This window comes from Pseudomonas sp. R4-84 (genome assembly GCF_054130985.1).
Genome location: NZ_CP096390.1, coordinates 1,190,193 through 1,245,390 on the forward strand (window position 1 = coordinate 1,190,193; position 55,198 = coordinate 1,245,390).

62 protein-coding genes and 1 pseudogene (2 of these 63 only partly in view) are annotated in these 55,198 nt (G+C 59.7%); 48 read left to right on the forward strand and 15 right to left on the reverse strand.

Annotated elements, in window-relative coordinates; all coding sequences use genetic code 11:
- The 9 genes from rnhB to ispD all read left to right on the forward strand — a co-directional run.
- Nucleotides 1–539, forward strand: the 3' portion of a protein-coding gene (gene rnhB / locus M1D68_RS05550; protein WP_457970685.1) for a ribonuclease HII. The gene continues 106 nt to the left of window position 1, outside the view; only the last 539 of its 645 coding nucleotides appear in the window; its start codon lies off the left edge, out of view; the stop codon is at nt 537–539.
- Nucleotides 540–778: 239 nt separating this feature from the next.
- Entirely contained in the window at nt 779–4,300 is a 3,522-nt protein-coding gene (dnaE, locus tag M1D68_RS05555) for a DNA polymerase III subunit alpha (RefSeq protein WP_434562539.1), read from the forward strand.
- Nucleotides 4,301–4,450: 150 nt separating this feature from the next.
- Nucleotides 4,451–5,398 carry an acetyl-CoA carboxylase carboxyltransferase subunit alpha gene (locus M1D68_RS05560; protein WP_420764246.1) on the forward strand — a complete coding sequence of 316 codons (948 nt, stop codon included), beginning with the start codon at nt 4,451–4,453 and terminating at the stop codon, nt 5,396–5,398.
- 132 nt (nt 5,399–5,530) lie between these two features.
- Nucleotides 5,531–6,832 (forward strand): tRNA lysidine(34) synthetase TilS, encoded by a 1,302-nt coding sequence (gene tilS, locus M1D68_RS05565; protein ID WP_457969580.1) that lies wholly within the window; start codon nt 5,531–5,533, stop codon nt 6,830–6,832.
- A gap of 299 nt (nt 6,833–7,131) precedes the next feature.
- Nucleotides 7,132–8,763, forward strand: a complete 1,632-nt coding sequence (locus M1D68_RS05570; RefSeq protein WP_420764248.1) for a CTP synthase — start codon at nt 7,132–7,134, stop codon at nt 8,761–8,763.
- Nucleotides 8,764–8,767: 4 nt separating this feature from the next.
- Nucleotides 8,768–9,613, forward strand: a complete 846-nt coding sequence (kdsA, locus tag M1D68_RS05575; RefSeq protein ID WP_122565457.1) for a 3-deoxy-8-phosphooctulonate synthase — start codon at nt 8,768–8,770, stop codon at nt 9,611–9,613.
- A gap of 154 nt (nt 9,614–9,767) precedes the next feature.
- Nucleotides 9,768–11,057 carry a phosphopyruvate hydratase gene (gene eno / locus M1D68_RS05580; protein ID WP_258631378.1) on the forward strand — a complete coding sequence of 430 codons (1,290 nt, stop codon included), beginning with the start codon at nt 9,768–9,770 and terminating at the stop codon, nt 11,055–11,057.
- A gap of 171 nt (nt 11,058–11,228) precedes the next feature.
- Complete coding sequence (gene ftsB, locus M1D68_RS05585; RefSeq protein ID WP_420764249.1) at nt 11,229–11,507, forward strand: cell division protein FtsB; 279 nt, start codon at nt 11,229–11,231, stop codon at nt 11,505–11,507.
- Complete coding sequence (ispD, locus tag M1D68_RS05590) at nt 11,504–12,211, forward strand: 2-C-methyl-D-erythritol 4-phosphate cytidylyltransferase (RefSeq protein ID WP_420764250.1); 708 nt, start codon at nt 11,504–11,506, stop codon at nt 12,209–12,211. Before ftsB ends, ispD begins: the two co-directional genes overlap by 4 nt.
- 153 nt (nt 12,212–12,364) lie before the next feature.
- Here the strand turns inward: ispD and M1D68_RS05595 are convergent, their stop codons facing one another.
- Nucleotides 12,365–13,261 carry a LysR substrate-binding domain-containing protein gene (locus M1D68_RS05595; RefSeq protein WP_420764251.1) on the reverse strand — a complete coding sequence of 299 codons (897 nt, stop codon included), beginning with the start codon at nt 13,259–13,261 and terminating at the stop codon, nt 12,365–12,367.
- Nucleotides 13,262–13,368: 107 nt separating this feature from the next.
- On the opposite strand from M1D68_RS05595, the gene M1D68_RS05600 reads away from it, so the two are divergent.
- The 8 genes from M1D68_RS05600 (at nt 13,369) to rpoS (ending at nt 20,508) form a co-directional block, all read left to right on the forward strand.
- Nucleotides 13,369–14,481 (forward strand): S-(hydroxymethyl)glutathione dehydrogenase/class III alcohol dehydrogenase, encoded by a 1,113-nt coding sequence (locus M1D68_RS05600; RefSeq protein ID WP_457969583.1) that lies wholly within the window; start codon nt 13,369–13,371, stop codon nt 14,479–14,481.
- Between the two features lie 8 nt (nt 14,482–14,489).
- On the forward strand, nt 14,490–15,335 hold the full coding sequence (gene fghA, locus M1D68_RS05605; RefSeq protein ID WP_457969584.1) for an S-formylglutathione hydrolase: 846 nt from the start codon (nt 14,490–14,492) through the stop codon (nt 15,333–15,335).
- Between the two features lie 44 nt (nt 15,336–15,379).
- A complete protein-coding gene (gene ispF, locus M1D68_RS05610) occupies nt 15,380–15,853 on the forward strand; it encodes a 2-C-methyl-D-erythritol 2,4-cyclodiphosphate synthase (RefSeq protein ID WP_434562553.1) in 474 nt (157 codons plus the stop codon).
- Nucleotides 15,850–16,908 (forward strand): tRNA pseudouridine(13) synthase TruD, encoded by a 1,059-nt coding sequence (truD, locus tag M1D68_RS05615; RefSeq protein WP_434650105.1) that lies wholly within the window; start codon nt 15,850–15,852, stop codon nt 16,906–16,908. The genes ispF and truD overlap by 4 nt, the downstream gene beginning before the upstream one ends.
- On the forward strand, nt 16,896–17,645 hold the full coding sequence (gene surE / locus M1D68_RS05620) for a 5'/3'-nucleotidase SurE (RefSeq protein ID WP_420764256.1): 750 nt from the start codon (nt 16,896–16,898) through the stop codon (nt 17,643–17,645). Before truD ends, surE begins: the two co-directional genes overlap by 13 nt.
- 41 nt (nt 17,646–17,686) lie before the next feature.
- A complete protein-coding gene (locus tag M1D68_RS05625; RefSeq protein ID WP_161796107.1) occupies nt 17,687–18,322 on the forward strand; it encodes a protein-L-isoaspartate(D-aspartate) O-methyltransferase in 636 nt (211 codons plus the stop codon).
- Nucleotides 18,323–18,548: 226 nt separating this feature from the next.
- A complete protein-coding gene (locus M1D68_RS05630) occupies nt 18,549–19,394 on the forward strand; it encodes a peptidoglycan DD-metalloendopeptidase family protein (RefSeq protein ID WP_420764257.1) in 846 nt (281 codons plus the stop codon).
- A gap of 106 nt (nt 19,395–19,500) precedes the next feature.
- The gene (rpoS, locus tag M1D68_RS05635; RefSeq protein WP_420764258.1) at nt 19,501–20,508 is read left to right on the forward strand and encodes an RNA polymerase sigma factor RpoS; all 1,008 of its coding nucleotides are present in this window, start codon (nt 19,501–19,503) and stop codon (nt 20,506–20,508) included.
- Nucleotides 20,509–20,998: 490 nt separating this feature from the next.
- Here the strand turns inward: rpoS and fdxA are convergent, their stop codons facing one another.
- From fdxA to M1D68_RS05660, 5 genes and pseudogenes are all read right to left on the reverse strand, one after another.
- Nucleotides 20,999–21,322: a ferredoxin FdxA gene (gene fdxA, locus M1D68_RS05640; RefSeq protein WP_065886008.1), complete on the reverse strand. Its 324-nt coding sequence runs from the start codon at nt 21,320–21,322 to the stop codon at nt 20,999–21,001.
- A gap of 144 nt (nt 21,323–21,466) precedes the next feature.
- Nucleotides 21,467–24,034 carry a DNA mismatch repair protein MutS gene (gene mutS, locus M1D68_RS05645; RefSeq protein WP_457969586.1) on the reverse strand — a complete coding sequence of 856 codons (2,568 nt, stop codon included), beginning with the start codon at nt 24,032–24,034 and terminating at the stop codon, nt 21,467–21,469.
- Between the two features lie 258 nt (nt 24,035–24,292).
- The gene (locus M1D68_RS05650) at nt 24,293–24,460 is read right to left on the reverse strand and encodes a hypothetical protein (RefSeq protein ID WP_186611217.1); all 168 of its coding nucleotides are present in this window, start codon (nt 24,458–24,460) and stop codon (nt 24,293–24,295) included.
- A pseudogene (locus tag M1D68_RS05655) lies at nt 24,457–25,213 on the reverse strand (zeta toxin family protein). Before M1D68_RS05655 ends, M1D68_RS05650 begins: the two are co-directional and overlap by 4 nt.
- Before the next feature lie 252 nt (nt 25,214–25,465).
- Nucleotides 25,466–25,819 carry a DUF6124 family protein gene (locus M1D68_RS05660; protein WP_457969588.1) on the reverse strand — a complete coding sequence of 118 codons (354 nt, stop codon included), beginning with the start codon at nt 25,817–25,819 and terminating at the stop codon, nt 25,466–25,468.
- Between the two features lie 540 nt (nt 25,820–26,359).
- Here M1D68_RS05660 and M1D68_RS05665 point away from each other — a divergent pair.
- The 20 genes from M1D68_RS05665 to M1D68_RS05760 all read left to right on the forward strand — a co-directional run bounded on the left by M1D68_RS05665 (nt 26,360) and on the right by M1D68_RS05760 (nt 39,829).
- A complete protein-coding gene (locus M1D68_RS05665) occupies nt 26,360–27,094 on the forward strand; it encodes a LexA family transcriptional regulator (RefSeq protein ID WP_210645117.1) in 735 nt (244 codons plus the stop codon).
- A gap of 461 nt (nt 27,095–27,555) precedes the next feature.
- The gene (locus tag M1D68_RS05670; protein WP_457970687.1) at nt 27,556–27,738 is read left to right on the forward strand and encodes a Com family DNA-binding transcriptional regulator; all 183 of its coding nucleotides are present in this window, start codon (nt 27,556–27,558) and stop codon (nt 27,736–27,738) included.
- Between the two features lie 41 nt (nt 27,739–27,779).
- A complete protein-coding gene (locus M1D68_RS05675; protein ID WP_457969590.1) occupies nt 27,780–28,361 on the forward strand; it encodes a DUF642 domain-containing protein in 582 nt (193 codons plus the stop codon).
- A 49-nt stretch (nt 28,362–28,410) separates the two neighbouring features.
- Nucleotides 28,411–28,761, forward strand: a complete 351-nt coding sequence (locus tag M1D68_RS05680) for a phage holin family protein (protein ID WP_457969592.1) — start codon at nt 28,411–28,413, stop codon at nt 28,759–28,761.
- 36 nt (nt 28,762–28,797) lie between these two features.
- The gene (locus M1D68_RS05685; RefSeq protein ID WP_457969594.1) at nt 28,798–29,310 is read left to right on the forward strand and encodes a hypothetical protein; all 513 of its coding nucleotides are present in this window, start codon (nt 28,798–28,800) and stop codon (nt 29,308–29,310) included.
- 3 nt (nt 29,311–29,313) lie between these two features.
- Entirely contained in the window at nt 29,314–29,925 is a 612-nt protein-coding gene (locus M1D68_RS05690) for a phage baseplate assembly protein V (RefSeq protein ID WP_434609857.1), read from the forward strand.
- A gap of 11 nt (nt 29,926–29,936) precedes the next feature.
- Nucleotides 29,937–30,269, forward strand: a complete 333-nt coding sequence (locus tag M1D68_RS05695; protein ID WP_420764265.1) for a phage baseplate protein — start codon at nt 29,937–29,939, stop codon at nt 30,267–30,269.
- Nucleotides 30,266–31,261 carry a baseplate J/gp47 family protein gene (locus tag M1D68_RS05700; RefSeq protein ID WP_457969596.1) on the forward strand — a complete coding sequence of 332 codons (996 nt, stop codon included), beginning with the start codon at nt 30,266–30,268 and terminating at the stop codon, nt 31,259–31,261. The genes M1D68_RS05695 and M1D68_RS05700 overlap by 4 nt, the downstream gene beginning before the upstream one ends.
- Complete coding sequence (locus M1D68_RS05705; RefSeq protein WP_457969598.1) at nt 31,258–31,902, forward strand: phage tail protein I; 645 nt, start codon at nt 31,258–31,260, stop codon at nt 31,900–31,902. Before M1D68_RS05700 ends, M1D68_RS05705 begins: the two co-directional genes overlap by 4 nt.
- Nucleotides 31,899–32,429: a hypothetical protein gene (locus M1D68_RS05710; protein WP_457969599.1), complete on the forward strand. Its 531-nt coding sequence runs from the start codon at nt 31,899–31,901 to the stop codon at nt 32,427–32,429. Before M1D68_RS05705 ends, M1D68_RS05710 begins: the two co-directional genes overlap by 4 nt.
- A gap of 24 nt (nt 32,430–32,453) precedes the next feature.
- A complete protein-coding gene (locus M1D68_RS05715; protein WP_434609865.1) occupies nt 32,454–33,074 on the forward strand; it encodes a hypothetical protein in 621 nt (206 codons plus the stop codon).
- 9 nt (nt 33,075–33,083) lie between these two features.
- A complete protein-coding gene (locus M1D68_RS05720) occupies nt 33,084–33,341 on the forward strand; it encodes a tail fiber assembly protein (protein ID WP_434609867.1) in 258 nt (85 codons plus the stop codon).
- A gap of 86 nt (nt 33,342–33,427) precedes the next feature.
- Entirely contained in the window at nt 33,428–33,655 is a 228-nt protein-coding gene (locus tag M1D68_RS05725) for a hypothetical protein (RefSeq protein ID WP_434609869.1), read from the forward strand.
- Between the two features lie 2 nt (nt 33,656–33,657).
- Nucleotides 33,658–34,824, forward strand: a complete 1,167-nt coding sequence (locus tag M1D68_RS05730) for a phage tail protein (protein WP_457969601.1) — start codon at nt 33,658–33,660, stop codon at nt 34,822–34,824.
- Nucleotides 34,824–35,330 carry a phage major tail tube protein gene (locus M1D68_RS05735; RefSeq protein WP_434675293.1) on the forward strand — a complete coding sequence of 169 codons (507 nt, stop codon included), beginning with the start codon at nt 34,824–34,826 and terminating at the stop codon, nt 35,328–35,330. Before M1D68_RS05730 ends, M1D68_RS05735 begins: the two co-directional genes overlap by 1 nt.
- Nucleotides 35,331–35,480: 150 nt before the next feature.
- A complete protein-coding gene (locus tag M1D68_RS05740; protein ID WP_434562578.1) occupies nt 35,481–36,047 on the forward strand; it encodes a phage tail assembly protein in 567 nt (188 codons plus the stop codon).
- Between the two features lie 257 nt (nt 36,048–36,304).
- Nucleotides 36,305–38,215: a phage tail tape measure protein gene (locus M1D68_RS05745; RefSeq protein ID WP_457969604.1), complete on the forward strand. Its 1,911-nt coding sequence runs from the start codon at nt 36,305–36,307 to the stop codon at nt 38,213–38,215.
- Nucleotides 38,215–38,598: a phage tail protein gene (locus M1D68_RS05750; protein WP_420764275.1), complete on the forward strand. Its 384-nt coding sequence runs from the start codon at nt 38,215–38,217 to the stop codon at nt 38,596–38,598. The genes M1D68_RS05745 and M1D68_RS05750 overlap by 1 nt, the downstream gene beginning before the upstream one ends.
- Entirely contained in the window at nt 38,591–38,803 is a 213-nt protein-coding gene (locus M1D68_RS05755) for a tail protein X (RefSeq protein WP_420764276.1), read from the forward strand. Before M1D68_RS05750 ends, M1D68_RS05755 begins: the two co-directional genes overlap by 8 nt.
- 9 nt (nt 38,804–38,812) lie before the next feature.
- Entirely contained in the window at nt 38,813–39,829 is a 1,017-nt protein-coding gene (locus tag M1D68_RS05760) for a phage late control D family protein (protein ID WP_434562582.1), read from the forward strand.
- Between the two features lie 23 nt (nt 39,830–39,852).
- Here the strand turns inward: M1D68_RS05760 and M1D68_RS05765 are convergent, their stop codons facing one another.
- Complete coding sequence (locus tag M1D68_RS05765) at nt 39,853–40,665, reverse strand: lipopolysaccharide biosynthesis protein (RefSeq protein WP_420764278.1); 813 nt, start codon at nt 40,663–40,665, stop codon at nt 39,853–39,855.
- A 59-nt stretch (nt 40,666–40,724) separates the two neighbouring features.
- Between M1D68_RS05765 and M1D68_RS05770 the strand changes: the two genes are divergently transcribed.
- The 5 genes from M1D68_RS05770 to recX all read left to right on the forward strand — a co-directional run bounded on the left by M1D68_RS05770 (nt 40,725) and on the right by recX (nt 43,965).
- Nucleotides 40,725–41,270, forward strand: coding sequence for a glycoside hydrolase family 19 protein (locus tag M1D68_RS05770; RefSeq protein WP_420764279.1), 546 nt, complete (start codon nt 40,725–40,727; stop codon nt 41,268–41,270).
- Nucleotides 41,267–41,782: a lysis system i-spanin subunit Rz gene (locus M1D68_RS05775; protein WP_434609880.1), complete on the forward strand. Its 516-nt coding sequence runs from the start codon at nt 41,267–41,269 to the stop codon at nt 41,780–41,782. Before M1D68_RS05770 ends, M1D68_RS05775 begins: the two co-directional genes overlap by 4 nt.
- 70 nt (nt 41,783–41,852) lie before the next feature.
- Nucleotides 41,853–42,353: a CinA family protein gene (locus M1D68_RS05780; protein ID WP_457969607.1), complete on the forward strand. Its 501-nt coding sequence runs from the start codon at nt 41,853–41,855 to the stop codon at nt 42,351–42,353.
- A gap of 83 nt (nt 42,354–42,436) precedes the next feature.
- The gene (gene recA, locus M1D68_RS05785; protein ID WP_420764282.1) at nt 42,437–43,489 is read left to right on the forward strand and encodes a recombinase RecA; all 1,053 of its coding nucleotides are present in this window, start codon (nt 42,437–42,439) and stop codon (nt 43,487–43,489) included.
- An 8-nt stretch (nt 43,490–43,497) separates the two neighbouring features.
- Nucleotides 43,498–43,965 (forward strand): recombination regulator RecX, encoded by a 468-nt coding sequence (gene recX / locus M1D68_RS05790; protein ID WP_457969609.1) that lies wholly within the window; start codon nt 43,498–43,500, stop codon nt 43,963–43,965.
- Nucleotides 43,966–44,007: 42 nt separating this feature from the next.
- Here the strand turns inward: recX and M1D68_RS05795 are convergent, their stop codons facing one another.
- On the reverse strand, nt 44,008–45,126 hold the full coding sequence (locus M1D68_RS05795) for an LOG family protein (RefSeq protein ID WP_457969611.1): 1,119 nt from the start codon (nt 45,124–45,126) through the stop codon (nt 44,008–44,010).
- A 500-nt stretch (nt 45,127–45,626) separates the two neighbouring features.
- Between M1D68_RS05795 and M1D68_RS05800 the strand changes: the two genes are divergently transcribed.
- Complete coding sequence (locus M1D68_RS05800; RefSeq protein ID WP_420764285.1) at nt 45,627–45,821, forward strand: hypothetical protein; 195 nt, start codon at nt 45,627–45,629, stop codon at nt 45,819–45,821.
- On the opposite strand, the gene M1D68_RS05805 is transcribed toward M1D68_RS05800, so the two are convergent.
- A complete protein-coding gene (locus M1D68_RS05805) occupies nt 45,822–46,244 on the reverse strand; it encodes a quorum-sensing-regulated virulence factor family protein (protein WP_420764286.1) in 423 nt (140 codons plus the stop codon).
- 183 nt (nt 46,245–46,427) lie between these two features.
- Between M1D68_RS05805 and M1D68_RS05810 the strand changes: the two genes are divergently transcribed.
- The 3 genes from M1D68_RS05810 (at nt 46,428) to M1D68_RS05820 (ending at nt 48,475) form a co-directional block, all read left to right on the forward strand.
- Nucleotides 46,428–47,171, forward strand: coding sequence for a tRNA-uridine aminocarboxypropyltransferase (locus M1D68_RS05810; protein WP_457969613.1), 744 nt, complete (start codon nt 46,428–46,430; stop codon nt 47,169–47,171).
- A gap of 216 nt (nt 47,172–47,387) precedes the next feature.
- Nucleotides 47,388–48,041, forward strand: a complete 654-nt coding sequence (gene erdR, locus M1D68_RS05815) for a response regulator transcription factor ErdR (RefSeq protein ID WP_457969615.1) — start codon at nt 47,388–47,390, stop codon at nt 48,039–48,041.
- 71 nt (nt 48,042–48,112) lie between these two features.
- Nucleotides 48,113–48,475 (forward strand): diacylglycerol kinase, encoded by a 363-nt coding sequence (locus tag M1D68_RS05820; protein ID WP_420764289.1) that lies wholly within the window; start codon nt 48,113–48,115, stop codon nt 48,473–48,475.
- Nucleotide 48,476: 1 nt separating this feature from the next.
- On the opposite strand, the gene M1D68_RS05825 is transcribed toward M1D68_RS05820, so the two are convergent.
- Nucleotides 48,477–49,403, reverse strand: a complete 927-nt coding sequence (locus tag M1D68_RS05825; RefSeq protein WP_039594356.1) for a LysR family transcriptional regulator — start codon at nt 49,401–49,403, stop codon at nt 48,477–48,479.
- A gap of 122 nt (nt 49,404–49,525) precedes the next feature.
- On the opposite strand from M1D68_RS05825, the gene fpr reads away from it, so the two are divergent.
- Entirely contained in the window at nt 49,526–50,305 is a 780-nt protein-coding gene (fpr, locus tag M1D68_RS05830) for a ferredoxin-NADP reductase (RefSeq protein ID WP_003198368.1), read from the forward strand.
- 208 nt (nt 50,306–50,513) lie between these two features.
- Here the strand turns inward: fpr and tsaA are convergent, their stop codons facing one another.
- The 5 genes from tsaA to rimO all read right to left on the reverse strand — a co-directional run bounded on the left by tsaA (nt 50,514) and on the right by rimO (nt 54,742).
- A complete protein-coding gene (gene tsaA / locus M1D68_RS05835; protein ID WP_420764290.1) occupies nt 50,514–51,212 on the reverse strand; it encodes a tRNA (N6-threonylcarbamoyladenosine(37)-N6)-methyltransferase TrmO in 699 nt (232 codons plus the stop codon).
- Nucleotides 51,213–51,367: 155 nt separating this feature from the next.
- Entirely contained in the window at nt 51,368–51,829 is a 462-nt protein-coding gene (locus tag M1D68_RS05840) for a YehS family protein (protein ID WP_420764291.1), read from the reverse strand.
- Between the two features lie 55 nt (nt 51,830–51,884).
- Nucleotides 51,885–52,595: an rRNA pseudouridine synthase gene (locus M1D68_RS05845; RefSeq protein ID WP_457969619.1), complete on the reverse strand. Its 711-nt coding sequence runs from the start codon at nt 52,593–52,595 to the stop codon at nt 51,885–51,887.
- A gap of 81 nt (nt 52,596–52,676) precedes the next feature.
- Nucleotides 52,677–53,150: a GNAT family N-acetyltransferase gene (locus M1D68_RS05850; protein WP_420764451.1), complete on the reverse strand. Its 474-nt coding sequence runs from the start codon at nt 53,148–53,150 to the stop codon at nt 52,677–52,679.
- A 251-nt stretch (nt 53,151–53,401) separates the two neighbouring features.
- Complete coding sequence (gene rimO / locus M1D68_RS05855; protein WP_420764293.1) at nt 53,402–54,742, reverse strand: 30S ribosomal protein S12 methylthiotransferase RimO; 1,341 nt, start codon at nt 54,740–54,742, stop codon at nt 53,402–53,404.
- Nucleotides 54,743–55,076: 334 nt separating this feature from the next.
- On the opposite strand from rimO, the gene M1D68_RS05860 reads away from it, so the two are divergent.
- Nucleotides 55,077–55,198, forward strand: partial view of a potassium transporter Kup gene (locus tag M1D68_RS05860; RefSeq protein WP_420764452.1) — the 5' portion only. The gene runs 1,720 nt beyond the window's last position; only the first 122 of its 1,842 coding nucleotides appear in the window; the start codon lies at nt 55,077–55,079; the stop codon falls past the right edge of the window.

A 55,198-nucleotide genomic window follows, 5' to 3' on the forward strand; every position in this document is an offset into this window, starting at 1 on the left:
CGGTGATTCTCGATCCGACACGGCCGATTCTGGGTCTCGATGACTCGAAGAAACTCACCGAGGCCCGTCGCGAAAGGCTTTATGACGAAATCTGTGAGAAAGCCTTGAGTTGGTGCATCGCCCGGGCCGAAGTCGAAGAAATCGATGAACTCAATATCCTGCACGCCACCATGCTCGCCATGCAGCGTGCGGTGCACGGGCTGCATGTCACGCCGAAGCTGGCGATGATCGACGGCAATCGCTGTCCGAAACTGTCGATGCGCGCCGAGGCGGTCATCCAGGGCGACGGCAAGGTTCCGGCCATCGCAGCCGCCTCGATCCTGGCCAAGGTCAGCCGCGACCGGGAAATGGCCGCGTTCGAATTGATCTACCCCGGCTACGGGATTGGCAGCCACAAGGGTTATCCGACCCCGGTGCATCTGGAAGCACTGGCACGCCTTGGGCCGACGCCGATCCACAGGCGTTCGTTCGCGCCGGTTCGGCTGGCTTATGAGGCGCGTGGTGGGCTGATCGTGAGTAATCAGGCTCCCATTACATAAAGGCGAATGTGGATTTGTGGCGAGGGGATTTATCCCCGCTGGAGCGCGAAGCGGTCCTTTAGCTGACAACCCGTTGCCTGATGGGCTTTTGGGGCCGCTTCGCAGCCCAGCGGGGATAAATCCCCTCGCCACAAAAGTAGTGTGCGCATTTGCCTGACGGGATACACATGGCTGATGTTTTACCCAAGGCCCGGTACAATCCGGGCCTTGTTGTTTTCATGACTTAACGCAGGATCACTATGCCGGCTTCATTCGTTCATCTACGCCTGCACACTGAATATTCCCTGGTCGACGGTCTGGTGCGGATCAAGCCCCTGGTCAAGACCCTGGTGGGCATGAACATGCCTGCCGTGGCGGTTACCGACCAGAACAACATGTGCTCGCTGGTCAAGTTCTACAAGAACGCCATGGGCGCCGGGATCAAGCCGATCTGCGGCGCCGACCTGTGGCTGGCGAGCAAGGACCCGGATGCGCCGCTGAGCCGTATCAGCCTGCTGGTGATGAATGCCGTGGGCTACCGCAACCTCACCGAGCTGATTTCCCGCGGCTTTATCGACGGCCAGCGCAACGGCTCGATCATCATCGAGCGCGAATGGGTGGCCGAGGCCAGCGAAGGGTTGATCATGCTGTCGGCGGCCAAGGAGGGCGAGATCGGCCTGGCCCTGCTCAGCGGCAATACCGAAGAAGCCGAGCAGCTCGCTCGCGACTGGATGGCGGTGTTCCCGGATCGCTTCTACATCGAGGTGCAGCGCACCAGCCGTCCCAATGACGAAGAGCACCTGCACGCCGCCGTGGCCCTGGCCGACAAGCTCGGTGCGCCGCTGGTGGCGACCAATGACGTGCGGTTTATCAAGCAAGAAGATTTCGAGGCCCACGAGACCCGCGTCTGCATCGGCGAGGGCCGCGCCCTCGACGACCCGCGTCGGCCGAAGAACTACAGCGACCAGCAGTACCTCAAAAGCGCCGAGGAAATGGCCGAGTTGTTCAGCGACCTGCCCGAAGCGCTGGAAAACACCGTCGAGATCGCCAAGCGCTGCAACATCGAAGTGAAGCTGGGCAAGCACTTTTTGCCCAACTTCCCGATTCCCGATGGCATGACCATCGATGAATATTTCCGCAAGGTCTCGTTCGACGGCCTCGAAGAACGGCTGAGCGTCCTGTTGCCCAAGGACACCACCGAAGATTACGAAGCCAAGCGCCAGGTCTATGTCGATCGGTTGAATTTCGAACTGGATATCATCATCCAGATGGGGTTCCCCGGTTACTTCCTGATTGTGATGGACTTCATCCAGTGGGCCAAGAGCAACGGCGTGCCGGTAGGCCCTGGCCGGGGGTCGGGCGCCGGGTCGCTGGTGGCCTACGTGCAGAAGATCACCGACCTCGACCCGCTGGAATATGACCTGCTCTTCGAACGTTTCCTCAACCCGGAACGGGTTTCCATGCCCGACTTCGACGTCGACTTCTGCATGGACGGTCGCGACCGGGTGATCGACTACGTGGCCGAGAAGTACGGCCGCAACGCGGTGAGCCAGATCATCACTTTCGGTTCCATGGCCGCCAAGGCTGTGGTGCGCGACGTGGCGCGGGTGCAGGGCAAGTCCTACGGCCTGGCGGATCGCCTGTCGAAGATGATCCCCTTCGAAGTCGGCATGACCCTGGAAAAGGCCTACGAGCAGGAAGAAATCCTGCGGGACTTCATCAAGGTCGACGAAGAGGCCGCGGAAATCTGGGAGATGGCCCGCAAGCTCGAAGGCGTGGTGCGTAACGTCGGCAAGCACGCCGGTGGCGTGGTGATCGCGCCGACCAAGCTGACCGACTTCTCGCCGATCTATTGCGATGAAGAGGGCGACGGCCTGGTCACCCAGTTCGACAAGGACGACGTCGAGGCGGCGGGCCTGGTGAAGTTCGACTTCCTCGGCCTGCGGACGCTGACCATCATCGACTGGGCGCTCAAGACCATCAACCGCGACCGGGCCAAGGTCGGCGAAGAGCCGCTGGACATTGCCTTCATTCCGCTTGACGACAAGCCGACCTACAGCCTGTTGCAGAAAGCTGAAACCACGGCGGTGTTCCAGCTTGAATCCCGAGGCATGAAGGAGCTGATCAAGAAACTCAAGCCCGACTGCCTGGAAGACTTGATCGCACTGGTGGCCCTGTTCCGTCCGGGCCCGCTGCAATCGGGCATGGTGGACGACTTCATCAACCGTAAGCACGGGCGCGCCGAGCTGGCCTATCCGCACCCCGACTACCAGTACGAGGGCCTCAAGCCAGTACTGGCACCGACCTACGGCATCATCCTGTATCAGGAACAGGTGATGCAGATTGCCCAGGTGATGGCCGGCTACACCCTCGGCGGCGCGGATATGCTGCGTCGAGCGATGGGTAAGAAAAAGCCCGAGGAGATGGCCAAGCAACGCGGCGGTTTCATCGAAGGTTGCGCAAACAACGGCATCGATGCGGACCTGGCGGGCAACATCTTCGACCTGGTGGAAAAATTCGCCGGCTATGGCTTCAACAAATCCCACTCCGCCGCCTATGGCCTGGTGTCGTACCAGACGGCATGGTTGAAAGCACACTACCCGGCGCCGTTCATGGCGGCGGTGCTCTCGGCGGATATGCACAACACCGACAAGGTCGTGACCTTGATCGAAGAAGTGCGGACCATGAAGCTGCGCCTCGACGCGCCGGACGTGAACGCTTCGGAGTTCAAGTTCACGGTGAACGACGAAGGCCGCATCATCTACGGCCTCGGCGCGATCAAGGGCGTGGGCGAAGGCCCGGTGGAGGCGATCACCGAAGCGCGCCAGGACGGGCCCTTCAAGGACCTGTTCGATTTCTGCGCCCGGGTCGACCTCAAACGTATCAACAAGCGTACCCTCGACGGGCTGATCCGTAGTGGCGCCCTGGACCGTTTGGGCCCGTACTTCCATGACGAGCCCAAGGCCTACCAGGCCAACATCGACCGCAACCGCGCGGTGTTGCTGGCGGCGATGGAAGAAGCGATCAAGGCCGCCGAACAGACGGCCCGCACCCACGACAGCGGCCACGCCGACCTGTTTGGCGGGTTGTTCGTCGAGGAAGACGCCGATGTGTATGCCAATCATCGCAAGGCCAAGGAGCTGACCCTCAAGGAGCGCCTCAAGGGCGAGAAAGACACCTTGGGTCTGTACCTCACCGGTCACCCGATCGATGAATACGAAGGCGAGATCCGCCGCTTCGCCCGTCAGCGCATCATCGACCTGAAGCCGGCACGCGACACGCAAACGGTCGCCGGCATGATCATCGCCCTGCGGGTAATGAAAAACAAAAAGGGCGACAAGATGGGCTTCATCACCCTCGACGACCGCTCTGGGCGTATCGAAGCGTCATTGTTTGCCGACGCGTTCCATTCGGCGCAGTCGTTGCTGCAGACGGATGCGATGGTCGTGGTGGAAGGGGAGGTCAGCAATGATGACTTTTCCGGCGGCCTGCGGTTGCGGGTCAAGCGGGTGATGAGCATGGAGGATGCCCGTACCAACCTGGCCGAGAGCCTGCGCCTGAAGTTGCAGACCCAGGATCTGAAGGGCGATCAGCTACGCTGGTTGGGTGAATTGTTCAAGCGTCATCGCGGTGCTTGCCCGATTACCATGGAGTACGTGCGCCCCGACGCCAAGGCCGTGCTGCAGTTTGGCGAGGGGTGGCGGATCGACCCGGCGGATGCGTTGATTCAAGCCTTGCGTGACCAGTTCGGCAAAGACAACGTCTTCCTCCAATACCGTTGACGGCCAGGGGCCACTCCCGCACCCGGAGCGCCCCTGACCTCGACTCGAATTTTTAATCTCGACCTGAACGCGCCTCTCCCTTAAGGTAGGGCGCGAATAGACAACCGGCCGGCCCAAGCTCTCTTGGACGTCGACCCAAGACGGACGCCTATGAACCCGAATTTTCTAGATTTCGAACAGCCGATCGCCGACCTGCAAGCCAAGATCGAAGAGTTGCGCTTGGTCGGTAACGACAATTCGCTGAATATCGGCGATGAAATCTCTCGGCTGCAGGACAAGAGCCGCACGCTGACCGAAGACATCTTCGGCAAGCTGACCAGTTGGCAGATCGCGCGTCTGGCGCGTCATCCGCGTCGTCCCTACACCCTGGACTACATTGAACACATCTTCACCGAGTTCGATGAGCTTCACGGCGACCGTCATTTCTCCGACGACGCCGCGATTGTCGGTGGTGTCGCCCGCCTGGACGACCAGCCAGTGATGGTGATCGGTCACCAGAAGGGCCGCGAAGTGCGCGAGAAGGTGCGTCGCAACTTCGGCATGCCGCGTCCGGAAGGCTACCGCAAGGCTTGCCGCCTGATGGAAATGGCCGAGCGCTTCAAGATGCCGATCCTGACCTTCATCGACACCCCAGGCGCCTATCCGGGCATCGACGCTGAAGAGCGCAACCAGAGCGAAGCGATCGCCTGGAACCTGCGCGTGATGGCGCGCCTGAAGACCCCGATCATCGCCACCGTGATTGGTGAAGGCGGTTCTGGCGGTGCGTTGGCCATCGGTGTCTGCGACCAATTGAACATGCTGCAATATTCCACCTACGCGGTGATTTCGCCGGAAGGTTGCGCTTCGATCCTCTGGAAAACTGCCGAGAAGGCACCGGATGCCGCCGAAGCCATGGGCATCACCGCCGAGCGCCTCAAGGGCCTGGGCATCGTTGATAAAGTGATCAACGAGCCAGTGGGCGGCGCCCATCGCGATCCGGCCGCAGCAGCGGCGCTGATTCGCGCTGAACTGAGCTCGCAGTTGTCGATGCTCAAAACCTTCGACAACGACGCGCTGCTGGCCCGTCGCTATGAGCGCTTGATGAGCTACGGTCTCTGATCTGATTGCAATACCTTGTGGGAGCGAGCCTGCTCGCGATAGCGATTTAACATTCAACTCCTGAGTTGACTGAGACACCGCCATCGCAAGCAAGCTCGCTCCCACAGTTGTTTATGCCCTAGGCTGACTCCTATGAACTCAAACACGGATCTGCCCAACCGGCTTCTCGCTCAGTTATCTGACTGGCGCAACGCGTCCACCTGGCGCATCGCCTTCTCCGGAGGCCTCGACTCCACCGTCCTGCTGCACCTGCTCGTTTCCCTGGCAAAAAGCCAGGTCCTGCCGCCCCTCAGCGCCATCCATGTCCACCATGGCCTCCAGGCCGTGGCCGAGGCGTGGCCGGAACATTGTCGCCGGGTCTGCGAGGCCCTTGGGGTACCGCTGCAAGTGATCAGCGTTGAGGTCCGGCCCGGCGCCAGTGTCGAGCGCGCTGCCCGGGATGCGCGTTACACGGCTTTCATCGCGGCGACGCAGAACAACGAAGTGCTGCTCACGGCGCAACACCGGGACGACCAGGCCGAAACCCTGTTGTTTCGTTTGCTGCGCGGGGCCGGGGCGCGGGGCTTGTCGGCAATGCCGAGGCGGCGGCCCTTGGGGCAGGGGCATTTGCTGCGACCATTGCTCGATGTCTCCCGGGCGGAACTGGAAGCCTATGCCAGGCGGCATGGCTTGAGCTGGGTCGAAGATCCCTCCAATGACGATCATCGTTACGCCCGCAATTTCCTGCGGCAGCGGGTCTTTCCAGTCTTGGCCGAGCAGTGGCCCCAGGCGTCGCTGACCCTGGCCCGCAGCGCCGCGCACCTGAGCGAGGCGCAAGGCTTGCTGGACGAGCTGGCGCAGATCGACCTGGCGCGCGCCCTCACGCCGAATGCCTTCGATTGGCTCGGGCTGCGGTCCCTTGAAATGACATCTTTTCGGGCCCTGTCCCCCGCCCGGCAACGCAATGCGTTGAGTCATTGGCTGGCGCCCGTCACGCGGCTTCCCGACAGTGACCATTGGGTTGGCTGGGACTCGTTGCGTGATGCCAGGGACGATGGTCATCCTGTCTGGCGACTGGCCGATGGGGAAATACACCGGACCGGCGGACGCATCTGGTGGTTATCCGACCACTGGCTGCAGCCAGTCTCAGGCCCCGTTGAATGGCCTTGCGTGGATCAGCCTTTGGCCTTGCCGGGCAATGGCCGGGTGATCTTGCGCGGCGAAGCCCCCCCGGGACCGCTTTGCGTTCGCTATCGCCGGGGCGGCGAAGTCATGGAATTGCCGGGTCGTGGACACCGGGACCTCAAGCGTTTGCTCAACGAAAACAGCGTGCCGGCGTTCGTCCGTGGCCGTTTGCCGCTCCTGTACCGGGGCGAGCAATTGCTGGGGTTGGCCAATCTGAAGGGGTTCGATCGGGACGCCAGTGACCGTTGGCAACTCATTTGGCAGCCATGAAAGGCAAGATCTGGGTTTGAGCTGAAAGGGGCTTTCCGGTAGACTACGCTCCCTTCTTGATACAACTTCTGTGGATTCGCCTGAATTGCAGGAGTTGCCGATTACCAAGCAGTCTTTGCTGGGCGATTCCAAAAAATGTGTAGCGAGCAACGTACCGGTGATTTCACCTCCGGTCTGTCCCGACGCGGCGGTTTTTTTGAAAGGTGCACTGTGATTAATGCAGGTGATCGGGGGCTTCGGCCTTCCTTCGCTTTCCCCGGCGGCTCGGACCGCTTTAACGCAGACTTCTAGGGTTTTTCATGACGCGCTACATATTCGTCACGGGCGGTGTTGTTTCTTCATTGGGGAAAGGCATTGCCTCGGCTTCATTGGCGGCCATCCTGGAGGCGCGGGGACTTAAGGTCACCATGCTCAAGCTGGACCCGTACATCAACGTCGACCCGGGCACCATGAGCCCGTTCCAGCACGGTGAAGTGTTCGTTACCCATGACGGCGCCGAGACCGACCTGGACCTGGGCCACTACGAGCGGTTCATCCGCACGACCATGACCCAGAACAACAACTTCACCACCGGCCGTGTCTACGAGCACGTGCTGCGCAAGGAACGCCGTGGTGACTACCTGGGCGCGACCATCCAGGTCATCCCGCACATCACCGACGAAATCAAGCGCCGCATCATCAAGGGCGCCGGCGACGCGGACGTGGCGATGGTAGAGATCGGCGGTACCGTGGGCGACATCGAGTCCCAGCCGTTCCTCGAAGCCATCCGCCAGTTACGTTTCGAAATCGGTGCCAAGCGCGCGATGCTGATGCACCTGACGCTGGTGCCGTACATCGCCACGGCCGGCGAAACCAAGACCAAGCCAACCCAGCACTCGGTCAAGGAACTGCGTTCCATCGGCCTGCAGCCGGACGTGCTGGTATGCCGCTCCGATCACCCGATCGATATGTCCTCGCGTCGCAAGATCGCCCAGTTCACCAACGTGGAAGAACGCGCGGTCATCGGCCTGGAAGACGCCGACACCATCTACAAGATCCCGGGCATCCTGCACTCCCAGGGCCTCGATGATTTCGTCGTCGAGCGCTTCGGCCTGCAATGCGCCAGCGCGGACCTGTCTGAGTGGGAGGCCGTGGTCGATGCCAAGCTCAACCCGGAACACGAAGTCACCATCGCCATGGTCGGCAAGTACATGGAGCTGCTGGACGCCTACAAGTCGCTGATCGAGGCGATGAGTCATGCCGGGATCAGCAACCGCACCAAGGTCAACCTGCGCTACATCGACTCCGAAGACATCGAGAATCAGGGCACCGGCCTGCTCGAAGGCGCCGATGCGATCCTCGTGCCGGGCGGCTTTGGCCTGCGCGGCGTGGAAGGCAAGATCACCGCGGTGCAATACGCTCGTGAAAACAAGGTGCCGTACCTGGGCATCTGCCTCGGGATGCAAGTGGCGGTCATCGAGTTTGCCCGTAACGTGATGGGCTGGAAAGACGCCAACTCCACCGAATTCGATCGCGCCAGTGGCCACCCGGTCGTGGGCCTGATCACCGAGTGGGAAGACGCCACCGGTGCCGTCGAAGTGCGTACCGAAAGCTCCGACCTGGGCGGCACCATGCGCCTCGGCGCACAGGAATGCCTGCTCGAAGCCGGCTCCAAGGTGCACGACTGCTACGCCAAGGATGTCATTGTCGAGCGCCATCGCCACCGCTACGAAGTGAATAACAACCTGCTGCCTCAACTGATCGAAGCCGGCCTGAAGATCTCCGGTCGTTCCGGTGACGGCGCGCTGGTCGAAGTGGTCGAAGCTGCCGACCATCCATGGTTCGTGGCCTGCCAGTTTCACCCGGAGTTCACTTCGACACCGCGCGACGGTCACCCGCTGTTCAGCGGTTTCGTGAAAGCCGCTTTGGCTCAACACCAGAAAAAGGCATAAGACGATGGCCCAGAAGATCATCCGCGTCGGCGACATCGAGATTGCCAACGACAAGCCCATGGTGCTGTTTGGTGGCATGAACGTGCTGGAAAGCCGCGACATGGCGATGCAGGTCTGCGAAGAATACGTGAAGGTGACCCAGAAGCTAGGTATCCCTTACGTCTTCAAGGCCAGCTTCGACAAGGCCAACCGTTCGTCGGTCACCTCCTACCGAGGCCCCGGCCTGGAAGAAGGCATGCGGATCTTCCAGGACATCAAGCAAGCGTTCGGCGTGCCGATCATCACCGACGTCCACGAGCCGGCCCAGGCCGCGGTCGTCGCCGAAGTGTGCGACATCATCCAGTTGCCGGCCTTTCTGTCGCGCCAGACCGACCTGGTGGTCGCGATGGCCAAGACCGGCGCGGTGATCAATATCAAGAAAGCCCAGTTTCTCGCGCCCCAGGAAATGAAACACATCCTGAGCAAATGCGAAGAGGCCGGGAATGACCAATTGATCCTCTGCGAGCGCGGTTCGAGCTTCGGCTACAACAACCTTGTCGTGGACATGCTCGGCTTCGGCATCATGAAGCAGTTCGAGTACCCGGTGTTCTTCGACGTGACCCACGCGCTGCAAATGCCCGGCGGTCGCTCCGATTCCGCCGGCGGTCGTCGCGCCCAGGTGACCGACCTGGCCAAGGCCGGCATGAGCCAGTCTCTGGCTGGCCTGTTCCTTGAAGCCCACCCTGATCCCGACAATGCCAAGTGCGACGGCCCTTGTGCCTTGCGCTTGAACAAGCTGGAACCTTTCCTGTCTCAGCTCAAGTCGCTGGATGAGCTGGTCAAGGGTTTTCCGACGATAGAAACCGCGTAACGCGGTTTTCTCCGGTAAAGTACCGCTCGATCAACGCTCTGGCCTGCGAGCCGGGCGTTGTCGTCGGCGAGCCTGCCCGCTGCTCTATACCCGCCGACCGTAAAAGTTTTCTTCTCGCTGCGTCGTTTTCGTCAACTTTGGAGTGTTTACAACAATGGCAAAAATCGTCGACATCAAAGGTCGTGAAGTTCTCGACTCCCGTGGCAACCCCACTGTCGAAGCGGACGTGCTTCTCGACAACGGCATCATCGGCAGCGCCTGCGCGCCGTCCGGTGCTTCCACTGGCTCGCGCGAAGCGCTGGAGCTGCGTGATGGCGACAAGAGCCGTTACCTGGGCAAGGGCGTGCTGAAAGCCGTCGCCAACATCAACGGTCCGATCCGCGACCTGTTGCTGGGCAAGGACCCTGCCGACCAGAAGGCCCTCGACCAGGCCATGATCAAGCTCGACGGCACCGAAAACAAAGCCACCCTGGGCGCCAACGCGATCCTCGCAGTGTCCCTGGCCGCCGCCAAAGCCGCCGCTCAGGACCAGGACCTGCCTTTGTACGCCCACATTGCCAACCTCAACGGTACCCCAGGTGTCTATTCGATGCCGGTGCCAATGATGAACATTATCAACGGCGGCGAGCATGCCGATAACAACGTCGACATCCAGGAATTCATGGTGCAGCCGGTTGGCGCCAAGTCCTTCTCCGAAGGCCTGCGCATGGGCACCGAGATTTTCCATCACCTCAAGGCCGTGCTGAAAGCCCGTGGCCTGAGCACCGCCGTTGGCGACGAAGGCGGTTTCGCACCGAACCTGGCGTCCAACGAAGACGCCCTGAAAGTGATCTCCGAAGCTGTGGCCAACGCTGGCTACAAGCTGGGCACCGACGTGACCCTGGCCCTGGACTGCGCCGCCAGTGAGTTCTTCGAAGACGGCAAGTACAACCTGTCCGGCGAAGGCCAGGTGTTCACCGCCGAAGGGTTCGCCGACTACCTCAAGGGCCTGACCGAGCGCTATCCGATCATTTCCATCGAAGATGGCCTGGACGAGTCCGACTGGGCTGGCTGGAAAATCCTCACCGACAAGATCGGCGAGAAAACCCAGCTGGTGGGCGACGACTTGTTCGTGACCAACACCAAGATCCTGAAAGAAGGCATCGACAAGAAGATCGCCAACTCTATCCTGATCAAGTTCAACCAGATCGGCACCCTGACCGAAACCCTGGAAGCCATCCAGATGGCCAAGGCTGCCGGCTACACCGCCGTGATCTCCCACCGCTCCGGTGAGACCGAAGACTCGACCATTGCCGACCTGGCCGTGGGCACCGCGGCGGGCCAGATCAAGACCGGTTCGCTGTGCCGCTCCGACCGCGTTTCCAAGTACAACCAACTGCTGCGCATCGAAGAGCAGTTGAACGGCAAGGCCAAGTACAACGGTCGCGCCGAGTTTCGCGGTTAAGCGGTAAATGGTAAAAAGACAGCGGATTGCGTCGCAACAATTACCAACGCGGTGGTTTTGCCTCTAATCTGATGCCTTATCAAGCACAAGCCTGGATCTTCCAGGCTTCGTGCTATCAGACGCTTCAAAGTTTGGCATGGCGGTCTTTTTTCACTGGATACCTGATATTCGATGCGCAGTCCCAATTGGTTGTTTCTCGTCTTGCTCCTGTTGCTGGCCGGCCTGCAGTACCGCCTGTGGGTGGGCAATGGCAGCCTGGCGCAAGTGGCCGAGCTGAATCAGCAGATTGCCGACCAGCACGCCGAAAACGAGGCATTGCTGGAGCGCAATCGGGTGATGGACGCCGAAGTGATGGAACTGAAGAAAGGCATGGAGACCGTCGAAGAGCGGGCTCGCCATGAATTGGGCATGGTCAAGGAGGGCGAAACCCTCTACCAGTTGGCCCAATGAGCATTCGTCCACCGGCCTTCTGGGCCGTGATTCCTGCCGCGGGCGTTGGTGCTCGCATGGCCGCGGACCGACCCAAGCAATACCTTCAACTGGGCGCACGCACAATTCTTGAACACAGCCTCGGCTGTTTCCTCGATCACCCGACCGTCAAGGGCGTGGTGGTTAGCATTGCTCACGACGATCCCTATTGGCCGACCCTGGCCTGCGCCAGCGATCCCCGTATCCAGCGGGTGGACGGCGGCGAGCAGCGTTCGGATTCGGTCCTCAATGCATTGCTGCACTTACACGAACAGGGCGCCGACGATTTCGATTGGGTGTTGGTTCACGACGCTGCGCGTCCCAATCTTGCCCGGGTCGACCTGGATACGTTGCTCCATGAGCTGGCGAACGACCCGGTCGGTGGCCTGCTGGCCGTCCCGGCTCGCGACACCCTCAAGCGCGCCGACAAGCATGGCCGTGTGTTGGAGACCGTCGATCGCAGCGTGATCTGGCAAGCCTATACACCGCAGATGTTCCGTCTTGGCGCCTTGCACCGGGCCCTGGCCGACAGCCTGGTGGCCGATGCCGTGATAACCGATGAAGCGTCCGCCATGGAGTGGGCGGGGCAAGCGCCTCGGCTGATTGAGGGGCGGGCGGATAACATCAAGGTCACCCGGCCGGAAGACCTTGAGTGGTTGCGCCAGCGGTGGGCGAATCGGCGTTAAGCGAGCAATGGAGGCGTCTTCAGGATCGCCATCGCGAGCAGGCTCGCTCCCACAAGGGATGTTGTCTGTACGCAAAGTTTGTATCCGCTGAAGATCCACTGTGGGAGCGAGCCTGCTCGCGATAGCAATCGATCAGGCAATATAAAACCAGCGTTACCCCCGATACTCCGGCCGCTCAGCCAACCCTTCCTTCAAGTAATCCACCAACTTGCGCACCTTCGGCGACAGATGTCGCTGCTGCGGATAAAGCGCCCACACCGCCGTGTTTGGGGGCTGATGGGCTTCCAGCAACGAAATCAACGCACCGCTGTGCAGATGCTCCAGCACGTAATAGTCCGGCAACTGGCACAACCCCACGCCTTGCAACGCAGCGTCCAGCACCGCTTGCCCGCTGTTGCAGCGCCAGTTTCCCTGCACCCGCTGGGAAAATTCCCGGCCGTTCTGCTCCAGTTGCCAGATGTCGGAGCTGCCGATCAGGCAGTTGTGGCGGCTCAGTTCCGACAAGCTATGGGGCCGACCATAACGTTCCAGGTAGGACGGCGAAGCGCAAAGGTACATCCGCCGCGGTGCCAGGCGCGTGGCTACCAGCCGTGAGTCTTGCAAGCGGCCGAGGCGAATCGCCAGGTCCAGGCCTTCATGCACCAGGTCCAGCGCGCGATTGCTCAGCTCGATGTCCACCCGTAACTGTGGATAGATCCCCATGAACCGCGTCACCAATGGCACGATGAACCGTTCACCGTAGGCAACGGCACAGGTCAGGCGCAGCATGCCCTTGGGTTCGCTGGCAAGATCACCGACGGCCCGCAATGCTTCCTCGCGCCCATCCTGCAAGCGCTGGCAATGCTGCAAGAAGGTCTGCCCGGCTTCGGTCAGCGTTACCCGACGGGTACTTCGATAAAGCAAGCGTGTCTGCAGACGCTCCTCAAGCCGTACGATTTGTCGACTGATATGGGAAGACGACACACCGAGGCGTTCGGCTGCGGCGGTGAACTGGCTGCATTCGGCCACAGCCACGAACTCATCGATGCCTTCCCAGCGGTTGTCTGACATGGCTGATTATCCCTATATGGCAATAATGTTTTGCTTTCGGCTGGATTATTCAGTTTCCGGCATAGGATTACACTCCCTGTCTCGTTTTATTTTGCTGGAGTATCCGGATGATCAAGTCACGCGCTGCCGTTGCCTTCGAGGCCAAGAAACCCCTGGAAATCGTTGAAGTCGACGTGGCCATGCCCAAGGCGGGCGAAGTGCTGTTGCGCGTGGTGGCTTCGGGCGTTTGTCACACCGATGCCTACACCCTGTCCGGCGCTGACCCGGAAGGGATCTTCCCCTCGATTCTTGGCCATGAAGGCGGCGCCATTGTCGAAGCCATCGGCGAGGGTGTGACATCGGTGGCGGTGGGTGACCATGTGATCCCGCTGTACACCCCGGAGTGCGGCCAGTGCAAATTCTGTAAGTCGGGCAAGACCAACCTCTGCCAGGCCATCCGCGCCACCCAGGGCAAAGGCCTGATGCCGGACGGTACTTCGCGCTTTTCCTACAAGGGCGAGACGATTTTCCACTACATGGGTACGTCGACGTTCTCTGAATACACCGTGCTGCCGGAAATCTCCGTAGCGAAGATCCAGAAAGATGCGCCCTTGGAAAAGGTCTGCCTGCTGGGTTGCGGCGTTACCACCGGCATCGGCGCCGTGTTGAACACCGCCAAGGTCAAGCCGGGTGACACCGTGGCGATCTTCGGCCTGGGCGGTATCGGGCTTTCGGCCGTGATCGGTGCCGTGAAGGCCAAGGCCGCGCGCATCATCGCCATCGACATCAACCCGGCCAAGTTCGAAATCGCCAAGCAGCTGGGCGCCACCGATTGCGTCAACCCGAAAGATTTCGACCGTCCGATCCAGGAAGTCATCGTCGACATGACAGACGGCGGCGTGGACTTTTCCTTCGAGTGCATCGGCAATGTGCAGTTGATGCGTGCCGCCCTGGAATGCTGCCATAAAGGTTGGGGCGAATCGGTGATCATCGGTGTGGCAGGGGCAGGCCAGGAGATCGCCACCCGTCCGTTCCAACTGGTAACCGGACGCGTCTGGCGCGGTTCGGCGTTTGGCGGCGTGCGCGGTCGCAGCGAACTGCCGAGCTACGTGGACATGGCTGAAAAGGGCGAGATCCCGCTGGATACCTTCATCACTCACACCATGGGCCTGGAGGACATCAACAAGGCATTCGACTTGATGCATGAAGGCAAGAGCATCCGTACCGTTATTCATTTCTGAGGTCGGTCATGAGTCTGGAAAACATTTCCTGCCAGAAGAGCTTCGGCGGCTGGCACAAGCGTTACCGGCACCGTTCCGAAGTGCTGGGTTGCGACATGGTCTTCGCCGTGTATCTGCCGCCGCAAGCGGAGCAGGGCGGTAAGTTGCCGGTGCTGTACTGGTTGTCCGGTTTGACCTGCACGGACGAAAATTTCATGCAAAAGGCCGGCGCCCAGCGCATGGCCGCCGAGTTGGGCTTGATCATCGTCGCGCCGGACACCAGCCCCCGTGGCGCCGAAGTGCCCGGTGATCCGGACGGTGCGTGGGACTTCGGCCTGGGGGCAGGGTTCTATCTGAACGCCACGCAGGATCCTTGGGCGCGACACTATCGGATGCATGACTATGTCGTGCAGGAATTGCCGGCGTTGGTCGAAGCGCATTTCCCGGCTTCGAATAAGCGTGGCATCAGCGGTCATTCCATGGGCGGTCATGGCGCGCTGGTCTGCGCCTTGCGCAACCCCGGGCGTTACCGTTCGGTGTCGGCCTTTTCTCCGATCAACAATCCGATGGATTGCCCGTGGGGACAGAAAGCGTTCGCCCGCTACCTTGGGGAAGACCGTTCGAAATGGCGCGAATGGGATGCCTGCGCGTTGATCGCCGAAGCGGGAGAAAAGCTGCCGCTGTTGGTGGATCAGGGTGATCGCGATGATTTCCTCGCCAACCAGCTCAAGCCCGAAGCCTTGCAACAGGCGGCCAAGGCGGCTGATCACCCGTTGGAACTGCGGCTGCAACCCGGCTATGACCACAGCTACTTCTTCATTGCCAGCTTCATCGATGAACACTTGCAACATCATGCACGCGCCCTGAACGGCTAATGCAGGTAGAATCACGCCCTGACAAAAATCGGGGCGTTTTTTTTATGCGTATTGGCCACGGCTACGATGTTCACCGTTTTGCTGAAGGCGACTTCATTACTCTGGGCGGCGTGCGGATCGCACACGGCTTCGGGCTGCTTGCGCATTCTGATGGTGACGTGTTGCTGCACGCCTTGAGCGATGCCTTGCTCGGCGCTGCCGCCCTGGGCGATATCGGCAAGCATTTCCCTGACACCGACCCGCGATTCAAGGGCGCCGACAGCCGTGTGCTGCTACGTCACGTGGTTTCCTTGATCCATGCCAAGGGCTGGAAAGTGGGCAACGTCGACAACACCATCGTTGCCCAGGCGCCAAAGATGGCGCCGCACATCGAAGCGATGCGCCAGCGGATTGCCGAAGATCTCCAGGTAGACCTGGACCAGGTGAACGTGAAGGCCACCACCACCGAGAAGCTGGGCTTCGTCGGTCGGGAAGAAGGCATAGCCGTCCATTCCGTTGCCTTGTTGTTGCGCTCATGACCGAACTTGAACTACTGGGGCCACGGGCCTATGGCGAGTCGTTGGGCAGCGCGGTACTGAAAGCCACGGCGGAGGATTTCCAGGTCGATGAAGTGCTCGACATTCCGTTGACCGGCGATGGCGAGCACTTGTGGATCTGGGTGGAAAAACGCGGTTTGAACACCGAGGAGGCTGCCCGGCGTATCGCCAAGGCCGCCGGCGTGCCGCTGCGCACGGTCAGCTACGCCGGACTCAAGGATCGCCAGGCACTGACTCGTCAGTGGTTCAGCGTGCAATTGCCAGGCAAGGCCGACCCGGACCTGTCGGCGGCCGAAAACGACACCCTGAAAATCCTCAAGACCGCCCGCCACAGGCGCAAGCTGCAGCGCGGTGCGCACTCGGCCAACGGTTTTACCTTGCGCCTGACCCAGTTCACAGGCGACAAAGCGGCGATCGAGGCACGCCTGCAACAAATTGTTCGCCAGGGCATCCCTAACTATTTCGGCGCCCAGCGCTTCGGCCACGAAGGTGGCAATGTTGTCGATGCTCGTGCATGGGCGGCGCGCAAAGCCTTGCCGGAACAGCGCAACGTGCGTTCACGCCTGCTGTCGACGGCCCGCAGTTTTCTCTTCAACAAAGTGCTGGCGGCCAGAGTGGCCGACGGTACCTGGCAACACGCCCAGGTGGGCGATCTGCTGGCTTTCACCGACAGCCGCAGTTTTTTCCCGGCCGGGGAGGCTGAATGCAGCGATCCGCGCCTGGCGATTCTCGATCTGCACCCGACCGGTCCCCAATGGGGCGAAGGCCCTTCACCCGCCGCTGGCGTGGTCTTTGAATTAGAGCAGGCCGTCGCCCAGAGCGAGGCGGACCTGCGCGACTGGTTGATAAACGCGGGGATGAGTCACGAACGTCGCATCCTGCGGCTGCCCATTGGCGGGCTGTCGTGGCATTATCCCTCGCTGGACATTCTGCAATTGGAATTCGTCCTGCCGGCCGGATGTTTCGCCACTGTCTTGGTGCGCGAACTCGTCGATCTGGTGCCTGCAGGGCAGACGGACAACCCATGCGTATTCTGATTTCTAACGACGACGGGGTGACAGCACCCGGTCTTGCCGCGCTTTATGCTGCGCTGGCGGATTTTGCCGAGTGCGTGGTGATCGCCCCGGACCAGGACAAAAGCGGCGCCAGCAGTTCGCTGACGATCGACCGTCCGTTGCATCCTTGCTACCTGGACAATGGTTTCATCAGCCTCAACGGTACGCCAACCGATTGCGTGCACCTGGGCCTGAATGGCCTGTTGGAGCGCGAGCCGGACATGGTGGTCTCAGGTATCAACCTGGGGGCAAACCTGGGGGACGATGTGCTGTATTCGGGTACGGTTGCCGCGGCCCTGGAAGGTCGTTTCCTGAACCACACCTCTTTTGCCTTTTCGTTTGTTTCACGGCAGGTCGACAACTTGCCTACCGCCGCCTACTTCGCCCGCAAGCTGGTGGAGGCCCACGGCGAACTGGACCTGCCGCCGCGCACGGTGCTGAACGTGAACATCCCGAATTTGCCGCTAGACCATATCCGTGGCATCCAGCTCACTCGGCTGGGCCATCGTGCCCGCGCGGCCAAACCGATGCATGTCGTCGATCCGCGCGGCAAGGCCGGCTACTGGATCGCGGCCGCCGGCGACGCCGAAGATGGCGGGCCTGGCACGGACTTCCATGCGGTCATGCAGGGCTACGTCTCGATCACGCCGTTGCAGCTGGATCGAACCTTCAACGATGCCTTCAGGCATCTCGAAGGCTGGCTGGAGGGGCTGCACTGATGTCACGTGAACAAGACGATATGCTGCGCCGGGGAATTGGCATGACCTCCCAGCGCACTCGGGAACGGTTGATCCAGCGGCTTTACGAAGAAGGGCTGTCGAATGCCCAGGTGCTGGAGGTGATTCGTCGCACGCCGCGTCACCTGTTCGTCGATGAGGCGCTGGCCCATCGCGCCTATGAAGACACGGCGTTGCCGATCGGCCATAACCAGACCATTTCCCAGCCTTATATGGTGGCCCGCATGAGCGAGCTGCTGCTGGAGGCTGGGCCGCTGGACAAGGTGCTGGAGATCGGCACGGGTTCGGGCTATCAGACCGCCGTGTTATCGCAGTTGGTGGAACGTGTGTTTTCCGTGGAGCGGATCAAGGTGCTGCAAGATCGCGCCAAGGAACGTCTCGTGGAATTGAATCTGCGCAACGTGGTATTTCGCTGGGGAGACGGTTGGGAAGGCTGGCCAGCGTTGGCGCCTTATAACGGCATCATTGTCACGGCGGTGGCCACAGACGTCCCCCAGGCCTTGTTGGATCAGCTTGCTCCGGGCGGGCGCCTGGTCATTCCGGTCGGTGCGGGTGAAGTCCAGCAGCTGATGTTGATTGTGCGCGAAGAGCACGGTTTTTCACGACACGTCCTCGGGGCGGTGCGTTTCGTACCGTTGCTCAACGGGCCGTTGGCCTGAGCATTTGTGATCGGATGCTGAATTCCAGGACACGGACTGTGTCTTACGGCAGCACCCGTTCGCCGGGCTTCGGTTTGCCAGATAACGTTAAACAGCGTCGAGCAAACGTGTGCGGGCGGCCATTGCGCTTCCTTTATAGACGCGCAATGTCGGCGAGCCATAGGGCAACATGTCTGCCTGGACAGGCAGTTTCGAATTTCTTCAGCCACCACAAAGGGAGCGGCGGGTGAGTCTCACAGTCATTGCGCAGCGTATGGGTATCACGAGCTTAAAGCGCCTGGTGACTGGCCTTCTCTTGGGTACCTTGCTGGTCGGTTGTTCCAGCACGCCTTCGGGTAACGTCCGAGTGGTCGATCGCAACAATGCGACACCGCAACGGCCAACGGTCACGACCGGCCAGTATGTAGTCCGGCGTGGCGATACGCTGTTTTCCATCGCTTTTCGCTACGGCTGGGACTACAAAGCCCTCGCGGCCCGGAACAACATTCCTGCGCCTTATACGATCCACCCAGGTCAGACAATTCGCTTTGACGGGCGCAGCGGTTCAACGCCTACGGCGGTCGTCACCCAGTCCGGTTCCACACCTTCTTCCTCGAGTAAAACCACGGTTATCCGTCGTCCGGCGGGTGCCGCGCCGGCGGCTGTACCGTCCGTCGCGAACAAGCCGGCCCCTGCTCCGATGCCTCCTGCAGGCCCCGCCCCGACTGGCTGGGGATGGCCTTCTAATGGCGTTCTCATTGGAAAATTCTCTTCAAACGGTAGTTTGAATAAAGGAATTGATATCGCCGGGGATTTGGGACAGCCTGTTTTAGCCGCGTCTGATGGCACGGTTGTGTACGCCGGGAGTGGTTTGAGGGGCTACGGCGAACTCGTGATCATCAAACACAGCGATACCTACGTCAGTGCCTACGGTCACAACCGCAGGCTGTTGGTTCGGGAGGGGCAGCAGGTCAAGGTCGGACAGACAATTGCCGAGATGGGATCAACGGGTACAGACCGGGTGAAGCTGCATTTTGAGATTCGCCGACAAGGTAAACCTGTAGATCCGCTGCAATTCCTGCCACGTCGTTGATTCGGTTGTCAGCCTGTTCCGTCACGTAGAGGGAACAGGCTCCAGCGTTGCCAAGGATAAAGGCGTCGCTCGAGCTTGAGGTCGAACTCACCAAAGGACTATAACAATGGCTCTCAGTAAAGAAGTGCCGGAGTTTGACATCGACGATGAGGTTCTCCTTATGGAGACCGGCATCGCTATGGATTCGATGTCGAATGATGAAGGGGCGACTCCACCTTCCGTTCGTGCCAAATCCAAACACTCCGCTTCACTTAAACAACATAAGTACATCGACTACACCCGGGCGCTGGACGCCACTCAGCTGTACCTCAACGAAATCGGTTTCTCGCCGCTGCTCTCCCCCGAGGAAGAAGTTCATTTTGCGCGCCTGTCGCAACGTGGCGACCCGGCCGGTCGAAAACGCATGATTGAAAGCAACCTGCGCCTGGTGGTGAAAATCGCCCGACGTTATGTCAATCGTGGGCTTTCGCTGCTGGACCTGATCGAAGAGGGAAACCTGGGGCTGATTCGCGCTGTCGAGAAATTCGACCCCGAGCGCGGCTTCCGTTTCTCGACCTACGCGACCTGGTGGATCCGCCAGACCATCGAACGGGCGATCATGAACCAGACCCGGACCATTCGGCTGCCGATCCATGTGGTCAAGGAGTTGAATGTCTATCTGCGGGCTGCCCGTGAACTGACCCAGAAGCTGGACCACGAACCTTCACCTGAAGAAATCGCCAACCTGCTGGAAAAACCTGTGGGTGAGGTCAAGCGCATGCTTGGGCTCAATGAGCGGGTTTCGTCGGTGGACGTTTCCCTGGGGCCGGACTCTGACAAGACGCTGCTCGATACCCTGACCGATGACCGTCCCACCGATCCATGCGAGTTGCTCCAGGATGACGATTTGTCCCAGAGCATCGACCAGTGGCTCTCGGAGCTTACGGACAAGCAACGGGAAGTGGTGATTCGCCGCTTCGGCTTGCGCGGCCATGAAAGCAGCACGCTGGAAGATGTCGGCCTGGAGATTGGTTTGACTCGGGAGCGGGTGAGGCAGATCCAGGTCGAAGGCCTCAAGCGCCTCCGGGAGATCCTGGAGAAAAATGGCCTGTCGAGCGAATCGTTGTTTCAATAACACTCACCAAGCGCAGCAGAGAAAGCCCCGACTGGTTCGGGGCTTTTGCGTTTCTGGGCCATTTGATTTTCCAGTCCTACCCATTTTGTAGTTTCAGTTTGTAAGCCTTTGCCTACTGTTACGTAAGCGTTCGGTTTTCCTTCAATGGGACAGATGACTAACGAATGCGGTGAAAAATAGTTAACCAGTTGTTTTTAAACAAGATAAGTTTCTGTGAACGGACTGTTACAGAGGGCAGGAAGACGCCTGCGGGCCATTGCACGGAAATGGGAAAACACTAATATCAGTCCTGTGTCGACGGACAGACACACCTGTCAAGGATGATGGGAAGGAAAGGATATCGCAGGATGCGATTCATCAGGACGATGAATAGGATTAAAGGGATTAGGGAAAAAATGTGGGCGGGTCAAACCGCCCCTTTTTTTTGCCTGCGATTTTGTTTTCAACCAGCAAAAAGGCCCGCAAGGGGCCTTTGGTGACGCGGGAAAGATCAGCGCTCGAGGTCTGCGATCTTGCCTGGCTTGCCATCCCACTCTTCAGCGTCCGGCAAGGCGTCTTTCCTTTCGGTGATGTTCGGCCAGATGTCCGCCAATTCAGCGTTCAGCTCGATGAAGTTCTCCATGCCAGCTGGCACTTCGTCTTCCGAGAAAATGGCATTCGCCGGGCATTCCGGTTCACACAGGGCGCAGTCGATGCACTCGTCCGGGTGAATGACCAGGAAATTCGGGCCTTCGTAAAAGCAGTCCACCGGACACACTTCTACGCAGTCGGTGTACTTGCACTTGATGCAGTTGTCGGTGACGACGAAGGTCATTTCTAATTCTCTCCTCAGGCGGCTGCGGCGAAGCCCCTTCACGGTAGGGGTCGCGGGGTTCGGGAGCGATAGTCTGCAAACCCAGGCTAATAGGCAGCAGCATCCCAAACCGCGCGAGATTCTAACAGCTTGAAAGCCTGTGCGTTAGATCCGTGTCTTCAATGTATAAAGCAATTCGAGTGCACGGCGTGGCGTCAGGTCGTCCAGGTCAACCTTGGCCAGTTCATCCAGCACCGGATGGGGCAGGCTGGCGAACAGGTCGCTTTGCTGCGGCGCGGCCGGTTTGCCTTTGGTCGGGCGGGGTACTTCGTGGGGCAGGCTGGTAGTTTCCAGGCGGCTCAGGTGCTCGCGGGCGCGGATGATGACATCGCTCGGCACGCCGGCCAGCTGCGCCACCGCCAACCCGTAGCTCTGGCTGGCTGGGCCGGGCAACACGTGATGCAGGAAGACGATGCGTTCGTTGTGCTCGGTGGCGTTGAGGTGGACGTTTGCTACCAGCGGTTGGCTTTCCGGCAGTACGGTCAATTCGAAGTAGTGCGTGGCAAACAGCGTGTAGGCGCGCAGTTGAGCCAGGCGTTCAGCGGCAGCCCAGGCCAGGGACAGGCCGTCGAAGGTGCTGGTGCCCCGGCCGACTTCGTCCATCAGCACCAGGCTGCGTTCGGTGGCGTTGTGCAGGATGTTAGCGGTTTCGCTCATTTCCACCATGAACGTCGAACGCCCACCCGCCAGGTCATCGCTGGAGCCGATCCGGGTGAAGATGCGGTCCACCAGGGAAAGTTCGCAGCTGGCCGCCGGCACGAAGCTGCCGATGTGGGCCAGCAGCACGATCAACGCCGTCTGGCGCATGTAGGTGGACTTACCGCCCATGTTCGGGCCGGTGATCACCAACATGCGGGTATTGTCGTCCAGGCTCAGGTCGTTGGCCACGAACGGCGTGGTCAGTACTTGCTCGACCACCGGGTGACGACCCTGGCTGATGCGCATGCACGGTTCGCTGACGAAGCGCGGGCAGTTCAGGTCCAGGTTCAACGCGCGTTCGGCCAGGTTGCTCAACACGTCCAGTTCAGCCAGGGCGGCGGCGGTGTCCTGCAGCGGCGGGAGCTGGCTGATCAAGTCTTCGAGCAGGGCTTCGTAGAGCATTTTTTCCCGGGCGAGGGCGCGGCTCTTGGCCGACAGCGCCTTGTCTTCGAACGCCTTGAGCTCTGGAGTGATGAAACGCTCGGCGCCCTTGAGGGTCTGGCGGCGAATGTAATCGGCCGGGGCTTGCTCGGCCTGCTTGCTCGGCAGTTCGATGAAGTAGCCGTGGATGCGGTTGTAGCCGACCTTGAGGTTGGCGAGGCCCGTACGGGCTTTTTCCCGGGCTTCGAGGTCGATCAGGAACTGGCCGGCGTTCTCGCTCAGCGATTGCAGTTCGTCGAGCTCGGCGTCGTAGCCGGTTTTCAGCACGCCACCGTCACGGATCACCGCCGGCGGATTGTCGATAATTGCTTTTTCCAGCAGCGCGGCCAGTTCCGGGTAGGTGCTGGTGGTGCGCGCCAGTTGTTGCAGGTGCAGTGCTTCGAGGTCGGTCATCGCCACTTGCAGTTCCGGCAGCGCGCCGAGGGCGTCGCGCAGGCGCGCCAAGTCGCGGGGACGGGCATTGCGCAGGCCAATGCGAGCGAGGATCCGCTCGATGTCGCCGATTTCCTTGAGCTGCGGTTGCAACTGCTCGAAGCGATAACGGTCCAGCAGGCAAGTAATGGAAGACTGGCGCGCTGTCAGTACCGTCAAGTCCCGCAGCGGACGGTTTAACCAGCGGGTCAGCAGGCGGCTGCCCATGGCGGTCTGGCAGCGATCGACCACCGACTGCAAGGTGTTGTCGCGTCCGCCGGCCAGGTTGGTGTCCAGCTCCAGGTTGCGTCGACTCGCGCCGTCCAGCACCACGGTGTCATCCAAGCGTTCGTGACGCAGGCTGCGCAAGTGGGGCAGGGCGGTGCGCTGGGTTTCCTTGGCGTAGGCCAGCAGGCAACCGGCAGCGCCGATGGCCAGGGTCAGGTTTTCGCAACCAAAGCCCTTGAGGTCTTGCGTGGCGAACTGTTGGCAAAGACTTTTCAACGCCGAATCGCGCTCGAAGTCCCACGGTGCCCGACGACGTACGCCACGGCGTTTTTCCGCCGGCAGGTCTTTGGGCCAGTCGTCGGGAATCAACAGCTCCACCGGGTTGACCCGTTCCAGCTCCGCCAACAGATTTTCCCAGCCCTTGATTTCCAGCACCGAGAAATTGCCGCTGGTGATGTCCAGCACCGCCAGACCGAACAGGCGCTCGTCGCCCAGGACTGCAGCAATCAGATTGTCCCGACGCTCGTCCAGCAAGGCTTCGTCACTGACCGTGCCCGGCGTGATGATCCGCACGACCTGGCGTTCCACCGGCCCTTTGCTGGTGGCCGGGTCGCCGACTTGCTCGCAAATCACCACGGACTCGCCGAGTTTGACCAGCTTCGCCAGATAACCTTCCGCTGCGTGGTAAGGAATCCCACACATCGGAATCGCCATGCCCGCCGATTGCCCACGCGCCGTCAGGGTGATGTCCAGCAGCTTGGCGGCTTTCTTTGCATCTTCGTAGAAGATCTCGTAGAAGTCGCCCATGCGGTAGAACATCAGCTGATCGGGATGCTGGTTCTTCAGGCGCCAGTACTGCTGCATCATCGGCGTGTGGGAGGACAGGTCGTTCACGGCTGTATTCATTGGGGTCAGGCAAAGCTCGTTGAAAGGTGTAGGCAAAAGGAGGGGCATCGGCCCGGCTTTTCCGCGATGGGCGCAAGGTTAACATGGGCGGTCTGATGCTACCCAGGGATGAGTGCTTCGATGTTGGTGAAGCTGGGCTTCTTCCTTCCGATATCGCTTCTAGATGCGGCGCGGAAATATGCCTGAGGTATGAAACCAGGCAACAAAAAGCCCGACACATGGTCGGGCTTCGTTCCAGTCTTGACATCAGGCTCGTTTCGCCTCGGCCTGCATCATGACTAGGTTTTGCTGCTTGGTAGCCTCCGTCAAAACCTCGCTATAAACACGCTTCTTTTGGTCCGATTTCGCGTTACGAATAAAATCGGCGAAGGTGCTCTTGGTTCCTTTGGACAAGCCAAGCTTGATCGAAATCATAGGTGCCCTCCTGATGGTGCTCCGAGCATGGCCTCTAGGTCCGCCCGCGTGTGTTGCTCAGGGATATGGTAGTCAATCTTATCGACACCAGCCTTGTAAAGTCGTCCCGAATTGTCGATATGTTTGAGCAACAGATCTACATGGACATCACCTTGATACTCTAGCTTAAGCGCGTTCACGACGTCACGTGCTGCGAAGTATTGCTGGATGAAATGGCTTTGTGAATCCTCCTACCCTCGGCGCCTCACGAGCGTTGACAAACCCCCAGGCAAGCACAGGTGATTGATAGACATACAAAATTTGTATGAATAGGCCTTTTTTCAATGAGCGGTCGACGTTCCGTCTTGCAACATCTATGTTGGAAAACGTCCCGTCAAGGATAAACGATTGCCTTTGATCCAATGCGAAATCGAGGATTTTGTCGACCAGAATCGAAACCCCACCCTGAAAAAGCCACGAATTTGTTCCCGTATAAGCTGGAAACTCACTTCGCAGCTCATCAGCATCTATCCGTAGAATGGCGGTATCCGCAAAGAGATTCACCAAAGCTATTGAGGCCTCGGTTTTACCTGCGCCAGGGGAACCCGCCATGAAAACTGATACCGGCGCTTCTTCTGGTGGATAAAGCTCCTTATCTGTAAGTCGTTTTGCGATTGCTTTTTTATTGGATCGAGCGAAGCGCAATGCGTCTTCATAAACGGTTCGATCTGCTAAAGCCACTTCCTGATTGCGAGTGTTGGCATCCTCCGTCATTAATCTAATCCTTTTTAATATTCCTGTGTTTGACCCGGACTCAAGCGACCTATTGGTGTCCAGTGCTGTCCATGATGGAAATCGGTGAAGCGGTGGCGAGGGAGCCTGCTTCTGCTTGAGTGCGGAGTGCACACAAAAAAGGAGGGCTCCCAAGCCCAGCGGAGCGAACTCCCCCAACAAGCTCTTCGTTTTCTTAAGTGAACACTATGGCTATACATATGGCCATTTATGTTTCTGCTTAATGGGACCTGTTTACCTCACCTCAACCACATCCAACGCCCGGTTCGCCAGCAACTGGCTCAGCTCTATCATCTGTTGAACCCCCAGCAGGATATTCCGCCGCGAGCCCTTCAGGTCGAATGCCAGGTCGCTGACCATGGCGTTGGCCGAGGCCAGGGTTTCGCTGAGGTTGGCGAGCAGGCATTCGGCGTCGACGTTGGGGGCGATGATGAAAAGGGTGTCGGGTGTGTCAGCGGTTTCTTTGTCGGTTTTCGGCTTGAGGTAATAGTCCAGGGCGCGGGTGGTCGCGTCGTCGAGTTTCTTGGCGTTGGCCGATTGGCTGCGGGAGATGTGATCGTCTGGGGGATTTGGAGTGTTCTTCGGCATTCTATTGGATCCTTGAAGTTGAGCCACCACTCACTCGCGACTAAACGAGGGGTGGCAGCTGTACGCAGGTTAGTCGACCGGGGATCCAAGGAACCGGCGCGCCCGAGGGCGCCCTGCGCACAGCCACCATTGAGTACAGGAATAGAAGGACCTGACTGAATGGAGCAATGAGCACCTTGGAATACCGAGCGACTAAACCCGATCACTGATGGGCAGTGACGAGATCAAAAGTACCGATGGGATCCAAGGCGCACAAGCCGGCGGATTCTGGCGTAGTTGTAGGCAGAGGCGCAAGGAAACGTCGCCTTGGGTCGCACATTTGAAGGACGCCTTTGAAGCCTTTTCCCAAGGGCTTGTAGGACGAATTCCGTGGCGAGGGAGCTTGCTCCCGCTGGGCTGCGCAGCAGACCCTTCTTGTGAGCGCTTCGCACTCAAGCGGGAGCAAGCTCCCTCGCCACAAGAAAATGCGCGATGCTGGAATTGCATATTTATGCAAATCAGCATTTGTCTTCTGCGAAAAGAACAAGCACTATGCGCGTTATGCAAAAACGCAACGTTTCTACCGTATTAAGAGCATTGCTCGATCAGCACGGGATCTCCCCCACGGAGCTTCACCGGCGTACCGGCGTGCCTCAGTCCACCCTCTCGCGGATCCTCAGCGGCAAGATCGTCGACCCTTCGGATAAACACATCTCGAAGATCGCCGAATATTTTGCCGTGAGCACCGACCAGTTGCGCGGGCGCGCGGACGTTGTGCCCGCCGGCAATGCCCGCCGCGACGAGCCGCATTCCGAACTCAAGGACATAAGCCTGTGGGACGATGACACACCCGTCGAGGAAGATGAGGTGTCCGTTCCTTTTCTGCGTGAGGTTGAATTGGCTGCTGGATCAGGAAGATTCGTCATCGAGGAAAGCGAGCGCTCCAGCCTGCGCTTCGGCAAGCGCAGCCTGCGCCACAACGGCGTGCAGTTCGACCAGGCCAAGTGTGTGACGGTACGCGGCAACAGCATGTTGCCGGTGCTGCGTGACGGCGCCACGGTTGGGGTGAACGCGGGCAAATGCGGGATCGGCGATATTGTCGACGGTGACCTCTACGCCATCAACCACAACGGCCAACTGCGGGTGAAACAGCTCTACCGCCTGCCCACTGGCATTCGTCTGCGCAGCTTCAACCGCGATGAACATCCGGATGAGGACTACACGTTCCAGGAAATGCAGGACGAGCAGATCGTCATCCTCGGTCACGTCTTCTGGTGGGGCATGTACGCCCGTTAACCCCTCCGCTGTCAGATAAAACCCGCCGCCGCGCGGGTTTTTTTTCGCCTCCTGAAAACTGGCAACCCTCAGTGTTTCTGCGGGCTTCATGCGTTGATGCATTTGCCATGCATAAATAAATGCATTTACGCATTGACTGTATATGCATCCATGCATATTCTGTGTCCAAGCCGCTCGACAAAGCGGCTGGCAACAAAGCTCTTTAGTTCTACCCACAGGCAGCGATGAACCGGCCTTAACGGTTCAGAGGGTTGGCAACTGGCCCGGGTGTGCAGCGTAAAGCACCAGAAGCAGTTATCCGGCGGGCAGGGACCGCGGCCGGAAAAACAATTTGAATGGATCCGTACCGCGCCAGTCGCGCCGAAAGATCAAGCGCATTACTGAAAAGCCTGGGTAACCGGGCTTTTTGGAATGCCTGTGCCGCGAGGCACTTCAAACCGCCGCCAATGGGAGGGCTTTCGATGCTGAAGGATTTCAGATGCGGTCACTGTAAAAAACTTCTGGCCCGGATGGGCGAGAACACCGAACTCCAGATCAAGTGTTCCCGATGCGGGACATTGAATCATGTGAAGGCCGTTGAGCCTCGAGTGAACGCCAGCGAGCGAACAGCGTGCGGGATAGTCCCTGCATGCCGTACCCAATGACAGTCCTTCGCGAACAATCATTCGACTCAATAGGTATCACCATGAACTCTATTAAAAAAACCATTGCTCCATTCCTGCTGGCCTTCACGCTATTCAGCGCAACGGGCAACGCCACGGCGGCCAATCTTTTGGTCAACGGCAGCTTTGAACAGCCGGGTTGCGCTGACAGTTGTGTGTTGAACAGGACGGGACAGGCCGATTTCATCACCGGTTGGACAACCTTCCTGTCTGGGGCGGAGTACTTCAATGTCGCCGCTTCGATCCGTGGTTCCGTAGCGCCGGAAGGTGTGGTGATTGTCGATTTGGCTAACAGCGTTTATAGCAACGGAGGTGGGATTCAACAGAACTTCGCCACGGTGGCCGGTGCTAAATATCGCTTGACCTTCAGCGCAGGTAATTCGGTTTACGCCAATCGCTCTGGGGAAGGTGTTATCCAAGTGAAAGTCGCCGGGCAAACCGCAACATTCAATACGCCAGTAGCCCGAGGCAGTGTGGTCGAATGGGCCACCATGACCTTGGATTTTACGGCGGTCACCACTCAAACAACCCTGGCCTTCTCCAACGAACAGAATCCTTACGTCAACTTCGCTTTCATCGACAACGTCATCGTTGAGCGACTGTAGAACGTCGCCTGTCTCCAAACGCTCATTACTCACCCCCAGGAAGCCTGACATGACAAACGAGCAACAAGCGTTGCTGGACATGCCGATCTGGCTGGTCATCGTGCTCGCCCTGGTGGGCGGGGTGTCCGGCGAGATGTGGCGCGCCGACAAGGAGGGAGCCCGTGGCTGGCCGTTGCTGCGCCGCGTGGCTCTGCGCTCCGGTGCCTGCGTGGTCTGCGGCGTATCGGCAACGATGCTTTTGTACGCCCTCGGGATGTCGATCTGGAGCGCTTGTGCCCTGGGTTGCCTGACCGCCATGGCCGGTGCCGATGTGGCGATCGGTCTCTATGAACGCTGGGTCGCCAAGCGGATTGGCGTCTGCGAAGTGCCACCGCGGGACATTCCTCCCGACCAGCCGTGAATCGTCCTCGCTGATCCAAAATAAAGGAGGCGATCAATGCCCGTCCTTATCGAAAAACCGTCGCAGCTGTTCTTCGCCATTGCCCAGACGCTGCGCGCCACTTATCCCGCCTTGAAGATCGGCAGCCCCCAAGAATTCGACGGCACCGACGACCAACCTTGGGTGCTGATCGCCGTTGAGCGCGATGCGTCCGGCCTTCGCGCCAACGACGGGCGTATCGCCCATGTGCTGACGGTGTCTTTGCAGGTGGTCATGGCCGTTCCGGGATGGGACGCCTGCGATTTGGCCGCAGAGCTGAAGCAATTGGTCATGGATAACCGCTGGGGGCTGTCCGGTGATCAATGCGACCTGCCGACGGAGCTCGATGGCCTCCCGTCTACATTCATCCATCCGGCGCGGCAATACACCGCCTGGACCCTTTCTTTCAGCCAGGCCCTGTACCTGGGGCCAACGCTGCTGGATGACCCGTTGGGCATTCCGAAATTCGCGCGAACCTGGGAAGTCTCGAGCATCGACGACCCAGATCAATACACAGCACTCGAGGGTTGAACCATGTTTGATGCGCTGTTGCGGATGCATCTGGGGCCGATCATCGAGCGTCTGGCGCAGATGGAAACCGAGCTCGAAGACCTGCATCGTCGTGCGGAAAGTTTCTGTCGCATCGGTGTGTGTCAGGAAGTCGATGCCGCCACCAATACCTGCAAGGTCAGCCATGGCGGGCTGCTGACACCGGCGATCCGCTTCTTCAACCCGAGCGCCGGTGCCCAGAGCGAGTCGCGGATTCCGTCCGTGGGCGAGCAGTGCCTGTTGCTCAACCATGGCGGCGGCGACGGCGGTGGCCAAGCGGTGGCGCTGTTCGGCCTTAACGGTGGTCAGTTTCCGCCCGTCTCGACCCAGGCTTCGCTGACGCGTCGCCTCTATCAGGACGGCGCGGAAAACGGCTACGACCACGCCAGCCATGTTCTGCATTGGAACAACGGTCCGGCGGCATTCAGCGGTTCCCGCGAATCCCTCCGGTTGAACATTGGCCCATCCAGTTTGGTGATGACGCCGCAAACCATCGAGTTGCAACTGGGCGCTGTTGGCATTCGCCTCGACGCGTCGGGTGTGCACCTGAGCGGCCCGGTGGTGGATCACCAGGGACGCGTCATCAGTACCGCATAAGAGATTTCCCCATGATTGGAATCGATCGAAATACCGGCGCCACGGTCGACGACTGGCTGCAGTTCGTGCAGCGCGCTACCCGTGCCTTGACCACGCCGTTGGGCACTCGTCAGAAGCGTCCGTTGTATGGCTGCGCACTCACGCAGTTACTGGGGCAGAACCTCGGTGACGACCTGCTGATCCTCGCCCAGAGCCATGCGGCCCAAGCGTTCTACAACCCGCACAACGGTATCGATGATTTCGAGCCGCAGGTCATCGTTGCCAGCCGGCACGGTGCGGGATTGCTGCTGCGTTTCGCCGGCACCTGGAGAAACCGCAAACAGACTTTCGAGGTGGTGGCATGAGCATGTTGATACCCGGCCAGAACCAACTGGCCGAACCGGCCATCGTCACCGTCGAGGCATTCGAGGATCTGCTCGCAGAATTCAAGACCTTCGTGGTGGAGTATGTCGCGGCACGCTCTCCCGCAAGCGCCGCAAAACTGGTGGACAGCCTCGAAAACGAAAGCGAACTGCTGACCCTGGCCCTCGAGGCGTTCTGTGTCCGACTGCAAACCCACGAACGCAAATACAACGCCCGCATCAAGCAGATGCTGGCGTGGTGGGCCACCGGCACCAACCTCGATGCTCGCCTCGCGGACATGGGGCTTGAACGCCAGTTGCTCGACCCGGGCGATCCGGCGGCATTCCCGCCCGTTCCCCCGGTCTACGAGAGCGATGACGATGCGCGGCTGCGCTACTACCTGGCGCCCCATGCCCCGGCGGCTGGCTCGCGCATGCAATATCGACGGGAAATTTTCACCCTGGGCCAACGCCCCGTCGTGAAGGTTGAAAGCGCTTCGGCGGGTGTGGTGACGGTCACGTACACCTTCGACCCGGACAGCTACGCCGCCCAGATCAAGGACGGCAACGGACGCCGCACCGCGCCCGGCGAAGTCACGGTCACGGTGCTGTCCCGAGACGGCGATGGAACGCCATCCGAAGCGTTGCTCGACCGCGTCCGCGAGCACTTCGCCCGACCGGATGTACGACCGGAAACCGACCTGGTCATCGTCCAACCCGCGCAGATCAAGAACTACAAGATCCGCGTCGTGGCGAAGATCAATCCCGGCCCCGATTCAGGCCTGACCCAGGTTGCCGCACAGCAACAATTGCAGGAATACGCCGAGGCCTGCCATCGCCTGGAAGGTCGGGTGGACCCGAGCTGGATTGACTACACGCTGCACAGCGCCGGCGCGGTTCAACTGCAGATTCTCGAACCGCTTGCGCCCATCGTGACGACGGCTTTCCAGGCGCCGTACTGCACGGGCGTCGAGGTCGAGGTGGACACGTTATGAAAGACGACACACCTCGCCCGGGCCTGCTGCCGGTCAACAGTTCACCGCTGGAGCGGGCGCTGGATCTTGGGTTTGCCCGGCTGCTGGAACCCATCGATCCGCCGTTTCCCGAGTTGATGAACCCGGCGGCCACGCCTTTGGCGTTCCTGCCGTATTTGGGGGCGGATCGTGGGGTCAGTGAATGGGACACAGGAGCCGACGACCTGGAAAAGCGCTTGACCGTTTCGTTGTCCTGGCAGATCCAGCGTCAGGCTGGTACGCGTCGAGCCCTGAGTCATGCCGTCGAGTCCATGGGGTTTATACCCCATGTTGTCGCCTGGTATGAGCAGCAACCTCCTACACATCCCTACACCTTTGATGTGCAAGCGATTATCGGCCAGAGCTGGTCCAGCGGCGACCACAATCGCTTGATACGGCGCATCAATGCCGCCAAGAGCGAGCGCGACCAGGCCACTATCACGCTTGTACATCAAACGAGGGGCAGTCTGGCGCTCGCGTCAGCTCCCCATGGAGCATTGAGCGAAGCAGAGCTGTTTCTGTGGGGGGCGCTGCCAGCACTTGATCTTGATGCACGACTTATCAGCACCAGCTTTTTCCAACCCTACACCATTAACGATTACGACCTCAGGGCGCAGCCATGACAGAAGACATTACGCGCTTGGTTCGTTTCACTTCCGCCGGCCTGGCCGAAGTGCTGCAGGCAAAGAACCAAGGCTTGAAAGGTGAGATCACTCACATTGGAGCTGGCACCGCCCGCTACGATCCCAACGGATCGGAAACGGCGCTTCGCAATGAGCGACAGCGTGTGCCAATCGTGGATTACGAAGACCTGGATACAGGGCAGTTGCGAATGGCCGCTTTGTTTGAGGGGGCGGATGAATATGAGATTGGCGAGTTCGGTTTTTATCTTTCCACGGGCACGTTGTTGGCGGTGTATTCGGTGGCTGGGAAGCTGCTGACCTACAAAGCCGCTGCAGCGCGAGTCTTGCAAAAGTTCACGCTGGATATTTCACCATTGCCGGCGCAAAGCGTCACGGTGGTGGTCGGGTCCGACAACCTGAACATTCTATTGAGTGAAGAAATCGCCACGTTGGCTACCGCTAATATCGACAACATGGCGCGGCACGTTGGCCTGATGCTCCGGGTAATGGCGCTCGAAGCCAAATAATCAAATAGCACAAGGAATCTGAATGTGAGTCTGGAAACCACTATCGCGTCGCTGGTATCAGCGGCCAACAATTTGACCTCGGTGGTCAATGGGAAAATCGGCAGTATCAACACGACCATGGCCACGGCGCTGACGCAGTTCAACGAGTGGCGAAGTCAGAAGGATGTAGAAGGGGATCCAAGCGCGCTCGGTACGATTCGTCGCAATGTGCTGCAGGGACATGTCTATGGGACTGGTGGTGTCTATGGCGCCACGGCTCAAGGTGATTTTGTATCGACGAACCTGGGTGCCAGCGCGAATGTCTATATGCATTTCAAAGTGCCATTGAACATCAATGTTCACTCGGAGATGTTCTGGTTCAACATCAAGGGTTACAGCTACGGCACAGCAAAAATAATCGACGAAACGTTGGTGGGGTATTGCTATCAGCCCACTCGGGTTCTGCAAAACGCTTCGACTTTTGGAAACATGACCCCTTCTATCTATGTCGATACTAACGGCAATATCGTCATGCGAATTCTGATTCCAAACATTTATTACACCACCGTGCGCATTGACACCATGCGCGTGGGCAATGGTCGGTTGTTCAATCTTGGGGATTTGGTCACCAGATTGTCGCTGGCCGAAACCGTTATTTTCAGCTAAGGAACGAACATGTCTGATCTGTCCAACAATGACATACCCGAAATTCCACTTGCCGTACCGTCGCCTGAAATCGAATGGGCTGCCATTCGCACGCGTCGTAATCAACTGTTGCGAGACACGGATTTCACCCAATTACCAGACTTCCCCGCAACAGAAACCCAGCTCGCCGATATCAAGGCTTATCGCCAGGCCTTGCGAGACATCCCCGAAACGGATGTGGAGCCGTCCAGCCTGCTCTGGCCCGTGCTGCCAGATTTCATCAAGTAATCCACGACCGCGAGAGCGGTTTTTTTTCGCCTGCACTAAGCCCCGCCATGGGGCTTTTGTGTTTTTCGCATCTGGAGAGACCGTAGATGCCCGTTCGTAAGCAATACACCGTGCTGCTGCCATTTCCTACCGGCGGTGGGCACTGGTCGAGCGTCGGCCAGACGTTGGATTTGTTGGATGTTCAGGCCAGCGCGTTGCGCAGTGCCGGTCGCCTCGAACTGACCAGCGTCCTGAATTCGCAGGAGCCGGCTTCTGACACGCAAGCCACCACAACCACCCCGGCCAAAAAGGCCACCACCAAAAAGGCTGAATAACCATGGCTGAGGTTTTGAACTTCGAGCACAACGGCATCACCGTCAATGCCACCGAATCTCCCGAGGCCATGGGTGGCCTGGGGGACAACGTCATCGGGCTGGTCGGCACCGCGCCGAATGCCAACCCGCTGATTCCGAAAAATACCCCGTTTCGCATCAACAGTTTTACCACTCAAGCCCAGCTCGACCCGAGCGGTGCCGAGGCCGGGACGTTGTTCCACCCGGTGTACCAGATCCTCAAAGTGGTCAAGGTTCCGGTGTATGTGGTCATCGTCGAAGAGGGCGCGACACTGGCCGACACGCAGAACAATGTAATCGGCGGCATCGAGGCGCAGACCGGGCGCAAGTTGGGCCTGGCCGCGTTGAGTGGCGTGGCCGAAGACCTGACGATCATCGGCGCGCCGGGCTTCACCGGCACCAAGGCCGTGGCCGGCGAGTTCGCTTCGTTCGGCAAGCGCATCAAGGCCCGTGTGGTGCTGGATGGCAAGGACGCCTCGGTCGCTGATCAAGTGACCTACAGCCAGGAATTGGGCGGCGCCGACCTCGGTTTTGACCGTTGCCTGGTGGTGCACAACATGCCGGCGGTGTACTCCAAGGCGGCGAAGAAAAACGTCTTCCTGGCCCCGTCGAGCCTGGCCATCGCCGCACTTGCCAAGGTCAAGCAGTGGGAGAGTCCGGGCAATCAGGTGACCTTCGCCGAGGACGTTTCCCGCACCGTCGAATACAACATCCTCGACACCTCCACCGAAGGCGATCTGCTCAACCGCTACGGCGTCAGCTATTACGCCCGCACCATCCTCGGCGGCTTCTCTTTGCTGGGCAACCGTTCCATCACCGGCAAGTTCATCAGCTACGTCGGCCTGGAAGACGCCATCAGCCGCAAGCTGGTGAAGGCCGGCCAGAAAGCCATGGCCAAGAACCTGACCAAGTCGTTCATGGACCAGGAGGTCAAGCGCATCAACGACTGGCTGCAAACCCTGGTGGCCGACGAAACCATTCCTGGCGGCAGCGTGTACCTGCACCCGGAACTGAACAGCGTCGAGAAGTACAAGAACGGCACCTGGTACGTAGTCATCGACTACGGCCGCTATGCGCCGAATGAACACATGATTTATCAACTCAATGCCCGCGATGAAATCATCGAGCAGTTTTTGGAGGACGTTCTCTAATGTTTACCAACCGCGTAAGACAGGCCATTGCGGCCACCCTGCAGGGCCTGCCGTTGTCGGCGACCGTGGAAGAATTCACGCCGCCGAAAATTGAATTCGAAATGGAAGAAATGCGCGGCGGACGCTTCATCGGCGAGGAAATGGCCAAGAGCGGCAAAGCGCTGACAGCCAAACTGGTGCTGCAAGGTGTCGGCCCGGAAATCATGCTGGCGCTGGGCGTGAGCGTCGGAGACGACATCCTGCTGAACGTGCGCGAGGCGGGCCAGGATCAGGACGGCAATACCTGGTTCACCTACCACACTGTGGGCGGCAAGTTGAAATCCCTCGACGAAGCCACCCTGAAAATGAACGAGACGCCCACCACCACCCTGGAGCTGTCCTGCCGCACCTACAGCCGCCTGGAAAACGGCATCCCAGTGATCGACATCGACGTGCGCACCCAGAAGTTCGTGCTCAACGGCGTCGACATTCTTGGCGATGCGCGTCGTGCGGTGTTGCTGCCTTAAGCAGTTGCCAGCCGGCTAGATGCAATCCCTGTGGGAGCGAGCTTGCTCGCGATAGCGGAGTGTCAGACACCTTGATATTGAATGAACCGTCGCCATCGCGAGCAAGCTCGCTCCCCCAGGGGATCCCCGATTTTTCAAGGAATTGATTTTATGTCCTGGATGCCTCCCACCCTTGAGCTGTTATCGCCGATCACCGATGACGACGGTTCGCAGCTCGAGCAACTGCAACTCAGGCCGCTGTACTACGCCGCGCAAAAAGACGCCTTGGCCCGTGCCGGCGATGACGAAGACGAGCAATTCTTCGAATTGGCCAAATTGGCCACCGGCCTGTCGGGCAAGGAACTCGATCAGCTCAAGCGTCCGGATTACGTGAGCATCGCCCAGTACGTGCACGAAATGTCCACGCGCCCGGCGTCGTATTTTCTGGATGACCCACAGGCCGATCCTGACCAGGTGCCGCTGCTGCAACCACTCGACGTCGCGGGCCGCAGCCTGACCTCATTGACCCTGGAAATGCCGGTTCTGCGGGCCACCAAGGCGATGAAGAAACTGAAGACGGCCAAGGAACGCGCCGAGTTCATCACGGCCCATTGCACCGGCCTGATGCTGCCCGATCTGGCCTCGCTGACAGTGCCTGACTGGACGCAACTTCAGGTGCGCATCGACGATTTTTTAAACAAACCGGCGGACTTCTTTCGGAGCGCGACATCGAAGTGATCCTCGATGTGGTGCCGCTCATTTACTCGGTAAGTGAAGCGGAAATCCTGGAGTGGGACGCCGGCAAGGCCTTGCGCCGATACGGCATCGCGATCACTCGCCTTGGCGTGAAACAGGAGTAGAGCGGGATGGCGGACGATAGATATTCGCTCAGATACGCAGCCTTCACTGAGAGTGGGTCGGCGGCCTCAAATACGAACCCTGCGAGCAGTGTGATCATCTCCGCTGGGGATCGGCTGCCAGGACTGAGCCTCGCGATGGAAAACCTTGGGCTCAAGCTCGGCCGACTGACCACGGCAATCGAGTCGCTGACCGTCAAGCTTTCGGCGCAGCGATTGTTTTCCCAGGCAATGGGAACCGGCGCCAAGGGCGAAACAGCCAAGGAACCGAAGGGTCAGCCGGCCGGCGGTATTGAGCCACCAGAACTGCTGAAACCCGCGATAGCGATGGATTCAGCCATTGCCGATCTGAAGATGGCCACCCAATTCGGCCCTCGCCAGATTGCCGAGATGGCTGAGCCCACCCAGCGCATCGCCAGCGCGCCATTGGTGGCGGCCGGCGGGACCACGGCGGTTGATGTCGTGAGGATGGAAAGCCTGGCGGCCAGGGCGGGAATCAGCAGCGATCTGCCCAATGCCTCGGACCGGCAATTGGCACTGTTGCGCTTTGCCAGTGATGCAGGGGTGACGGCATCCACATTCAAGATGCCGGCCATGGAAGCCGCCGAGATGCTGCTCGGCTGGCGCACCGCCATGAAACTCAGCGCTGAAAAAGCGTTTGACCTGGCGGATGCAACCAACCACCTCGGCAAGCTCCCCGGCGGTGCGAAAGCCAGTGAGATCGGTACCGTGTTGCAGCGTGACGGTGCGGCCGCGATGTCGGCGGGTTTGCAACCAGCGCAAGCCGCAGCGTTGACGGCGGCGTTGCTCAACACCGGTTCGCAACAAGCTGAAGCCGGCGCCGCGCTGGATAGCTTCGCGAAGGCTTTGGGCAAGGGCAATCAGGCCTCCGCGACCGAGCAGGCAGCCTGGAAGCAGTTGCGGCTTGACCCAGAGGAAGTGGCGAGTGGGCTGCGTGACAAAGACGCAGCGCCTGGTACGGTGATGTCGGTATTGGCGGCCTTGAATGCGCAGCCTGTGGACCAGCGCCCGAACCTCGCCGCTTCGCTGTTTGGCGTGGGCGACCAAGCGGTGCTACGCATGGCGCAGAAGCTTGACGATGTGAACGCAGCGTTCTGGCAGGTGAAAGACCCGGCCCACTACGCCACGTCGCTATTGGGTGACAAGGGCTCGGTGCGGCAGGATGCGTTGGCGTTGTCGAACACCCAGCAAGGTCGGTGGAACGTCTTCAACGCCAGCAATGAGCGTTTGTCGGCGGCCGCTGGCAATGCCGTGACACCCGTTGTGGACAGCTCGCTGCAATGGCTCGGGTCGTTGAACGATGACATGAGCGAGTTAGCCGAAACCTCACCTAAAGCCGCCGCCGCCATTGTGCTGGTCGGCGCGGCGATCAAGCCGCTGGTGGGGGCGTTGCTCAAGGCCCTCACGGATGAATTGGGCAGTCGAGCGGCCAAGCGAATTTTGGAGCCGACGAGCGCTGCGAAGGCCGAGGGTGGCGTGAGCGCCGGCCGCTCCCTGCAAGGCGTGACCAGTTCATTGCGTACGGTGACTCGTTTAATGCCCAAAGCGATGGTTTTAGGTGCCGCCGCTGAGGTCGTCGAGGGCGCGATCAATGGGGACGGCGGAATGATCGGAGAGGGCCTGGGGGCCGCTGGCGGCGGCTGGGCGGGCGCGTCGGCAGGCGCTACGATTGGCACCTTTTTCGGTCCGGGCATCGGCACCGTCCTCGGTGGAGCGATCGGCGCGCTTGTTGGCGGCCTGACGGGAAGCTGGATGGGCAGGGAGGCGGGGTCCTGGCTGGGTGACAAACTCGCCACGCCCGCCGACAGGCTCGCCGCCCCAGAGCAGGTCAGCGAAGACCTGCACGGCACCCAGGCAACCACCCAGCAAAACACCCTGACCGCAAACATCTACATCAACGGCCAGGATCAGGCCAGTGCCGCCCAATTGGCGAACCTGGTGGTGCAACAAATCAGCAGCCAATTCCAACTCATGCCCAACTCACTCGCCATGCGCAGTGACGCGGCCCTGACGGACGGAGGTACGTGATGCGTCAACAAATGGCGTTGGGCAATTTCATTTTCGGCCTCTCCCGCAACTTCGCTTATCACTCGCTGGTTCGCACCTCGGACGGTGGCTGGAAAAACATCGACATCCTCACCAGCAAACCCAGGTCCAGTCAGGTCGGGCAAGGCTTGCAAGGGCTGACGATCACCGGCAAATCGATGTATGCGACCGCCATGGATCGCCTCGATGAATTGCGAGCACTGCAAGCCTTGCGCATCCCTTTGCCATTGGTCGATGGCATCGGTCGCAACTGGGGGCTGTGGCAGATCAACAAGGTGTCGGAGACCCAGACCGAGGTCATCGACGATGGCACGGCGATGGTGGTCGGTTGGGTGATTGATTTGACGGAGTTCGCCAATGCGTAGGGTTCGAAGTATCGCCGGTGATTCGGTGAATCTGTTGCTGTACCGCGAGCTTGAGCGCTGTGACGACCTCGTTGAGGAGGCGCTCTGGCTGCTAAATCCGGGGTTGGCGCAATGGGGCCCGGTATTGCCGGCGGGCGTATGGATTGTCCTGCCGGAAGTGGATCTCAAGCCCGTGGCGATCCCTCCGGTTTCGGCCTGGGATTAAGGAGGTGACATGTCATTGGGTTTCACGCCTGCGGTGGAAATTTATGGTGCGAACGCCGCGCTGCTCAACGAACGCCTGCTCGGTTGGAGCCACGTCGACGCGGCGGGGATCGAGTCCGATCAATTGACGCTCACCATCAGCCTGGACGGACTCGAAGGGTTGCCAAGCCTGGGCGGGAAAATCGGCCTGCGGGTCGGTTATCTTGAATCGGGGCTGGTGGACAAAGGCGAGTTTGTCATCACTCGGCGCACGCCGTTGTTGTTTCCTCTGCAACTCGTTCTGGTGGCCATGGCGGCGCCGTTCAGCGCGGCTGACCAGACGGGCTTCAAGCAGCGCCGATCCATCAGCCATGGCCCGACGACCCTGGGGGCGTTGTTTCGGGAGCTGACGTCCAGGCACGGGTTCTCGCCCCGTGTGGCGCCGGAGCTTTCGCTGATTAAAGTCGAGCACATTGACCAAACCAACGAAACCGACATGGGCTTGCTGACCCGCCTGGCCCATCGTTATGACGCTGTGGCCAAACCAGTCAACGAGTTGTATGTGCTGGCCCGGCGCGGTCAGGCGAAGTCGTTGTCGGGCAAGGTCCTGCCCGAGATAAGGCTGTCGGTGACGACGAACAACCGCCCGGGCGACCACGCTTTCATTTCGGCCAAGCTGGATGAAACCGCGCGGGCGAAGTACGAGGGTTGCAAGACCTGTTGGTGGGATGCGGCGGCGGGCAAGCTGCGGGTCGAGGAGAGCGGCATCGCGCCGTTCAAGACCCTGCGCCAGCGCTTCCAGAGCGCAGAAGAGGCCCGCGCCGCCGGCGAAGGCGAGGTGCGCCGGATGCTGCGCGAGGCCCTCAAGGTGACGATCGAATGCCCGGGTAACCCGGGGCTGTCCGCCGAGGGCATCGTGCTGCTCGATCCTTCCTGGCCCGATTTCATGCGCGGTCGCTGGTCGATCGACAAGGTCACCGCCAGCGGTAGCCGGGAGAAAAGCTACCGCTGCAGCGTTGAGGCGACTTGCCTGGATGCAAGAGCGTGACCGGGGCTTGGAGGGGCCAGCATTCAGTTACGTAGCATTCGCCGTGCGTCGTCGAGACTGATTTTTTTGATGATATCTGCCGGCACCCTTGAGGTCGCGGACAAGTTATACACCTGAAAATCATCATCAATGATCTGCTTGGACATCAGTTTTAGAGAAGGCAGGATGCGAGTCTTGTAATGCTGATCCAACCCGCAGGGCGAGCGTTTGCTTTCGACCGTTTCATAGAATCGGCCGGCCGCTTGGTCCAAGTCGAAACCTACAAGGAAAACCCTATTGAAGCCCAGATGGTAGGCGACCTGTAAGGCCAAATACATCACCGTCCTGGCATCGAAGCAACCGAGGGTCATATTTTTGCTGAAGCCGATGTCTTTGCTTCGCTTGCTAAAAAGAGATCTGTACCTGACGAGAGACTTCTGCGGGTTGAATAACGTGGAGCAGATCGAGGCCCTGGGAGCTTTTTTCAAGCCGAAGGCTCGCCCGCTTGGCTTAGCTTGGACGATGTCGAACTGGTCCTCCCATAAGGCAACGTTCTCACTGAGCCGCATAGCGGTTGCAAAAAGATCGGGCTGCTGGAGCGGGAAGTGGGTATCGGAGCAGATGTAAAAAAAGGGTTTTGTATGCGCTTGGCTGAACATGGATATAGCGCCGTTCATGGTAATCATGGGTACGGCTGAAAACTCCTCCAGCGGAAAGCCCTTCGCTGAGTTGCCCGAGGCGATGATGAAAACCGGTCCACTTTTTACATTCCTACATTCGCTAAAGCTCATGTTTTCAAACGGTGTAAACGATGACTCCGTAATGAGCGATTTCTCAAAACTACTTCGCCTGCTCATTCATTCCATTCCGTTAGTCAATGATCGTTGTTGTATTCATTCGCGTTAAAGAGAGCGCCATGTTCATCACCCCAGCCCAACTACTGCGTATCCTCCCAAACGCCGGCGACAATGCCGGCGTTTTTGCACCTCTCCTAGGCACTGCCATGGAGCTTTACCAGATCATCGGCCCCAAGCGTGCCGCCGCATTCATTGCGCAGGTGGGGCACGAGTCCGGCCAGCTGCGGCACGTACGGGAGCTAGGCAACGATGTTTATTTATCAAAGTATGACACTGGCCGATTGGCTTCGTGCCTGGGCAACTCCCCCGAAGCCGATGGCGACGGGCAAAAATACCGTGGGCGAGGTCTGATCCAGATCACCGGGCGGGCTAATTACCAGGCCTGCGGTAAAGCCTTGAGTCTGGATCTGATGGAGCAGCCTGCATTGCTGGAGCTGCCGCGATGGGCCGCGCTTTCGGCTGCGTGGTTCTGGGCGTCGCATGGGCTTAATTCTCTCGCTGATGCTGGTCGATTCGACGCCATCACGCAGCGGATCAATGGCGGCCAGAATGGCGCGGCGCAGCGGCGGGCCTTGCATGGGCGGGCGTTGCAGGTGTTGGGATGAATCCGGCGCTGTTGAGGTTCTTTCCCATCACAGTATTGGGGCTTTTACTCCTGGCGACCAGCATGGCATGGAAGGTCCAGGATTGGCGTTACGGCAGGGTCTTGGCCGAGCAAGCGCGGGCGCAGGCCGAGACCTTAAAGCAGATGACCGCGGCAGCTGCGGCTTCCCAGCATAAGGAAACACAGAAACGCCTCGCCCTGGAACAACAACTCTCCACCAGCGAACAAACCCATTACCGAGCCCTGAGCGATGCCCAACGTGATCAGGATCGCCTGCGCGATCGCCTTGCTACTGCCAATGTCCGGCTGTCAGTCCTCCTCGACGCCGACGATGTCGCCGCCGGTTGTACAGTGCCTGCCACCACCGGCACCGGCGGCGTGGATCATGGCGCCTCACGCGCCCGACTTGACCCGGCGCATGCTCAACGAATTATCGCCATCACCGACGCGGGCGACCGTGGACTGATTGCCTTGCAGGCCTGCCAGGCGTATGTCAGGGCGCTGGGCCGGTAATCCGCCGAGTCTTGCAAGCGGCGATTGCTCGTGTACGGTAGGGCCCATTGCGTCGAATCAGGAGAGCAGCGTGGACGACATCACTGAACTGGCCGCTGAATTGGGTAGGCGCTTGCAGGTGCTAAATGCCCATGTCACCACGGCCGAGTCTTGCACCGGCGGGGGGATCGCCGAGGCAATCACTCGGATTCCGGGGAGCTCGGCCTGGTTCGAGGCCGGTTTTGTCACGTATTCCAATCGCCAGAAAACCCAGCAGTTGGGTGTTCCCGTAGAGCTGTTCGACAAAGTCGGCGCGGTCAGTCGCGAGGTGGTGGAGGCCATGGTGCGCGGCGCCCAGCAGAAAAGCCTGGCTCGGTTTGCCGTGGCGGTCAGCGGCGTGGCCGGGCCGGACGGGGGCTCGCCGAGCAAGCCGGTGGGCACGGTGTGGCTTGCCTGGGGTGTTGGCGAGGCGGTGTACAGCGAGCAGAAATTCTTACCTGGCAACCGCGACGAGGTCCGCCGACAAACGGTGAAGGCCGCGCTAGACGGGCTGTTACAACATGCCGCCGCAGAAATCTCAAATCAGGGGTAGGCGATCCCCGATCGCTGTGGAATAATACTGGCTACTTATACAGGTGTTGGCCGTCAGGCCTTATTGATTACGTGAGGACTTTAATGGACGACAACAAGAAGAAAGCCTTGGCTGCGGCCTTGGGTCAGATCGAACGTCAATTCGGCAAGGGTGCCGTAATGCGTATGGGCGATCAGGACCGCCAGGCTATTCCCTCCATCTCCACCGGCTCCCTGGGCCTGGACATCGCGCTTGGCATCGGCGGCTTGCCAAAAGGTCGTATTGTTGAAATCTACGGTCCCGAATCTTCCGGTAAGACCACGCTGACGCTGTCCGTGATCGCCCAGGCTCAAAAAGCGGGCGCTACCTGCGCCTTCGTCGACGCCGAACACGCCTTGGACCCGGAATACGCCGGCAAGCTGGGCGTCAACGTCGATGACCTGCTGGTCTCCCAACCGGACACCGGCGAGCAGGCCTTGGAGATCACCGACATGCTGGTGCGCTCCAACGCAGTTGACGTGATCATCGTCGACTCCGTGGCGGCCCTGGTACCGAAAGCGGAAATCGAAGGTGAGATGGGCGACACGCACGTGGGTCTGCAGGCTCGCCTGATGTCCCAGGCCTTGCGCAAGATCACCGGTAACATCAAGAACGCCAACTGCCTGGTGATCTTCATCAACCAGATCCGCATGAAGATCGGCGTGATGTTCGGCAGCCCTGAAACCACCACCGGTGGTAACGCGTTGAAGTTCTACGCCTCGGTTCGCCTGGACATCCGTCGTACTGGCGCGGTGAAAGAAGGTGATGAGGTTGTCGGCAGCGAAACCCGCGTCAAGGTTGTGAAGAACAAGGTGGCATCGCCGTTCCGTCAGGCTGAGTTCCAGATCCTGTACGGCAAGGGTATCTACCTCAACGGCGAAATGATCGATCTGGGTGTGCTGCACGGTTTCGTCGAGAAGTCGGGCGCCTGGTATGCCTACAACGGCACCAAGATCGGTCAGGGCAAGGCCAACTCGGCCAAATTCCTGGCGGACAACCCGGAAGTCGCGGCAGCCCTCGAGAAGCAACTGCGTGACAAGCTGTTGAGCCCGGTGGCGGACGTCAAAGCCGTGGCCAACCGCGAGACTGCCGACGACCTGGCCGACGCTGATATCTGATTGATCCGATGACCGCCGTACTCGATACCCTCGTCGCGGTGCGGCGAGCTGCGATGGACCTGCTCGCCAGGCGCGAGCACGGTCGTGTGGAGCTGACGCGTAAACTGCGTCAACGCGGGGCTCCTGATGAGTTGATCGACGCCGCTCTTGACCGTTTGACGGAAGAGGGGCTGTTGTCGGAAGCGCGGTACCTCGAGAGCTTCGTCTCTTATCGCGCCCGCTCCGGCTACGGTCCGGTGCGCATTCGTGAAGAGCTTGGCCAACGCGGGTTGCAACGAGCGGATATCGAATCAGCCTTGCGCGAGAGCGGTATCGATTGGCAGCAACAGTTAGCTGAGACCTGGCGCCGCAAGTTTTCGGGACATTTGCCTATCGACATTCGGGAGCGTGCCAAGCAAGGGCGTTTCCTGGCGTATCGAGGCTATTCCATGGAAATGATCAACCGCTTGTTCAGTGGTCGCAGCATGGACGACTAAAAACGGCCCGCTATGTCGATAGCGGGCCGTTTTTTTATGGGCTCACGTTACCTTGATCGGCTCCCAAGTCAGGGGGTGGGCCTTGGCGGTGGGTTGGGCCCAGTTTTCCGGCAGGTTGATGTAGTCCACCAATTCCCTTAAACGACCGTGGTCACGGGCGTTGAACGTAAATGCCAATCGCGTCAGATGACTGAAGGGCGCTTCCTCGGGTTCTTCGCCGTTGTAAGCGTGCTGATGGAAACAGTCATTCAGGCACAGGTCGGCGAACTCGGCCTGCATTTGTTGCAGTGCTTGTTCACTGAGTTCATGATTCATGCGGATCACGAACTGATGCTTGAGCCAGCGGCTGGAATGGAAGTTACGGTAGAACTGGTTGATTTCCTCCACAGCGTCCTCGGCGCAGTACACCAGGCGCATCAACTTCATGTCGGTCGGCAGGATGTAGCGGTTTTCCTCCAATTGTTCGCGGATAAAGTCCAGGGCGCTCTGCCAGAACTTGCCTCCGGGCACGTCCAGCAACACCACCGGTACCAATGGGCTTTTGCCCGTCTGCACCAGCGTCAGGACCTCCAATGCTTCGTCAAGAGTGCCGAAACCGCCGGGGCACAGCACCAAGGCATCGGCTTCCTTGACGAAAAAAAGCTTGCGAGTGAAGAAGAAATGGAACGGCAACAGGTTCTGCGTCCCTTCGACGGTCGGGTTCGCATGCTGCTCGAAGGGCAGGGTGATGTTGAATCCCAGGCTGTGCTCGCGGCCCGCGCCTTCATGGGCCGCGGCCATGATCCCGCCGCCTGCGCCGGTGATCACCATCATGTCTGACCGAGCCAGCGCCGCTCCCAGCTCCCGTGCCAAGCCATACAAAGGGTGTTCGATGGGCGTTCGGGCCGAGCCGAAGACCGTAACCTTGCGGCGCCCTTTGAATTGTTCCAGCGTTCGAAACGCATGTTCCAGTTCCCGAAGGGCCTGAAGCGTGATCTTCGCATTCCAGCGGTTGTGATCTTCCTGGGCCATGCGCAGCACAGTCAGGATCATGTCGCGGTAGATGGGGAGGTTGGGGCTGTTGGGCGATACCAGGTTGAGTTGCTCTTCGACCTTGCGGGTGAGGTCGTGGCCATGGTTCTCAAAATGACGGCTGAGCAGGTCATTCGGTTTGTAAGGCATTCAGCTTCTCCTTCTGAACAGGACCCCGGTCCTGACGAGAGATTCATCAGGGCCACGACACTTCCTGTGCCGTTGTGAGTCCGGGCGCGTGCCCGGGCGTAAACCTGGCTCGACGTAATCTGCAGCAAGGCGGCCAAGCCATCCAACGGGTCCTGCTGTTTCCCTTGGATGAAAAACGGTTGAACATCGCTTATTGGCGAGGGCAGCCTCTTTCTGCCCAGTAAAAACGATACGTTGAATCTAGCCTCTGGCGGTGAACTTCGCTGTCCAGATCATGGCGCTCGAATGTGAACGTTTGCAACATTTCCCCGTAGTCCTACGCTCATCGGTCGCTCGCGATGGGTTCAGTAATGACGTCGGACCGTACCGCTCGTCAGCTCACCGGCTGGGTGCGTACCGCTCTGATTTACTCCATAAAAGGCGTGCCAACGTAGTTCGACGTCCAGGGCTGGGCGTCCGCGCGATGAAATGCTGCATTGATGGGCAGGGAGGCGGGAGAAATGACCAGGGTAACGCTGGAGCTCGAAGGGCAGTTGTATTTGATGTTGTTGGAAGCGGCTCAAGCCAATCGGGTAAGCCTGGAAGAGGAATGTTGCCGTCGGCTGGAAGGTCGGGAATGGCGCTCACGCTATTTGCAGGCGCTGGTGGCGGAACTGCGCGCCGACGAAGAGCAGCGGCGCGCGCGCGCGGGTTGATTATTTCTTGGTCTTGGCCGGTTTCGGGCAATCCGATTCCTGGAAACGTTCGCTGGCGACCGGACGGTTGGTCTTCACTTCGGTGAACTCGTAGCGCATGGTCGCGCCCTTGGCCATCAGTTTGCGGAACCCTGGATTGGTGCACACCGTGGAGCCCAGCTGGAAATAAACCGCCTTGGGATCCGCGCGCATTTTTTGCGCATGGCTGCTTTGGACGCTGAGATGGTTGATCAGCTCGGTGCCTTCGACGGTGTAGCCCTGGTCAAGAATGTCTTCGTTGATCGCGCGCGGCGTGCCGACACTGCTTTGCTTGGCAACGTTCTGCAGCATCTTGTTCAGTTCGAGTTCTTTCAGCGACGCAGCCTGAGCGCTGATGGACGTCGCCAGCAGAACGGCAACGGTTGGAACGATAAGGCGCAGCATGAAACTCTCCTGGTTCAGTAACTGGTGGTTCGACCGGTCACGTGACTGTGCGTTCAGTGGCGGCGATTATAGGGAAGCCCGGGTAGACGGTACAGGTTTGCGCGCTCTGGTAGACTGCCGGTCTTCATTGCCCTTGCGAGTGTGGTTCGTGTCAAGTTTTCCTGTCTGCGGGCGTTGCCCGCGATGAGCTGTGCTTCCAACGCCGTAGCCCGCTTGCGCGACCAACGCGTCGATGAAGGCATCAAGCCGCTCCAGGCCCGAGGGTGGCGCGCGCCCCGTTGTGGCGCCTGTCGAGTGATCGAGAGCCATTGCTTGTGTGCCTGGCGTCCGAGCGTCGAGACCCGTTCCGGCGTCTGCCTGATCATGACCAATAAGGAAGTCTTCAAGCCGAGCAATACGGGCTGGCTGATCGCCGATGTGGTACGGGATAACCATGCCTTCATCTGGTCGCGCACTGATGTCGATGAGCAACTCCTGGCTTTGTTGAACGATCCACAATGGCAACCGTACCTGGTATTTCCAGGTGAGTATGTCGAACCCACCCGGGTAACCCACACGGTTGATCTGGCTCGGGGCAAGCGTCCCTTGTTCATCTTGCTGGATGCCACTTGGACGGAAGCGCGCAAGATGTTCCGTAAAAGTCCTTACTTTGACCGGCTGCCCATCTTGAGCCTGCTGCCCGACAGGCTGTCGCGCTATCGCTTGCGGCGCTCCACACGCAGTGAGCACCTGTGCACCGCCGAGGTCGCGGCGCTGTGCCTTGAGCTGGCGGGCGATAGCGACGCGGCGTCGGCCCTGGGCGCCTATTTCGATGTGTTCAGCCAGCATTACCTCGGCGCCAAGCGTCAGCAGGAAGTGAACGTGTCGACTCCGGCCCATGCCGAACTGCTGCCCTTTGTCCGCTCGGCTCAGGCGGCGTTGGCCTAATAGTGGCCCATACTGGGTACAGCGGTGGCCGTGCAGCTTGACCACCCCGGTTTCGCTGGGCATGCTTGGCGCCGACCAGGGTGCGGCCGGAGTTTAAGACGCTGTGATTGGCGTTGAACGTGCCCCTGTGGATAACGCTGAATGGCGTTATCTTGAGTTGCATGGCGAGGCGCGAATGCATCGGGCCTGCCTTAAAAAAACAGGATCATTTGAAAAATGGCCACATACGAAATCCTGATTGCCGATGACCACCCGCTCTTTCGCAGCGCGTTGCATCAGGCGGTGACCCTGGGCCTTGGTTCGGATGTCCGGTTGACGGAGGTGGCCAGCATCGCGGAGCTGGAAGCCCGATTGGCGGAAAAGGCTGATTGGGACCTGGTGCTGCTGGATCTGAACATGCCCGGCGCGTATGGTTTTTCAGGGCTGGTCCTGTTGCGTGGGCAGTATCCGCAGATTCCCGTGGTGATGGTCTCAGCCCAGGAAGAAGCTTCGGTGATGGTGAAGGCCCGCGAATTTGGTGCCAGCGGGTTCATCCCCAAATCCAGCTCCCTCGAAATGATTCAACGGGCGGTAAAGGCCGTCCTCAGCGGTGATGTATCCTGGCCGCCGCAGGCGTTCGAGGCGGTGAGCGTGTCCGACGAGGCCAAGGCGGCCAGCGAAGGGCTCGCGAGCCTGACGCCCCAGCAGTTCAGAGTGCTGACCATGGTTTGTGAAGGTCTGTTGAACAAGCAGATCGCTTACGAACTGAATGTGTCAGAGGCCACCATCAAGGCTCATGTTATGGCGATCTTTCGTAAATTGAATGTGCGCACCCGGACCCAGGCTGCCTTGTTGTTGCAACAACTTGAGTCAATTTCGCCGCAGTCGTAGCGCCTGAATTCACGCTTTTTTGACTGCAATTACAGTAGCTTCTCCACTCCTATCGATCAGTTGCCCACTCTATGTCTCCTTTCAAAGGCCAAACCGGCCTGAAACGCATCCTCAATGCCTCCGGCTATTCCCTGGACGGGCTGCGTGCAGCTTTCGTCGGCGAAGCGGCGTTCCGTCAACTGGTCCTGCTTAACGTCATCCTGATTCCGTTGTCGTTTTTCCTGAACGTGAGCCGCGTGGAGCAGGCGCTGTTGATAGCGGTGTGCCTGCTGGCCTTGATCGTGGAGTTGCTCAACTCGGCGGTAGAGGCGGCGATCGACCGTATTTCCCTTGAGCTGCACCCCTTGTCGAAAAATGCCAAGGACATGGGCAGCGCGGCCCAACTTGTCGCCCTGACGATGATTGCCCTGGTCTGGGGCCTGGTGCTGCTCTGATTCAAGCGATGGCAGGCAGGACGATCTCGTCGCTGCGCTGGACCCCAGCGGTGAAGGCCCGGCAGAGGTCGAGGAATTCACGCATGGCCGAGGTCTGGTATTTCTGTTTGTGCCAGATGAAATAAAACTGCCGCGCCAGGTCCATGTCCGGGGTTTCCACGGCCACGAGGCTGCCGCGACGGAAAGCATCACGCAACGCCAGGCGCGAAATGCAGCCAATGCCCAGGCCCGATTCCACTGCTCGCTTGATCGCTTCGGTGTGTTCCAATTCCAGGCGGATGTTGAGCGCGCTGCGGTGGTGGCGCATGGCCTGATCGAAGGTCAGCCGCGTACCTGAACCCTGCTCCCGCAAAATCCACGCTTCATGGGTCAATTCCTCCATGGTCGCCTGACCACGCTTGGCCAGTGGATGCTGGGGCGCGCAGAACACCACCAATTCATCCTCGACCCAGCTCTGCACCTCAATGTCCGGATGGCTGCAATCGCCTTCGATTAGACCCAGATCAATTTCGTAATGGGCGACCTGGTGCACGATATTGGCAGTGTTTTGCACATGCAGCTTCACCTGGCTTTCCGGATGGCGCTGCATGAATCCGCCGATCAGCAGCGTCGCCAGGTAATTGCCGATGGTCAGCGTGGCCCCGACCGCCAGCGAACCGAAGCCGGACTTGCCGTTGAGTAGGTCTTCGATCTCTTTGGCCTGGTCCAGCAATGCCACGGCCTGGGGCAGCAATTGCTTACCCAAGGCGTTGAGGCTCAGGCGCTTGCCGGCGCGGTCGAACAGTTGGCAGCTGGATTGACGCTCCAATTCAGTGATGGAAGTGCTGGCGGCCGACTGCGACAGATTGAGCAAGCCCGCGGCACGGGACACGCTTTCCTGCTGGGCGACAGCGACGAAGACTTGAAGTTGCCGTAGAGTAAATCGCATATCGATATAACCGATAACCCTTATCTTAATAATCCATTTAACAGATATTGTCGCCGCCATTAGAATGCGATGCAATTGCGCAGATTACCGGCGCAGGCATCATTTCCAGGAGTCCCCCGTACATGAGCAACATGAACCACGAGCGTGTCCTCAGTGTTCATCACTGGAACGACACTCTGTTCAGCTTCAAGTGCACCCGCGATCCGGGCCTGCGCTTCGAGAACGGTCAGTTCGTGATGATCGGCCTGCAGCAGCCCAACGGCCGCCCGCTTATGCGCGCTTACTCGATTGCCAGCCCGAACTGGGAAGAGCATCTGGAATTCTTCAGCATCAAGGTCCCTGATGGTCCGCTGACTTCCCAGTTGCAGCACTTGAAGGAAGGCGACGAGATCATCATCAGCAAGAAGCCCACCGGCACGCTGGTGCTGGACGACCTCAAGCCTGGCAAGCATTTGTACCTGCTCAGCACTGGTACTGGCCTGGCGCCTTTCATGAGCGTCATCCAGGATCCGGAAACCTACGAGCGTTTCGAAAAAGTGATCCTGTGCCACGGCGTGCGTTACGTCAATGAAGTCGCCTATCGCGAATTCATCACCGAGCACCTGCCACAGAACGAGTTCTTCGGTGAAGCGCTACGCGAAAAGCTGATCTACTACCCCACCGTGACCCGCGAGCCGTTCGAGAACGAAGGTCGCCTGACCGACCTGATGCGCAGCGGCAAGTTGTTCCGCGACATCGGCCTGCCGCCGATCAACCCGCAAGACGACCGCGCGATGCTGTGCGGCAGCCCAAGCATGCTCGACGAAACCAGCGAAGTGCTCAACAGCTTCGGCCTGACCGTTTCGCCGCGTATGCGCGAGCCGGGTGATTACCTGATCGAGCGCGCGTTTGTAGAGAAGTAAGCTTCGGCATTTGCGGTGGCTGACCGACCGCCATCGCGAGCAGGCTCGCTCCCACACTGGATATGTATGACCACAAACTTTGGTGGTCGCTGCAAATCAGTTGTGGGAGCGAGCTTGCTCGCGATGGCAGCGACTTGGTCCAACTGACAGACCATAAAAAGCCCGCGCCGCCTGATGAAGGTCGCGCGGGCTTTTTCGTTTCCGGGTTTTATCCAGCCGTAGGAACGACTTCCAACACCCGAATCACCCCCGGCTCCGGGTAATGCCAGCGCACGTCCAGATCCCAGAACCGCGCACCGTATTCCCGTTCAGCTGTAGGAACCTGATACGCCGGGCGTGGGTCTTGGGCCAGGCATTGTTCGATCAGCTCCACCAAGGGCTCTTCGAGGCGCCTTGCGTGGTCGCGTGCCTGAAGCAGGGCAGAGTCCGCCCATTGCACTGGAATCAACTCAGGCGCGGCGCTGGCGATCCTGTTGGAGGCCGAGTCGATGATGTCCGCATAGGGGACGTAGGGCTTGATATCGAGCACGGGTGTGCCGTCCAACAGGTCGATGCCCGAGATCCACAGTCGAGCGGCCTCCACCCGTTCCAGCTTCACCACCGACTGGCCGATGCCGTTGGGGCGATGGGTGGCTCGGGTGGCGAAGACGCCCATGGATTTATTGCCACCCAGGCGCGGCGGCCGTACTTTCAATCGTGGCTTGTCTTCCAGGGCTTGATGGAACAGGAACAGCAACCAGACATGGCTGACCTGCTCCAGACCCTGCACGGCCTCGCCCTGGTCGAACGGCGCCACCAGCTCCAACACACCGCGCGCGGCCGGGGCCAGTTGTGGTTGGCGCGGAATGGCGAACTTCTCCTTGAAGCAGGAGCGTACGAAGCCGATGGGGGAGACGTTGTAGGTCATGGGCTGGGATCAAGGCAGGGTTGAAAGGGCATCATAGCGCGGGCGGCTGGTCTTGCCGTTTATGGCGGGGGCTTTTGTGGCGAGGGGGCAAGCTCCCTCGCCACAAAAGCTCTGCCACCATCAGCAGCGCTTCAAGAAATGGCAGCCCTTCGGCATTAGCCGCGAACGCGCAGCGTCAGGCCCTTGAGGAAGTTGCGCAGCAACTGGTCGCCACACGGCCGGTAGTTGGTATGGCCGAACTTGCGGAACAATGCGCTCAGTTCCGGCTTGGACACCGGGAAGTCGGCGGCCTTGAGGATGGCGTGCATGTCGTCTTCCTTCAGCTCGAAGGCCACCCGCAGCTTCTTCAGGATGATGTTGTTGGTGACCGGCACTTCGATCGGCTGCGGCGGACGGCTTTCGTCCTTGCCGCGCTTGAAGATCACCAGCCCGTCGAGGAAATGCGCCATGACCAGGTCGGGGCAGAACACAAAGCCTTCTTCTTCATCTTTCTTGAGGTAGCCGGCCAAATCTTCCAGGGAGATTTCCAAGCCGCCCAGCTTGATGATCTCGACGACTTTTTTGTCGCTGATGTCGAGCATGTAGCGCACGCTGCGCAGTACGTCGTTGTGAATCATGTGTGCAATCCTGATGAAGGCAGTGGGCGCCCCGGTTCGGTGCGGCGCCGGAAAATTAGAATTTCTCTTTGGCGGACAGGTAGCGCCATTGGCCCAACGGCACCTTGCCGATCGACACGCCGCCTATGCGGATGCGGCGGATGGCAACGACCTTGACCCCGACGGCCTGGCAAAACAGCGCGATAACGCCCGGTTGCGGGTTCTTCATGGCGAAGCGCAGGCGGTTCTCGTTCTGCCAGCTGGCCTTGACCGCCGGCAATTCCTTGCCTTTGTAGGTCAGGCCGTGGTTCAAGCGATTGAGACCGTGGGCGACCATCTCGCCCTCGACTTCCACCACATACTCCTGCTCGATCTTGGCCGCGTCGGCGGTGAGCTTGCGCAGGATTTTCCAGTCCTGGGTGAATACCAAAAGGCCGCTGGCGCCAGCCTGCAAATCGGCGCTGGCGGTCAGGCGCAGGAAGTGGCCCTTGAGCGGGCGCTTGCCGAAGCGATGTTCTTCGCTCAAGGTCTGTGGCCCCAGGGTTGCCATTGCCGCGTCGACATCCATGCCAGCCGGGACGTTCAGCAGGAGGGTCACAGGCTCTGGCGCGGTGGCCTTGGCTTGGGGGTCGAGTTCGACCTTTTGGGTGGTGACCTTGAACTGCGGTTCATCGATGACTTCGCCGTCCACGGTGACCCAGCCGCCCTCGATGAACAGCTCAGCCTCCCGACGGGAACAGCCGACGAGTTCGATGAGACGCTTGGAGAGACGAATCGGGTCAGTCATGACGGGGCCGTAACAAAAAGGGGTGGGCATTGTACCTGTCTGGCGCCGGTTAATCGCGGGTCCATTTGCCTCATGCCGTTTTTAGCCGCGCCCCGCTTTCAGATCGGGCTGCTTGTAACGCATATGCAGCAGCGGGTAGGGCTGGTCCATGCCATCCTTTGCCGAGCGACCGATAACTTCGAACCCTTGCTTGAGATAAAAGCCAAGGGCTTGCGGGTTCTGTTCGTTGACGTCCAGTTCATCGGCGTTCAGGTGTTCAATGGCATAGCGCAGCAATTGTTTGCCCAGGCCTTGGCCGCGATGCTCGGGGTCGATGAAGAGCATTTCGATCTTGCCAGCCGCGACCCCGGCGAACCCTGTGATGCGCTGGCGTGAATCACGGGTGCAGATGAGCATCACCGCGTCCAGGTAACGGGTGAGCACCAGGTTTCTGAGCAGTTCGATATAACTGTCGGGCAGGAAATCATGGGTGGCCCGTACCGATGCCTCCCAGACCCGGGTCAGTTCCTGATAATCGCTCGGTTTCGGTGTGTGGATGACCGAATGCTGGCGCATGTCCGCCTGTTCCTTGTGGTGGAGTTTTCTTGTCTGCATACGATAGCCGTAAAAAAGCCCTGCTTCTTGTTACAGAGCAGGGCTTCAGAAAGTTTTTTTTAGAGGCGGCGAGTGGCTGGCAAACAACCTGTGGCGAGGGAGCTAGCTCCCGCTCGATTGCGTAGCAATCGCAAGGATAGGGCTACTTCGTAGCCCAGCGGGAGCAAGCTCCCTCGCCACAAAAGCCTATTCGGCTTGAGTCCAGGCCTGGATCAACCGATCTGCTCAGCCCACAAGTCATACTCGTCGGCGTCGGTGACCTTGCACCAGACCTTGTCGCCCGGCTTGAGATTGCTGCCGTTGTCGATGAACACGTTGCCGTCGATTTCCGGAGCATCGAAGAAGCAGCGGCCGACGGCACCTTGTTCGTCGACTTCGTCCACCAGCACTTCGATCTCACGGCCGATGCGCATTTGCAGGCGCGCCGAGCTGATGGCCTGCTGGTGCGCCATGAAGCGCTCCCAACGGTCCTGCTTGACGTCATCCGGCACCACGTCCAGGTTCAGGTCGTTGGCCGGTGCGCCTTCGACGGGCGAGTACTGGAAGCAGCCGACGCGGTCGAGCTGGGCTTCGGTCAGCCAGTCCAGCAGGTACTGGAAGTCTTCTTCGGTTTCGCCCGGGAAGCCGACGATGAAGGTCGAGCGGATGATCAGCTCGGGGCAGATTTCACGCCAGTTCTTGATGCGCGCCAGGGTCTTGTCTTCGAAAGCCGGGCGTTTCATGGCCTTGAGGACTTTCGGGCTGGCGTGCTGGAACGGGATGTCCAGGTACGGCAGGATCTTGCCGGCGGCCATCAGCGGGATCAGCTCGTCAACGTGCGGGTACGGGTAGACGTAATGCAGGCGGACCCAGACACCGAGGGTGCTGAGGGCTTCGCACAGTTCGGTCATGCGGGTTTTCACCGGCGCGCCGTTCCAGAAGCCGGTGCGGTACTTGACGTCGACGCCGTAGGCGCTGGTGTCCTGGGAAATCACCAGCAATTCCTTGACGCCGGCCTTGACCAGGCGCTGGGCTTCGTCGAGCACGTCACCCACCGGACGGCTCACCAGTTTGCCGCGCATCGAGGGGATGATGCAGAAGCTGCAGCTGTGGTTGCAGCCTTCGGAAATCTTCAGGTAGGCGTAGTGACGCGGGGTCAGCTTGATGCCTTGTGGCGGCACCAGGTCGATCAGCGGATTGTGGTCCTGGCGCGGCGGCACGACTTCATGCACGGCGTTGACCACTTGTTCGTACTGCTGCGGCCCGGTCACGGACAGCACGCTCGGGTGCACGTCGCGGATGTTGCCTTCTTCCACGCCCATGCAGCCGGTCACGATGACCTTGCCGTTTTCCTTGATGGCTTCGCCGATCACTTCAAGGGATTCGGCCTTGGCCGAGTCGATGAAGCCACAGGTGTTGACCACCACCACGTCGGCGTCCTGGTAGGTGGACACAACGTCATAACCTTCCATGCGCAGCTGGGTCAGGATGCGCTCGGAGTCGACCAGCGCTTTCGGGCAACCCAGGGATACGAAGCCAACCTTGGGATTGGCTGGCGCGGTAGTGGTGGACATGTCTAACCTCGGTGTAGGGGGATCGTCTCTTGCGGAGACAGGGCGCCTGACGCGCCTCTGATCAAAAAGTGCGCAATTCTATCCGTGGTCGCCGCACTTGACCAGCTTTATACCGGGAAATACGACGAGTGCTGCGCTATGCTTCGCGCCTTTGCCTTCTGGCGAACGCTGCAGTCAACAGAACGTCTGTAACAAAGCGTAAAACCGCCCATGCTGCGTCACAAGAGCGTACGGCTTCTTTCAAGAAGGCAGGTCTGGAAATCAGGAGTGTTGGATGGGTCATGCAGGTAGTCAGGCGGCGGGCGCCGAGCACTCGGCGGCCAAACCGCTGAGCATGCTGGTCGCGGCGGTCGGGGTGGTTTATGGCGACATTGGCACGAGCCCGCTGTACACCCTTAAAGAAGTGTTTTCCGGTGGTTATGGCGTGCCCGTCAACCATGACGGGGTGCTGGGGAT

Coding starts and splice junctions, on each gene's coding strand:
- dnaE (WP_434562539.1), top strand. CDS start 779: ATGCCGGCTTCATTCGTTCATCTACGCCTGCACACTGAATATTCCCTG.
- M1D68_RS05560 (WP_420764246.1), top strand. CDS start 4,451: ATGAACCCGAATTTTCTAGATTTCGAACAGCCGATCGCCGACCTGCAA.
- tilS (WP_457969580.1), top strand. CDS start 5,531: ATGAACTCAAACACGGATCTGCCCAACCGGCTTCTCGCTCAGTTATCT.
- M1D68_RS05570 (WP_420764248.1), top strand. CDS start 7,132: ATGACGCGCTACATATTCGTCACGGGCGGTGTTGTTTCTTCATTGGGG.
- kdsA (WP_122565457.1), top strand. CDS start 8,768: ATGGCCCAGAAGATCATCCGCGTCGGCGACATCGAGATTGCCAACGAC.
- eno (WP_258631378.1), top strand. CDS start 9,768: ATGGCAAAAATCGTCGACATCAAAGGTCGTGAAGTTCTCGACTCCCGT.
- ftsB (WP_420764249.1), top strand. CDS start 11,229: ATGCGCAGTCCCAATTGGTTGTTTCTCGTCTTGCTCCTGTTGCTGGCC.
- ispD (WP_420764250.1), top strand. CDS start 11,504: ATGAGCATTCGTCCACCGGCCTTCTGGGCCGTGATTCCTGCCGCGGGC.
- M1D68_RS05595 (WP_420764251.1), bottom strand. CDS start 13,261: ATGTCAGACAACCGCTGGGAAGGCATCGATGAGTTCGTGGCTGTGGCC.
- M1D68_RS05600 (WP_457969583.1), top strand. CDS start 13,369: ATGATCAAGTCACGCGCTGCCGTTGCCTTCGAGGCCAAGAAACCCCTG.
- fghA (WP_457969584.1), top strand. CDS start 14,490: ATGAGTCTGGAAAACATTTCCTGCCAGAAGAGCTTCGGCGGCTGGCAC.
- ispF (WP_434562553.1), top strand. CDS start 15,380: ATGCGTATTGGCCACGGCTACGATGTTCACCGTTTTGCTGAAGGCGAC.
- truD (WP_434650105.1), top strand. CDS start 15,850: ATGACCGAACTTGAACTACTGGGGCCACGGGCCTATGGCGAGTCGTTG.
- surE (WP_420764256.1), top strand. CDS start 16,896: ATGCGTATTCTGATTTCTAACGACGACGGGGTGACAGCACCCGGTCTT.
- M1D68_RS05625 (WP_161796107.1), top strand. CDS start 17,687: ATGACCTCCCAGCGCACTCGGGAACGGTTGATCCAGCGGCTTTACGAA.
- rpoS (WP_420764258.1), top strand. CDS start 19,501: ATGGCTCTCAGTAAAGAAGTGCCGGAGTTTGACATCGACGATGAGGTT.
- fdxA (WP_065886008.1), bottom strand. CDS start 21,322: ATGACCTTCGTCGTCACCGACAACTGCATCAAGTGCAAGTACACCGAC.
- M1D68_RS05650 (WP_186611217.1), bottom strand. CDS start 24,460: ATGATTTCGATCAAGCTTGGCTTGTCCAAAGGAACCAAGAGCACCTTC.
- M1D68_RS05660 (WP_457969588.1), bottom strand. CDS start 25,819: ATGCCGAAGAACACTCCAAATCCCCCAGACGATCACATCTCCCGCAGC.
- M1D68_RS05665 (WP_210645117.1), top strand. CDS start 26,360: ATGCAAAAACGCAACGTTTCTACCGTATTAAGAGCATTGCTCGATCAG.
- M1D68_RS05670 (WP_457970687.1), top strand. CDS start 27,556: ATGCTGAAGGATTTCAGATGCGGTCACTGTAAAAAACTTCTGGCCCGG.
- M1D68_RS05675 (WP_457969590.1), top strand. CDS start 27,780: ATGAACTCTATTAAAAAAACCATTGCTCCATTCCTGCTGGCCTTCACG.
- M1D68_RS05680 (WP_457969592.1), top strand. CDS start 28,411: ATGACAAACGAGCAACAAGCGTTGCTGGACATGCCGATCTGGCTGGTC.
- M1D68_RS05685 (WP_457969594.1), top strand. CDS start 28,798: ATGCCCGTCCTTATCGAAAAACCGTCGCAGCTGTTCTTCGCCATTGCC.
- M1D68_RS05690 (WP_434609857.1), top strand. CDS start 29,314: ATGTTTGATGCGCTGTTGCGGATGCATCTGGGGCCGATCATCGAGCGT.
- M1D68_RS05695 (WP_420764265.1), top strand. CDS start 29,937: ATGATTGGAATCGATCGAAATACCGGCGCCACGGTCGACGACTGGCTG.
- M1D68_RS05700 (WP_457969596.1), top strand. CDS start 30,266: ATGAGCATGTTGATACCCGGCCAGAACCAACTGGCCGAACCGGCCATC.
- M1D68_RS05705 (WP_457969598.1), top strand. CDS start 31,258: ATGAAAGACGACACACCTCGCCCGGGCCTGCTGCCGGTCAACAGTTCA.
- M1D68_RS05710 (WP_457969599.1), top strand. CDS start 31,899: ATGACAGAAGACATTACGCGCTTGGTTCGTTTCACTTCCGCCGGCCTG.
- M1D68_RS05720 (WP_434609867.1), top strand. CDS start 33,084: ATGTCTGATCTGTCCAACAATGACATACCCGAAATTCCACTTGCCGTA.
- M1D68_RS05725 (WP_434609869.1), top strand. CDS start 33,428: ATGCCCGTTCGTAAGCAATACACCGTGCTGCTGCCATTTCCTACCGGC.
- M1D68_RS05730 (WP_457969601.1), top strand. CDS start 33,658: ATGGCTGAGGTTTTGAACTTCGAGCACAACGGCATCACCGTCAATGCC.
- M1D68_RS05735 (WP_434675293.1), top strand. CDS start 34,824: ATGTTTACCAACCGCGTAAGACAGGCCATTGCGGCCACCCTGCAGGGC.
- M1D68_RS05740 (WP_434562578.1), top strand. CDS start 35,481: ATGTCCTGGATGCCTCCCACCCTTGAGCTGTTATCGCCGATCACCGAT.
- M1D68_RS05745 (WP_457969604.1), top strand. CDS start 36,305: ATGGAAAACCTTGGGCTCAAGCTCGGCCGACTGACCACGGCAATCGAG.
- M1D68_RS05750 (WP_420764275.1), top strand. CDS start 38,215: ATGCGTCAACAAATGGCGTTGGGCAATTTCATTTTCGGCCTCTCCCGC.
- M1D68_RS05755 (WP_420764276.1), top strand. CDS start 38,591: ATGCGTAGGGTTCGAAGTATCGCCGGTGATTCGGTGAATCTGTTGCTG.
- M1D68_RS05760 (WP_434562582.1), top strand. CDS start 38,813: ATGTCATTGGGTTTCACGCCTGCGGTGGAAATTTATGGTGCGAACGCC.
- M1D68_RS05765 (WP_420764278.1), bottom strand. CDS start 40,665: ATGAGCAGGCGAAGTAGTTTTGAGAAATCGCTCATTACGGAGTCATCG.
- M1D68_RS05770 (WP_420764279.1), top strand. CDS start 40,725: ATGTTCATCACCCCAGCCCAACTACTGCGTATCCTCCCAAACGCCGGC.
- M1D68_RS05775 (WP_434609880.1), top strand. CDS start 41,267: ATGAATCCGGCGCTGTTGAGGTTCTTTCCCATCACAGTATTGGGGCTT.
- recA (WP_420764282.1), top strand. CDS start 42,437: ATGGACGACAACAAGAAGAAAGCCTTGGCTGCGGCCTTGGGTCAGATC.
- recX (WP_457969609.1), top strand. CDS start 43,498: ATGACCGCCGTACTCGATACCCTCGTCGCGGTGCGGCGAGCTGCGATG.
- M1D68_RS05795 (WP_457969611.1), bottom strand. CDS start 45,126: ATGCCTTACAAACCGAATGACCTGCTCAGCCGTCATTTTGAGAACCAT.
- M1D68_RS05800 (WP_420764285.1), top strand. CDS start 45,627: ATGACCAGGGTAACGCTGGAGCTCGAAGGGCAGTTGTATTTGATGTTG.
- M1D68_RS05805 (WP_420764286.1), bottom strand. CDS start 46,244: ATGCTGCGCCTTATCGTTCCAACCGTTGCCGTTCTGCTGGCGACGTCC.
- M1D68_RS05810 (WP_457969613.1), top strand. CDS start 46,428: ATGAGCTGTGCTTCCAACGCCGTAGCCCGCTTGCGCGACCAACGCGTC.
- erdR (WP_457969615.1), top strand. CDS start 47,388: ATGGCCACATACGAAATCCTGATTGCCGATGACCACCCGCTCTTTCGC.
- M1D68_RS05820 (WP_420764289.1), top strand. CDS start 48,113: ATGTCTCCTTTCAAAGGCCAAACCGGCCTGAAACGCATCCTCAATGCC.
- M1D68_RS05825 (WP_039594356.1), bottom strand. CDS start 49,403: ATGCGATTTACTCTACGGCAACTTCAAGTCTTCGTCGCTGTCGCCCAG.
- fpr (WP_003198368.1), top strand. CDS start 49,526: ATGAGCAACATGAACCACGAGCGTGTCCTCAGTGTTCATCACTGGAAC.
- tsaA (WP_420764290.1), bottom strand. CDS start 51,212: ATGACCTACAACGTCTCCCCCATCGGCTTCGTACGCTCCTGCTTCAAG.
- M1D68_RS05840 (WP_420764291.1), bottom strand. CDS start 51,829: ATGATTCACAACGACGTACTGCGCAGCGTGCGCTACATGCTCGACATC.
- M1D68_RS05845 (WP_457969619.1), bottom strand. CDS start 52,595: ATGACTGACCCGATTCGTCTCTCCAAGCGTCTCATCGAACTCGTCGGC.
- M1D68_RS05850 (WP_420764451.1), bottom strand. CDS start 53,150: ATGCGCCAGCATTCGGTCATCCACACACCGAAACCGAGCGATTATCAG.
- rimO (WP_420764293.1), bottom strand. CDS start 54,742: ATGTCCACCACTACCGCGCCAGCCAATCCCAAGGTTGGCTTCGTATCC.